This is a genomic window from Litoribacter populi (assembly GCF_007483685.1).
Lineage (GTDB): Bacteria > Bacteroidota > Bacteroidia > Cytophagales > Cyclobacteriaceae > Litoribacter > Litoribacter populi.
Genome location: NZ_VMKN01000001.1, coordinates 1 through 57671, shown reverse-complemented (window position 1 = coordinate 57671; position 57671 = coordinate 1). Strand labels below are relative to the sequence as shown.

The window sequence follows — 57671 nt, the reverse complement described above, 5'->3', positions numbered from 1 at the left end:
AGCTTTACTTGCTCCTCCAAATTATTTTTCAAAAACTCCCTTATTATGGATAATTGATACCCTGGTCGATAATTCCATTCTAAAGATTTAATCACTATTGTTTTCAAAACCTTACTCCCTCCTCTAAAATTGGAACCTTCCTGAAGCCCCTTAATCCATTAATCCTCAAAATGCGGCTTTTGATTCACCATGTGCATATTATCCCGGTACCAGATCAAATCGGAAATGACCATTTCTTCTACCAGGGTAGGGAGGTCATATTTGGGTTGCCAGCCGAGACGGTCGCGGGATTTGGTGGGATCACCGATGAGGAGGTCGACTTCGGTGGGGCGGAAGTAGCGGGGGTCCACTTGGACGAGTTTGAGGTTTAAGAGTTTAAGGTTTAGGGGGTCGAAGGGGAGGCCGCTGACTTCTTCGAACTTCTTTTCATCAATGGCTGCAAGAATTCCAACCTCTTCTACGCCTTCACCTTCCCATCTCAGGGTAAAGCCAACATGGGCGAAAGCCATGTTGATAAAGTCTCGGACCTTGGTGGTGATTCCGGTAGCGATGACAAAATCCTCGGGTTCGTCCTGCTGCAGAATTCTCCACATTGCCTCTACATAGTCCTTGGCATGCCCCCAATCACGCTGGGCGTCGAGGTTTCCGATATATAAAGTCTCCTGTTGGCCTAAGGCAATCTGCGCGACTGCCCGGGTGATTTTTCTGGTCACAAAAGTCTCGCCTCTCAGCGGAGACTCATGGTTGAACAATATCCCGTTGCAGGCAAACATCCCATAGGCCTCACGATAGTTTACGGTGATCCAGTATGCGTAAAGTTTTGCAACCGCGTATGGTGAACGCGGGTAGAAAGGCGTGGTTTCGCTTTGGGGAACGGCTTGGACCAGGCCATAGAGTTCCGAGGTAGAGGCCTGATAAACTTTTGTTTTCTTCTCCATACCCAGGAGTCTGACAGCCTCCAATATCCGCAGGGTCCCTATCCCGTCAGCATTGGCTGTGTATTCCGGGATATCAAAGCTCACCTTCACATGGCTCATTGCGGCAAGGTTGTAGATTTCGTCGGGTTTGGTTTCCTGAATGATCCTGGTAAGGTTCATCGAGTCCGTCATATCCCCATAGTGGAGTATGAGTCTGGGATCCTGTTCGTGAGGGTCCTGGTAAAGGTGATCAATCCTGTCGGTATTGATCAGCGATGCCCTACGTTTTATCCCATGGACCATATAGCCCTTTTCTAAAAGTAGCTCGGCAAGATAAGCGCCGTCTTGGCCGGTGATTCCTGTTATTAATGCGGTTTTCATGTTTGAAAAAGTTTAAGGTTTATTTGTCCGCTGCGCGGACGTTCACGTAAACTATTCCCCCTTTGAAGGTAGGGGGATGTTGAGTAGGGGTTAATTACGTTGCTACATCCCCCCCGCCCCCTTCAAAGGGGGAGTTGAGTCTGGTGACCCCGTCCCTCCCGATCCGCCTCGCTACTCGGGACAGGCTTTCAAAGGGGGAGTTGAGTCTGAGCTCCTCAATCTTATCCCAAATTATATCCAGACAATCATTCATGTTTCTTTTCACAGCTATGTCACTTAATCTAAGAAAACGGACTCCTAAATTTTCGAGGATACGTTGTCTGCGAATATCATTTACAGCGACATCTTCATATTCATGGCTATTGCCATCGATTTCTATAGCCAACATTAACTCATGACAATAAAAATCGACTATAAAGTTATTAATGGGCACCTGTCGATGAAACTCGACGCCAAAGGCTTTATTCTTGATTTGCATCCAGAGTAAAACTTCGGATAAAGTGCTGTTATTTCGAAGTTCCCGAGCCAAGGCTTTCAATTTTGGGTCATATGGTAAAAAGTTTTTTCGCATGGTTTATAAAAAGTTGTTTGATTACTTCCTTTAATCTCTACCTGACATCCCCCTGCCCCTCCCGATCCGCGAAAAGCTCCTCGGGACAGGCTTTCAAAGGGGGAATTGTACGCGGCCTTAAACCTACAACTTCACTTCTTTTACCCTTCCTATATTCTCCACATACCACTCATATGTCCTCCTAATTCCCTCCTCCAGTTCAATCTCCGCCTTCCAGCCAGCATTACTCAACCTGCTTACATCAAGAAGTTTCCTCGGCGTACCATCTGGCTTTGTGGGGTCAAAGTGGATGGGGCCTTGGTGGGCGGTGAGGCGCTGGACCATTAGGGCTAAATCTTTTATGGATAGGTCCTTGCCGGTTCCTACGTTATATAGGGATTCGGGCAGGGTGTTTTCCAGGGCAAAGACAACTGCACTCGCCAGGTCATCCACATGCAAAAACTCCCGTAGGGGGTTTCCTGATCCCCATAGTTCGACAGGCTCACTAACCTTAATTTCGCCAAACTCACCTTTCACCTTGGCTTCATGAAACTTTCGGATCATGGCGGGGAGGACGTGGGAGGTTTGGAGATCGAAATTGTCGTGGGGACCGTAAAGGTTTGTCGGCATAAGGCTGACGTATTCCTTACCATATTGCTTTCTTATAGCCTCACAGGCTTTTACCCCGGCGATCTTTGCCAGAGCATACCACTCATTAGTTTCCTCCAGTGAACCGGAAAGGAGGTATTCTTCCTTCAGGGGCTGGGGAGCGTGTTTGGGGTAGATGCAGGATGAACCGAGAAAGATGAATTTCTCAACACCTGACTTCAGAGAGGCATCGATCAGGTTGTTTTGGATCATCATGTTGTCCATGAGAAACTGGTACGGATAATCCCTGTTCGCCAAAATGCCACCTACTCTTGCTGCGGCATCAATAACTACCTCAGGACTATATTCATTGAAAAAGCTTTGTACTTGAGATTGGTTGCGAAGGTCGAGTTCGCTGCTGGAGATAGCCACAATATTTTCATAGCCACCTGCCCTCAAAGCCCGATGAACCGCTGAACCGACCATCCCCTTGTGTCCGGCTAAAAAAATGCATGTTTGTTTTGTGATTAGCATATTAAACTGAAAAAATTGAAGGTTAAATATAGATTAATGGTTTTAAAAAGCGAAATAAATATTGAAATAGTTTAGAGGTTTAATTCCCGGCGCTGACGCGCCTTTTGGTTTAAAGTTTAAGGTTTAAAGTTTAAAAATTACGTTCACGGACCTGCCTTCATCTCTAACCTTCGCCGCGGTGGTAAAGGCATGGTTCCTGACCTAGTCGAAGGGAAGCCAGCCACCACGCGGCGAATCTACTTTCTACCATCTACTCTACCCGATGATTCCGAAGTAGAAAGTAGATGTCCCGATTGGCGCCGAGCAAAAGTCACGGGGGCGCATCGGGACGGTAGAGGAGTTTAGGGAAGGTTTAGAGGTTTATTTCCCGGCGCTGACGCGCGGCGGGAGGTTTAGAGGTTAGTCGCGATGCGCGGCAGAGGGATGCAGGTGGAGTATGGATCTGTGACAACCCTGACAACAGTCCCGTGGTCCTGCACAGCAGGACCACGGGACGGACAACCCTGAAAACCACGTTACTCTATCACCGGCTGTCTGGGGGTCCAAGGGAGGTATTTTCTCAGGATAAGCTGCGCCTGCGGGAGCATGTCGATCGGGATGGAGTTCCACTGCTGGTCATTGCCGTCTATTCGGGGGCTGGTGGCGATGAGGGAACCTAATTCCAGACCTATAGCCCAGTTGTTTTCCAGATTCATGGTCACTCCAAGTCTGATGGGAAAATATAGGGAAGTAGTGTTGCGGTTTTGAGACTCCAGTGTGTAGTCATTGGCACGCAACATATCAGTGGTGAGGCCAAATGGAAGCACCTGGTCAGTCCGGTTGACGAACATCAGCCCAAGTCCAAGTCCGCCGTAGAAGTTGAACTGCCCCTCATAAGGGGTGAAGTGGTAAACCGGCATAAAATCCGCGTAATAAGCCTGGCCGCTGAAGTCAAGCGCATTTCTGGCCTCTATCCAGTGGGCAATGTCATCGGCTGGGTAATCCACCAGTCTGCCGGATACCGACTGGGTTCCCAAACTCACCCTCCAGTCAAACCGCTCGTTATATTCTTGGGTATAACCGAGCGTAAAGGCGGGGCGGATGGGGAAATTCAGGGAGCTGAAATCCCCTGCGTTGTCGCCGTAGACGAAGGCCGGGCCGACGCCAAGAGTAACCGAGTTTCTTGAATACTGGGCATTGGCCTGCAGGCTAAAGATGATAAGTAGGCTAAGAGAAAGTAATAGCTTTTTCATGATATAGTTGGTTTTTGGGATTGAAAACCACCAAATTTGAGCCAAAGGCGGTTGATGTAGAAAAAATAACCGCAGAGACTCAGAGGCACAGAGAGAATAAAAAGTTCACCGCAAAGTTTTTTGAAGGAGCGCAAAGAAAAAATAACCACAGAGCACCAGAGGCACAGAGTGATTACCAATTTTCAACCGCAAAGTTTTTGAAGAAGCGCGAAGAAAAAATTTGCTTTGCGTCCCTTGGCGTCTTTGCGGTTAGATTTTTTTAGGGAAAAACACAGATTACTCGGATTACACAGAGCCTCGACGAGGAAGAAATGGGTCACTAACGAAGCTAATTCCCCCTTTAATAAAAATTGGACACAAAGGTACAGATTGAAAAAAAGGTTCACCGCAAAGTTTTTGAAGAATCGCAAAGAAAACAAACTTGCTTTGCGCTTCTTGGTGTCTTTGCGGTGAGTCTTACAAGCTATCCCTTATTCCAATTATCACCCTTTCAACATCATCATCCGTCAATCCCGTATTCAGCGGTAAACTCAAGGCTTCCCGGTGGATCTTCTCGGTGATGGGGAGATTGAGGTGTTTAAATTCGCTTAATGCAGGCTGCCAATGCGGTGGGGTGGGGTAGTGGATGGCGGTTTCGATGCCCTTGGCTATTAGCTCCTTTTTTATCCGGTCCCTTTCCGGATGGAGAATTACAAATAGATGCCAAATATGCGATTCAGGATTGTTAAAAACTGTGGGAAGCGTAAGACCACTTCCTGATAAGCCTTCAAAATAGAGATTTGCCAGCTCCCTTCTTTTCTGATTTTGGCGGTCTAGATGGGGATGCTTGATGGAGAGGAAGGCTGCCTGAAGCTCATCCATTCGACTGTTGTAGCCTTTATAATCATGAATGTTTTTCTCAGAACTCCCATAATTTGCTAAAGCCCTGATGGTGGAGCCCAGCTTTTCATCATGGGTACATACGGCCCCCGCATCCCCGAGGGCACCTAAGTTCTTGGTGGGGTAAAAACTGAATGCCGCAGCGTCTCCCAGTGCCCCTGTTTTCCTGCCTTCCCATTCAGCACCTAAGGCCTGGGCGTTGTCCTCTATGATTTTTAAACCATATTTAACTTTTAGCCGCTCCAGTTCCGCCCCCCAACAGGCCTGTCCGTAAAGGTGGACCACCATTATGGCTTTTGTACGGGAAGTGATGTGCTCTTCTACCTTTTTCAGGTTTAAGTTATAGGTCACCGGATCAGGTTCCACCAAAACTGGATTTAATTTATTGGACGTGATAGCCAGGATAGTAGCCATGTAGGTGTTGGCTGGTACTATCACCTCGTCACCTTCATGGAGCTGCCCAAGTTCCATATATCCCTTCAAGATCAGCCTCAGCGCATCCAGCCCGTTTCCAACATTAATGGTAGAGGGGACACCGATATAGGTAGAAAGTTCACTTTCGAATTTCTGGGTAAATTCCCCATTCAAATAATTCCCTGACTCAATTATTCGAGCAGCCACATCTGCCATTTGCTTGGCGTAGGGCTGGTTGAGTTTTTGGAGGTCGAGGAATTTGATCATGGTTTAATGGTTGATGGGATTAACGGATTAAGGAGCTTCGCCATGGTTATCATGCCTGCGGCATTGTTTAAGGTTTAAGGTTTAAAAATGAAGGTTGCCAGGTGCCACCCTTCGGGCTCTTCATGTTCCTTTTACCTCCCCCTTGTACCCAATTGTTTGCCACGTCGGTTACGTGGTTGTCAGTGTTGTCATTGTTGTTCGTCAAGAGGAGGCAAACACTCCCTGCGGTCGGTTTGTATCTCCTCTTGACGATAGTTGTCAGGGTTCTGTTATAGCGCTTAAAAATGACTTTCTCATCTGCCCGAGTCAGAGACTCTCGACTCAGGATGCGCAAGTCAGAGACTTGGCATAACGTTGTTGCCACGTCGGTTACGTGGTTGTCAGTGTTGTCATTGTTGTTCGTCAAGAGGAGACAAACACTCCCTGCGGTCGGTTTGTATCTCCTCTTGACGATAGTTGTCAGGGTTCTACCTTGTCGCCCAGCAGGGGCTTACTTACGTTTGGAGATGAGGGATAGACCTTTTCTTAGTGACTATTTTAGTACGTGACTACATCCCCCCTGCCCCCTTCCAAGGGGGATTTGGTTCCGTGGTTATTTAAATATATACGCCACTCCCACATTCGCTACAAAGTTCTTTCTGTCCAGTCCCGGGGTCATGTAGAAGTCGGGGTCGTTTTCTAGGTACCATTTGTAGTTGAGGGTGTTTACGTATTGGAAGCGGGAGGATAGCAATACATTTCCAAATCTCCAGTCGGCAACCAAGGAGGGAACAATGTCCACGTATTTTCTTCTGAAATCCTTGATGATTTCGAAACGCTTGTAATAGAAATCATTGTTATAGGTGATATGCTCGAGTTGGAAACCTATACGGTTGAAGTTCTTGATCCAGCTAAGTTCCCCGAAGAAGGTGTTTGAGCCTGTACCATTTCCGGCGCCCAGTACTTGGCCGTGGTGGGTATAGCCATGCCTCACATGGGGGTGGGTGTACCAACTGTTCATCTCCCTGATACCACGACGGACGGTCTGCCCCGTGAGGGTCATTTCCATATGCACCTGTAGAAACTGGTCTTTTTTACTCAGTGGGTGGAGGTTGACAAAGCCCAATGTAAACGCCCTTCCCTCGTCCGGATTGACAATAAACTCCCTTAGACGCTTACTGTTTCCGGTGCTACCGTACTCGCCGTAGAATTCAAAATGTCCCTCAGGCATCATCCATCTGAAAAAGCCATTGCTCATCTGATGGCGGCGGTCTACGGCTGGACTGTTTACAGATCTGGCCCGCTTGTCTCCGTTGAATATTGGGAGGAAATCGCTGAAGCGGTCCATGTCGTTCCAGTACATTTGGGAGACAGAGCTGTAACCAAGAGAAAGACCAGGAACCCATTTGGGTTGGTAGCTCACGATTATGCCGGCCAGGTAACGCCACTCATCATCCCGCTTGGGATGGTAAAGCATTTGGTATCTCTCGGATAATTGATGGTTTGGGGGCAAGAAGTTCGAAGACTCCAATCGGCCTGCAATCACCTGTCCTTCGAAAGAACCTATGGCAGTTTGGAAGGGCTTCCTGGTATTCAGAGTCAAATGCAAAAATCCCGGGGCATTGTTGCTCATCATCAGGGAGTGCCTTTTGCTTGGGCCCCACCACAGACTCTCGGAACTGATACCAAAAGATAGGTGCTCCATGTTGAACCTTAAGCTGGATTGGCCCAGGAAGAACATGGTATAGGGACCGTTACCAAACCGTTCGGGCTGGTCGATCATGTTGAGAAAATCGTAGTATTCCTGCCAGGTGCTGCCCCAGTGTTCTTCCGGGAAGCCCTGATAATCTCGGTTTTGGGCATGGATCAGGTCGGGCTGTACCTGAAGGCTGAATCTTCCATACTCGGCATAGACACCCAGACTAATATGTGTTTGAAGTCCACGGTTGGGGATCATGGGGCCGTCGTTGTTACCAAAGGCATAATTGGAGTTGAACTGGCTTCTTACCACGGCCGGCATCATGACCATCCTGCCTTTGGTGCCAAGGGGTTTGTGGTATTCCGATTCTTCCCCAGCCGTAAAGGTGGAGTCCAGGTCCACCGCACTTTCAAACCCAAATGCTTCGCGAGGGGAGAGGGGGCGGATATTGAAGGAAACGCTAGGATCCAGCTTGCCCAGCAGCTGCTGTCTCCGCAGATACTCCTCCATCAGCGGCGTCCCCATCGGAACCGTCTGCCCCCATCCCGTTAAGGGGAGCAGTGCGAATGAAATTAAAAGTATATGTAGTAATCTTTTCATGCGTATTTGGTTATCATGCCTGCGGCATTGTTTAGGGGTTAAGGTTTAAAACTGAAGGTTGCCAGCCGGTGGTCTCACGAAGCACTGGGCGCTGAGCACGGAGCACTGAGCACTGAGCACGGAGCACTGAGCACGGAGCACGGAGCGCTGAGCACTGAGCGCCCATTTCTCATTTTATCGTCTCTTTTAGCCTTCCTGCCAAAAAGATAATCTCGCCGTGTCTAGGACTTTCCCGATCCGCTGCGCTACTCAGGAGAAGAGTGCGACATTGCAACACCTTTTTCCATTGTGCCCTTCGTGCCCGCATTTGTCTTTATAACTCACCACGGATTGCACAGATTTACACAGATTCCACCTGTGGGTATTTGTGTGAGTTTATTTACTCTGTGTCCCTTTACTTCTGCATCGAGGCCGTGCCTTTCTTTGTGTCCTTCTTTTTCTTCGTGGCCATTGTGCCCTTTTTCTTTCCCGATCCGCGAAAAGCTCCTCGGGACAAGTGTGCGAAGCTTCTAGACCTCTTCCCGCCCCGGCGGGCAAGCATTCCGCACAAGCTCCAGTCGAGGTGACGACGTTGGGTCCGTGTCGAGGTTTTCCTTCGTGCCCTTATTTTTTCTTCGTGTCCTTAGTGTCCTTTTCTTTTTGCGACTTCTTTTTAACTTAGTGCGACTTAGTGACCTCTTTAGAAAACGTAAGCCGCCCGGATCGTGCTTTGGAAGTTGAACACATCCATTCCTTTCGGGAATTCGGGGGTGCTGCTTGGATCCAGGCGCCACTGGTAATTCAGCGAGTTGATGAAGAACCATTGAGAACTCACAAACAACCTCCCAAACTGCCAATCAGCCAACAGCCCCAAGTTCAAATCCACCCAGCGACCGTTTTGGGTGGCGTCATTGAAGTTCTTTACATATATATCCTGATGCCTGTTTAGCCTATCCAATCTTACACCCAACTTCTTATTTCCGCTAATCCAGGCGGTTTCAAAAGTTTGAATGTTACTGCTAGGACCAATGCCTGGCCCGATTAATTGACCTTGGTTAGTCATACCATGAAAAACTGGCCAGTGTCCTCCCCAATTACTTCCACCCCCAATTGTATTTGGATACCTAGCCAAAATATTAATAGATTCTTGCTGCTGAAGCATTTCACCCCGTACTTGGATTAAGTTTCCTGATTCAAGATTAAATAACTTGGTGAAACCCATCAAATAGGCTCTTGCATGCTCTGGGTTTGAGACAAATTCCCTCCAGTCATAAGCATGGTCCCTACGGCCATATTCAAAATAGACTTCTGTTTTAGCTTTAGGAATGGCATATCGCAAGAAAACTGAAGCTTTCTGGTCCCTTCCCTCAGCATCCATATCAAAACCTGCTTCTACTTTTTGAAATGGGTTTATTACTGGAAAATAGTCTGCAAATGAATCACCTCTAAAAGAATCATATTGTTGAAAAACTCTTGTACCACCAATGGTAAATCCCGGAATCCATTTGGGTTGATAGGAAATCATGATGGCATTCAGGTATCGCCAATCATCCAATAACCTATGCATATTAGCTTGAGGAATTCCTGATCCTTCCAACCGCCCAATTAATAATTGTCCTTCAAAAGACCCCAAGAAGGTTTTGGCTGGCTTTCTTGTGTTTAAGGTTAAATGTTGGAAGCCGAAAGCGTTGTTGGTAAACATGAGGCTGTTAAATTGGCCAGGTCCCCACCAGATGTTTTCATTGGAAGCGCCTATGGAAAAGACTCCTGCATTTAGGCGTATGCTACTCTGGCCCAAAAGAACAGTGGAATATGAGCTATCCCCCCATCTTTCCAAATATTCTGTGTAAATGCTTTTTGATCTTCCTATTTCATATGGCCTGTTTTGAGCCCAGATATGTTCGGGCTGGAATTGTATGCTTAATGGTCCAACTTCTGCATAAGCTCCAATGCTTGTATAAGTTTGAATTCCCCGGTTTACTACCATTGGCCCATTCACCTGAGGATAAGGGTGGTGGGTATTGAATTCTGTGTGGAGTTGAAAAGGTAAAAGCTGTACGCGACCGCGCTCTTTCCAAAAACGGTATTGGAGCTTGCTTTGAGACAGGGAGTCGTTGCTGGTTAAGTTTCCGACCTGGTAGGTATCAGTGTAGGAGGTAAGTTGCAGTGGGTTGAGGGGTCTTAGGGTAAAGGAAACTGTGGAATCCAGTTCACCTAATAGCTGCGCTCTGCGTAGACTCTCTTCCAGGACGGGGAAGCCTACGGGGAGGGTTTGAGCCGAAGCGCCCATGCAGATAAAAATAAAGAAACCTGTTAGTAAATGTTTCATATTATAAGTTTTCTCGCAGCGAGCGCAAAGAATACGCAATGACCGCAGCGAAATTTTTCAATAGGTCACTAAGTCGAAGAAGTTTTAAAGAAGTCGCACGAAGTTTAAATTTTCAAAATTCATTCTCATCACATTCCTAATTCCTCGTTTATAATTTTCCGTTTTTGTGTCCTCCCAAGAGGCTAGTTAAACATCGGGGGGATTACTTGGTGACTGTCGGGTCTATTTACTTTTACTTTGTGCGACTCCTTTGTGTCGAACTTAGTGTGACTTTGTGACCAATTATCTTCGTTTGACATCCCCCCTGCCCCCCTTCTAAGGGGGAATTGTTATCGTTATCTTACGTTCAACACACTCACTTCAATTTTATTCACTGACCAGCTCTCATCACATCTTTGGTCCTCGGCATTCCACTGGACCAGTTCGTCCAGGCAGGAGATGGTGAGGGTGCTGTTGTTGTGGGAGATGAGTTTGCTGATGCGGTAATGGCTGGTCCAGTTGGGAATGCCCGCATATTGGCACCTGCCCGGAAGATTGCCTCTTACCACCCCGGTTTTGGGGACAAACTGTCTCACATAATTCTCAGGATAGGATTGATAAAGGCAATAAGCGCTTTCGCAAGGTGAATTGGAAAAGGTGGTGTTCAACACCTCCTGCTCATCCAAAAACATCTTCCAGACATCCGGTCCTCCCGGATCCTGGAAATTGCCATCCCAGGAATCGTGTAAATATAAATCAATCGAAACTCTTACCATATTATGGGAGGGCAGATTTCTCAATTTCATGCTGAAACCCTCGTTGTTGAAAAACCCAAGTACCGAATCCCCATTGTAAAAGTCTATACCACGTTGGGTAATAAAATCTTCAAGATTGCCGGTGGTAAAGTCATTTACGTAAATGGTCTGTTCTTCTAATAACTCTTGCTGGCAGGAGAAAAATGCCATTATAGCCAGGCCGAAGGCCAAAATACTAAGTGATTTCATTTTGATTCAGGTACTTAGATAAATAACACCGACAAATATAGGAATAATTAGGTATTACGTGCGAGTAAAATGGTTAAAGGCTTATGGTTTAAAGTTTAAGTGATTTGGGGTGGGTTTCTTTCAAACGGCTTTTTTCAGTATATGAAGAGGCTAAATGCAAAGCTGATAAGCAATTAGCTGTGAGTCAGTTTCTCATGGATATAAATAAACGGCTTCAAACCTGCAATTTAGGATAACTATGGTTAAATTTGCAGGAATTTTACTGCGCAACTATTCTCCATACTACATTTTTGCTTGAATCGTTAACCTTGCTAGGACAGCTGAAGCTGTGACCGACGGGGCGAAGCTGTGCGATGTTGGTGAAAAGGGACACGGAGTATCACAGAGTTCAAAATGGAGTTTCGCAGAGTTCCCCCGACGCGGCGATAAATGGGGCACTAAGGGCACTACTCTAAGTAATTCCCCCTTCGAAGGGGGTAGGGGGGATGTCAGGACGGAAACAAATTGGTCACTAGGACACTAAGTTTAAAAAGAAGTTACACAAAGGCTTCATCGCGGCAATAAAAGAGGCACCAAGGGCCACAAAGAAAAAATAAGGGCACAAAGGCCTTCGCGGGTCTGCGTCTTCCCGATCCGCAAGCATCGCAGGACAAGTTCCGCGGTTAAAATTGGAAGTAACTGAGCAGTACAGCCGAGATGGCTATTCGTATTAAGTTAATAAAACTAAAGGCTTAACATACTTTGGGATTTCTTTCTTTTCTTTGCGGTTAGTTTTCCTATTGGTGAATGCAGGTAACTTAATCGTCAAACTTGACGTGTTAGGCTTTAAGTAACAAGTAAATAACTACAGAAATCCATTTCTGTTTTCTCTATAAATAGTAAATGAAACAATTATCATTATTTCTCTTATTCTTTTTAGTAAGTGTAATAGCGCATGCCCAGTCCCTACAGGACATTCAAAACGTAAAAGTCGATAACCTTTCGGATGCGCAGATTGAGCAGTTGATCAAACGGGCGGAGCAACAGGGTATAACCGAACAGCAAATTCCCCAGATGGCGCAAGAGAGGGGAATGCCTCCCCAGGAAGTGGGGAAACTCCGCCAAAGAATTCAGGAATTGAGATCGGGTAGGAGAGGGGATCAAGGTCAGCAACAGCGTGGTGATAGGAGAATACAAGGCAGAGACAGCAGAACGGTTGAAGGGGAAGTAGATGAGTTGGAGGCCATATTTGATTCGCTTCGCCGCTCAGACCCTTATTATGATCTTACCCCAAAGCAGAAAAAGATTTTCGGTTACACGCTGTTCCACAACAGGGAATTAACCTTTAATCCCAGCATGAACATCCCCACACCTCAAAACTATACTATTGGTGCGGGAGATCAACTTTTAATAGATGTGTACGGGGCATCCCAACAGGAATATGACCTGACAGTTAATCCTGAGGGCAGGGTTTTTATTCCCAATGTGGGGCCAGTCCAAGTTGGGGGACTTTCTGTGGAGGCGGCTACATCTCGACTGACTAGTTCTTTATCCAATATCTATAGCGGTCTTAGAGGTTCAAATCCAAATACTTTCCTGCAGATCAGGTTGGGGAACATCCGTACCATTAAAGTTTCCATGGTAGGTGAACTTAGAAAGCCTGGCACTTATAACTTGCCTTCTTTTGGATCCGTGTTTAATGGCCTTTTTGCGGCTGGTGGACCTAATGAGAATGGTTCATTCAGACATGTGCAAGTATATAGAGACAGCAAGATGATCGGAGAAGTGGATATCTACGACTTTTTGGTAAGAGGGGGACAGGATTCCAATATCATGCTGCGCGATAATGATGTGGTGATTGTTCAACCTGTACGTAGACGAGTGGAAATTGACGGACCTGTGCGCAGACCTGGATTGTTTGAAATTAAACCTGATGAATCGCTAGAAGACCTGATTGAATTTGCTGGAGGATTTTCAGATAGGGCGTTTCAAAATAGAGTGACTGTAAGAAGATCTACCGGATCTGAAATGCAAGTGGACGATATAGGATCGGATTTTTATGCCACCTTCACCCCCCGTGACGGAGATGTATATAGAGTGGGTGAGATTTTGGAAAGGTTTGAGAATAGGGTTCAGGTTTCTGGGGCAGTGTTCCGTCCGGGGGAATTTGCATTGACTGAAGGTCTTACCCTAAAAGACTTAATAGAAAAAGCTGGAGGATTAAGAGGCGATGCATTTACCAACAGGGCCACACTTTATAGAACCAAAGAAAACTTCAAACAGGAAATTCTCTCCATTGATTTGGAACATGTGATGGATGGTTCGATTGGTGATGTTACATTGAGAAGAGAGGATATATTGAACATTGCTTCCATCTACGACATCAAGGAAGAATACTACGTGCAGGTTTCTGGAGAGGTGAATAGAACCGGTGTTTATCAGTATGCGGATAATATGACGGTGGGTGACTTGGTGGTGAAATCAAGAGGATTTAAAGAATCAGCATCCAATTCCTTCATTGAAATTGCTAGGAGGGTGAAAAATGACCGTACTGGAAAGATTGCTGAAATCATCACCATAGAAATCGATAGAGATTTGAATGTGAGACCAGAAGATGCTGGTATTATTTTACAGCCTTTTGATCATGTCTTTATTAGAAAGAGTCCTGGATTCCAAAGGGATAAAGTGGTTAAAGTGGAGGGAGAAGTTTTATTTCCCGGTGATTTTGCTTTGGGGAAAATTGATGAGCGAATATCTGATGTTTTGAAGAGAGCAGGCGGAATGAACCAGTTTGCTTATCCAAAGGGAGCTACTTTGATCCGTAGGACAGAATTTTATAAAACGTTGGAAGAAGAGGAACGCAAACTGAAAAACCTTCAATCCTTATTGGATCATATTGATAGAGGAGACAATGTGGACAATTCCGAAACTGAAATGGAATTACTAAAGAGACTTGAGAGGAGGGTAGAAGTTCTCCGAGAAGAAAGAGATAAACGTAGGGAAGAGGATACAGATGCAAATCTTGGCTTCATAGAAGATAGGTATGCTGGTCTAGATGGTGCAGACACAAGTTCTGTCAAACTTACCATAAGAGAAACTGAATTGGTGGGTATAGAGCTGGAGAAAATTCTCCAAAATCCTGGGTCAAAGTATGATTTGATTTTACAAGAAGGAGACGTATTAAGTATACCTAAGGAACTTCAAACCGTCAGGATGAGAGGGGAAGTGCTATACCCAACGACTGCCCGGTATGATAGTAACAGAAGCTTTAGGAATTACATTTCAAGAGCTGGAGGGTATACAGAAAGCTCTAGGAGATCCCGGGCCTATGTGGTATACGCAAATGGGGATGTTCAAAGAACACGGTCTTTCCTAGGATTAAAATTTTATCCAAGCATTGAGCCTGGGGCGGAGATCATTGTTCCAGAAAAACCTGATCGAGCTCCTATTCCACCTCAAGCATGGGTTACAATTGGGTCTGGCCTTGCCACTATGGCATTAGTAATTACGCAGGTTTTAAACAATATTTCAGAATGATTATGAAAATGATAAATTCCTTCGTGAAAAAAAATTTAATTCATTTTACTTTTTTCTATAATCATTTGAGATATAGGATTTTTATAACTTTAGGTTTAAGCCTTTTAGTTGGTGTTTTAGATGGGTTTGGATTAGCTATGTTTCTTCCATTATTACATATTGTTGATGGGAACGTCAGTGATGCAGACTCAGGTTTGGGAGGTATGGGCTTTATTTTAACAGGTGTTGAAGCCTTAGGTATACCTTTATCTCTTGTCTCGGTACTAAGCATTATTCTTGTTTTTTTTACATTGAAAGGGGTGTTTAAATTTCTTGAATCATATTACAACGTTCATACTCAACAGTACTTTATAAAGAAAATTAGATATGAAAATGTTGATTTACTTTCAAATTTTAGCTTTAAAAGTTTTGTAAAATCAGATGCAGGAGAGATTCAAAACACTTTGGGTGGAGAAGTAGGAAGAGTATCAAATGCTTACAGAGGATATTTTTTATCTATTCAGGCTGGGATTTTAGTTTTAGTATATTTTGTATTAGCATTTGTTACCAATCCTCAATTTGCTCTCCTGGTAGCAGTAGGGGGAGGATGTTCTAATTTTGTTTATAAAAAAATATTTGAGAAAACTAAAGAAACGTCAAAAAAGATTTCCAAAGGTGGACATGGATTTCAAGGACTACTCATTCAAAAGGTTTCTTTCTTTAAATATCTTAAAGCTACAGGATTTATCAAAAATTTTGGATTAAAATTAAAGCACTCTATTGATTATATAGAAGAGGCAAATAGAAAAATTGGCTTGTATAATTCAATTCTTTTATCTACAAGAGAGCCATTAGTAATGTTTGTAGTTGTAGTAGTGATTTTAATTCAAGTCAGTTATTTTGGTGAAAATCTGAGTGTACTAATACTTAGCCTTTTGTTTTTTTACCGAGCATTAAATGCATTGGTGGAGGTTCAAAATCATTGGAATTATTTTTTAAATATGTCAGGAGCTCTTGATAATATGAATAAATTCATGAAAAATTTAAAGAATAATGAAGAAGTAACAGGCTCCATCAGTGTAAATCAAATTAAAGAAAATATATCTCTACGAAATGTTTCATTCTCTTATAATACAGAAAAAGTTTTAAATAATATTAATTTAGATATTATTGTAAATAAGACTTATGCATTTGTTGGAGAAAGTGGTAGTGGAAAAAGTACTATAGTAAATTTAATTGCGGGATTGCTTCCTGCAGATATTGGTGAAGTGTATTTAGGTGAAAATTCTTATAAAAATTTGAATATTGAAAGTTTTCAGAAAAGGATTGGTTATATAACTCAAGAACCTGTAGTATATTCTGATACGATATATAATAATGTGACGCATTGGGCGGAAAAATCCAAAAGAAATATTGAGAAATTTTGGTATGCTTTAGAAAAAGCTGCTTTGGCTGATTTTATTAAATCTTTACCTATGCAGGAAAATGAACTCCTAGGAAACAATGGTATAATGGTTAGTGGAGGGCAAAAGCAAAGAATTTCTATCGCTAGAGAACTATTTAAAGATATAGATGTCTTAATAATGGATGAAGCCACATCTGCCTTAGATACTGAAACTGAAAGGTCTATTCAAGATAATATTGAAGCTTTAACCGGGAAATTTACTATTCTTATTGTGGCTCATAGGTTATCAACTATAAGAAGTGCAGACAAAGTGGTTGTTTTAAATAAAGGATCTATTGATGCAATTGGAAGTTTTGACTACTTGCTTCAATCTTCTTTGAAATTTAAGCAAATGGTTAATTTTCAGGAAGTTTAATTAAATTATTGATTGTATGCTTAAATTTTTGGTAATAATTGTTTCTTCTGGTGAAAATGAGTTAGAAGAGTGCATGCGGGTTGTAAATTCTCAAAGGGATGTAAATTATAAAATATTCCACATTAAAGATTTAGCAAAAAAAGAAGCACACGACCAACTATACGAAAAAATCCAATCTGAAAGTCTGAACTATGATCTTTTTGTTAAAATAGATGCAGATATGATTCTATTTTCCCATCATAGTTTAAAGCAAATACAAACTTTTTTTCTAGAACATACAGATGTGGATCATGCTACATTTTCGGTATTTGATTGGTATTCTCAAAAGGCTATTATGGGTTTACATGTCTACAGTAATAAGTGCACTTGGACAAATACAAATGATCCCTTATTTACAGATCCATTACCAAACTTCCCAGGAAATAAGAAATTGGTTTGGGATAACCCTAGCCCGATAGCAAAACACTCACCCAATCCTTCATCAGAACAAGCATTTCAATTTGGTTTTCATAGAGCTTTAAAATTTCTTCAAAAAGATCGAAAAGTAATTAACATATCTCGATCTTTATTTCACTATGATCTTTTATACCAAGTCTATTTACAATCTAATTTATGTGGAGATAGAAGAAGGAAAGAAGCCTTATATGGGGCTGAACTTGCCTTTTCTAGTAAAGTGATAAAATATACTTCAAGAAATGACAATTTTTTAAAAGAAGAATGGAGGAAACTGGAAAAATTAAGTGAAAAAGAAGTTGATCGAATTATTGATGAAAGATGGGGACTGGGTAGGTTTAATCAGAATTTTTGGTTTTCTTCCGAAAAATTTAGCTGCTGGGTTAAGTATATGTTTAATAATTTGATCTCAAAGTTTTAAATTAATAAATCTGGTTTGGATAAATTTGTTGTTTATACTTGCATTACTGATAATTACGATTGGCTTTTACCCCCTTTAGTCTTGTCTGATAATGTGGATTATATTTGTTTTTCTGATTCCTATAAAGGTTTTCATAATAATTGGGAAGTACGTCCTATACCTAAATCTATTTCCAATTTGCCAGGCAATCTTATAAATAGATACCTAAAGATTTTTCCCCATAAGTTTATGGACCAATATAAATGGTCAATATATGTAGATGGAAATATTAGGATTCTTAATGACTTAAGGGAGCTAGTCAGTTCCTTACAAAAAAATAATTATTTGATGGGCTGTCCATTACATCCCGAGAGAAAAAATATTCATGAGGAAATAGTAGCCTGCAAAAAGTTAAATAAATTCTCGGAAAAAGATTTGTTGTGTATTGAGAATCAATATAAGGATTATATTTTGACTGGTATGCCATTAAACTTTCCTTTGACTGAAAATAACATTTTGATTCGTTGCCATGGTAATATCCAGATTCAAAATTTAATGCAATTGTGGTGGGAGCATTTAGAAAAATATAGTAAAAGGGACCAGATAAGTCTGCCATACTTAATTTGGTTGTCGGGCTTGTCGATTAAGCGTTTTCCATTTGCAGCTTCAATAGATAATAAATACTTTAAAAAGATTAGTCATCGAAAAAAGCAACCTCTATTTTATGATTTAAAAGATTACGTTTTCCATAGGCAAATAGACGGTTTTTTCTGGAAAGTTATTTTTTTTAAATTTAGAGTTATAAATTTTTTATACAAAAATTTATATTTCACGAAAGGTACTTAACATAAGAATAATAACTTTAATATGCTTTATGTAATTATTGTAACGTTTAATGGATATAATTGGATTTCTGAATGTCTGAATAGTTTAAAAAAGTCTGATTTTAATTATAAAGTTATTGTCATAGATAATGGTTCTGAAGATGGAACTATTGAGTTACTTGATCGTTCATTTAAAGAGGTTCTATTAATTAAGTCCGAAAAAAATCTAGGTTTTGGAAAAGCTAATAATATTGGAATTAAGATAGCTTTAGATAATAATGCAGAATTTATTTTTTTATTAAATCAAGATGCGTATTTATATAGAGGGTCTTTAGATAATTCAATAAAAATTTTAAATAAAGGAAATAAAATCGGTATATTATCTCCCATTCATTTAGCCGGTAATAAAAAAGATTTTGACTTTGCCTTTTATGAATATGTTAGACCCGAATTTACGCCAGATTTGTTAGGAAGTTATTTTACGGGAAATTTGGAGGATTACTACCCAACTAATTTTGTTAATGCAGCTGCTTGGTTAATAAAAGCTGAAATTATTAAAAAAATTGGCTATTTTCACCCTGTTTTTCCTCATTATGGAGAAGATGATGAATATGTATCTAGATTAAAAAAAGCAGGCTATTCGATATGTATTGACCCAAATCTATTTATTATACATGATAGGCCTCAACATAGGGCTGATAATAAATATTTTAAACCTTATCTAGCACAGTATCGAATTGCTTTGCTAGAATTTTTCAGGTATGGGAAAGTGAATAAATTTGAGATGCTGAAAAATTTTACAATTGAGTTTTCTAAGAATTTGTATTCTTTAAATTTAAGGAATCTTCCATTATTTCCAGTTTATTATTTTAAAACCTTTTTAACTATTAGAAAAATTAAAAAAGGTTACTATTCAGTTAAAAATCCAATATAATTATTAGGTTTCAATAAAATTTAATATGGGTACGTCAGTAAGGCAAGTGTTTTCGGGTGATAAAATTAAATTAGTTGATCTTATACTTTTGGTATTTAAAAAGTGGATCATTCTCGTAATATCTGTTTGTGTTTTCATTATTGGAGGACTAATTATTTCGCTTACATCTACTACCGAGTACGAAGCTACTACTGTTATATTATCTGAGTACAGTCCAAATAATCAATTAGGTGGTATAGGTCAATTAGGAAATTTAGCAGGAATAGCAGGTTTGAATCTTCAAGGTTCTGGAACTCAAGTATCACTCACTCCAGAATTTTATCCTGAAATAATTCAGAGTAGACCATTTCTTTTAGGATTGATCAAAGAGGAATTCTATTTTAGCACAAAAGATAAAACCATGTCTATTCAACAATTTTACTTGGAGGATAGGCCTGATCATGCCATTAAAAAATTCATTAATTTTTTCCGAAAAATTCCAAATGTAATTAAAAAATCTTTGTCTAAATCTGAAGTAAAAACTTCTTTAGAGACCCCAATTATATCTGAGTCTAACAATACAATTTCCGTTCTTTTGCCTGAAGAGGGATATGCGATAGGTCTTTTAAAAGATCGGATTGATATTGATATTGATAAAAGGAAAATTACTCTTAAGGTTAAAAATTCTGATCCTCGGGTTGCTGCAGAATTAAATACTGTAGTCGAAGAACGAATCATACAATATGTTACAGAGTACCAAATAAATAAACAGCGGAGAAATGTTGAGTTTATTGAAGAAAGAGCTAATGAAGCTGAATTGAATTTTCAAAATGCCCAAAATACTTTAGCTGCTTTTCGGGATGCAAATCAAGGAATTGTTTCTCAACGAGCAAGAACTAAAGAAGAGCAATTGCAAGCTGAATTCAATATTGCTTTTAATGTCTACAATACTTTGAAACAGGAAGCAGAACAAGCCCGAATTCAATTAAAGAAAGATACACCGGTTTTTACTGCATTTGAGCCTGTTTTGATTCCTTCTTCTCCTTCTGATCCAAACATCTTCAGGATATTAATTTTATCATTTATAGCTGGCTCTTTTATTGGTTTCTTAGTTATTGGAATCAGTTTAATAGTGGATTATATACGAAATTAATATGATGTTCTCTTTACTAATAGCAAATTTTAATAATGGTAAGTATTTAGAAGAATGTGTTAATAGCATTATTATTCAAAAGTTTCAAAATTTTGAAATTGTTATTGTTGATGATTGTTCAACGGATGACTCAATAAAAATTATTCTTCAATTAAAAGATCTTTATCCTAATATAAGACTTTATCAAAATAAAATAAATTCAGGTTGTGGATTTACAAAAAGAAGATTGTGCGAATTAGCTAATGGTGAAATACTAGCCTTTGTGGATCCTGATGATACGATAAGTGAATATGCATTACAAAAAATGTTTGAAGCGCATATTGAATATCCTAATTATTCCCTTATTTATTCTACATTATTCTATTGTAATTCACAGCTTCAACCAAAATATTTATCTCCATATGTACAGGAGATTCCAGTCGGTCAGACTTTGCTAACTTTTAAAGAAGGCTGTATATCTCATTTTGCAACTTTTAAAAAGAAGTACTATAATATGACTGAGGGGATTGATCCTAGCCTTATACGAGCAGTTGATCAAGATTTGTATTATAAATTAGAAGAGGTGGCCCCAGTGAAATTTATTAATATTCCGTTATACTACTATAGAATTCACGAACAAGGCATATCAACTGGTCAAAATGAGAAAAAGGCATATATTTGGCATCTTAAAGTAAAAATTAATGCTTACAATAGAAGAGGTGAAAAAATAATGAAATTTAAAAGTCTCGCAATTTTAGCGAAACTTAAAAATGATTTTTTTAATTTATTTCGTTACTCCATATGTTATTTTATTTGTAAATTCTATGAAGGTTAGTGTAATAATACCATGTTATAACCAGGGAAATTATATAAAAGAAACCATCTCCTCTGTTATTAATAGTAATTATTCCAATTTTGAAATAGTGATTGTAAACGATGGCTCTGATGATTTATTTACTTTAAAAGAGTTTGCTAAGTTAGAAACGGAAGGGTTTACCGTTTTACACAAGGAAAATGGAGGTCTTTCATCCGCTCGAAATTTTGGGATAATGAATTCAATCGGAGAGTTGATCCTGCCTTTAGATTCCGACGATAAGATTTCGAAAGACTATATTAAGGAGGCTGTAGAGGTTTTTCAAAATATTCCAAATTCATGTATTGTTTATAGTAAAGCAAAATTGTTTGGATATCAAAATAAAAAATGGAATTTGCCTCAGTTTTCATTAAAAAGATTTTTAAGTGGTAATATTATTTTTTGTTCTGCATTTTTCAAAAAAGAAGATTGGGAACGAGTTGGAGGGTATGATGAGAACATGCGTAAAGGTTTTGAGGATTGGGAGTTCTGGATGAAGCTATTGAATTATAATCCTAATGTATTTCAATTAAATAGCTATCATTTTTTTTATAGAGTGAGAGAGGATTCAATGGCTCGAACAACAAATATTAAATATAAAAAAGAAGTTTTCGATTATATTTATGAAAAACATAAAGATTTTATTATTGAAAATTTGGGAAACCCTCTATTGTTGATTCATGAACTGCAAGGAATTAAAGAGCTTTATAATAGAATTGATTCAAAAATAGGTAGAATATTGCTTCGCCCAGTTGTTAATATAGTTGGGAGATTTTTTAATAGCTGAAATGAATATTTCCTTAACTAAGGCTATTGATAATGTCTCTTTGTGTTTATTTGTAATTATTTGCTTTTTTTTAACTAGGCAATTTCCTTTTAAAGAGTATTCTTTTATAATGAATTTGGGCACATTTGCATTTTTTGTAATTCAATTCAAATGGGTTATTGAAAATAACAATAAATATAATGTAGTATTACTTTTACTCTATTTATTAGCGATTGCATTTTTAATACCCTACTCTATTTTTATGGGGAATAATTTAGGTTTAGTTTTTAGATTTTCCTTTATTTTATTATTTTTAATGCTAGGATTTTTTATTAAACCTAATGAAAAGTATTTATCTGTGTTTCTTTTTTTTAATATATTTCAAGCTTTATTTTTAATAGGATTTCATTTAATTTTAAATTATTTTTTTACAATTGACACATACAATATAGTTCGCTTTTGGTTTAAGGAGCATGGATTTGGTGATGTATATACTTATAATGGTTATTTATATAATATTCAGTTATTAGGAAATGCTTTACTCCCAGTTTCATTCTTTATCTGCCTTGTTATTTTTAAGGGTTTTAAAAGGTTTTTAATGGCTTCTATTTCTTTATTAGGCGTCCTGGTTGCTGGTAATTTTGCTTTTTTTTTAGGAGTATTTATCTTTTTTGTTTTATTTATTTTTATAAAAGTTAAAGTTGAATTTATTAATTGGATTTTGTCCTTTGCTTTTTTGTTCTGTATTAGTCTAGCTATGTTTAATCCTGTATTGAACTATATAGAGACTACACTTGATAAAAAATCAGAAGAGTCTAACCCCGTTAGGATTGATCAAGCACAGGTTTTATTAGATGATTTGAAGGAATCTAATTTCACCTTTCTTTTTGGAAAAGGATTAGGAAATACTGTAGATAGAAAAACAAAGTGGAGAAATTATCAAGATAATGTGTATTTTGAACTTCAATCACTTTATTTTCTAAATCAATTAGGGGTCCTGCCTTTTTTAATTTTTGTTTCTTTCAATATCTTGTTAATTATTATATTTTTCTCTAATCCATTGGTTAAAGCCACTTATATATCATATTTATTTTATTCCTCTTTCAATCCTTATTTTTTAGACACCTCTCATATAATTGTGGTTGTTGTTTTAATTTCCCTTAATCGATATTTGAAAATTAATAAAGGTATTAGTCAAAATGCAATTAATAAGTAAGGTTAAAATTTATTCAATAATAGTAACATATAATCCCGATTTGAGTAAGTTGGATAATAGTGTTATGAGATTGATTTCTGCAGGGTGTTATAAAGTCATTATTGTAAATAATTCAAGCTATCCACTTAATTTAAAGAAAGATAGTATTACGGTTATAAACCTAATGCAAAATTTGGGAATAGGAAAGGCTCAAAATATAGGAATGGAAATGGCGTATAGTGAAGGAGCTGATTTTTTTCTTCATATGGATCAAGATAGTTTAATTGACCCTAATATGATCAATCGATTGTTATCATCGTATTTTTTCCTTCAAAATAAAGGTTATTTAATTGGTTTAATTGGGCCTGTGGATTATGATATTGACTCGCTTAAACCATCAATCCCTAAGTTTAACAAAGGAAAGATGATTGAAAAAGATCTTATTTCTGTCTCTGAGACATTAAGTTCAGGGAGCCTTATTCCTTCTCATATATATAATGAAGTTGGAGGTTTGAATGAAGACTTGTTTATAGATGTTGTAGATTTTGAATACTGTTGGAGGATTAAAAGATCAGGATATTTAATTATTCGCGATTTTAAAGCTAAACTTTTTCATAAACTTGGTGATGGTAGGGTTAAAATTCTTGGTTTTCTACATGTAGGTAATACAGCTCCTTTTAGACATTATTATGCATTCCGAAACTCCGTTTATTTAATTTTATACGAAAAGGCCCCTTTTTACTGGAAACTTTCAAATGCAATAAAAATTGTTTTTAAAATTGGGGTTTATCCGTTTGCATTTAAAAATGGGCGTGAGCGATTTTCCTATATGAGTATGGGTTTTATAGATGGTTGTCGTAGAATATTTAGAGTTATAAATTAACATGCAATTTTCAGTTTTAATATCCGTATATATAAATGATAATCCTTTGTTTTTAAAAATGGCATTGGAATCTGTTTATGACCAACAAATATTGAAGCCAAATGAAATAGTAATCGTCATTGATGGGGATATTAATAAGGATAATTTAGATATAATTTTAGAATTTAAATCTAGAGCTCCTGTAAAAATAGTCAAACTAAAAATAAATAGCGGATTAGGAACAGCTCTACATTATGGACTCAAAGAGTGTTCTTATGAATATGTTTTCCGGATGGATGCCGATGATATATCTATTTCTAATAGGTTTTTAAAACAAATTGAATTTTTCAAAAGAAACCCAAGTGTTGATATTTTGGGCGGAACTATTGAAGAATTTAAAGATAATATTGGTGATTTATCTGTTTTTAGAAAGGTTCCTAAATCTCATAAAGAAATCAATAATTTTTTGAAATGGCGATCCCCATTTAATCATGTTACGGTTGGTTTCAAGAAATCTTCTATTTTAAAATGTGGGTCCTTTTTATCTATGATTTCTTTTGAAGATTATTATTTATGGTTTAGGGCTTTAAAATCTGGCTGTATTACTCATAACCTTGAAGATGTTTTGGTCTTTGTCAGAGGCTCGGATGACATGATTGGGAGAAGACATGGTTTTACTTATTATAAGAGAGAGCTGAAATTTTTTTCAATTGCCTATAGAGAGAGATTAATAGGCCTGGGAAATTATTTTTATTTCGTTATGAGGGCTCAATTAAGATTAGTTCCTAAATTTCTTCTTGTAAAACTTTATAATAGATTGTTAAGGAATTAATATTCAATTTTTTTGATTTTTTGATTAGAAGTATTATATTGATTATATTTTGTTAAGGTATAAACTATTATATATGTCACTATTAAATGTTGTTATTAAATTGCGAGATCTAATCTTAGGTGTTAGTAAAAATCAAACTCTGCTTCATAAGTCTTTGGAAAATGACAAGGAAATTTCTTTCCGAATTAAGGAAATAAAAGCCATGGAAGTTTTAAAGCCTTATTTTCCAGATAGTTATTTATTTGAGACTAGTTACTCAATTTCCTTTCAAACCTTACAGCACCTTGCTAATGATATCGTCGTTTATCGTCCAAAAACTATTTTGGAAATTGGTTCTGGGCTATCAACTATAATTATTAATAATTTATTGAAAGAATTAAATTATGATGTTAAATTTTTTAGTGTTGATCAAGATTTAGGTTGGCAAAAAACCTTAAGTAAAACCTGTGATTTAGTTCTATTTAAACATTTTGATCTTATTAATTCTAATTCTTTTTCTTTTGATGGGACTGGAACTTGGTTTGACATTCCATCCAACTCTGAACTTTTATCAATGAAATTTGATTTAATTTTGGTTGATGGCCCTAAAGGTCATGAAAGTAAATTTGCACGTTATGGAATTGTTAATTTTATATCGGATCGACTGAACCCAAATTCTATTATGTATATCGATGATACTCATAGAGAGGATGAAGATTTAATTGTTAGTGATTTGGTAAAAAGAATGGATCTTAAAATAGTTAATAGAGGATATAACTATTGTAGATTATCTTTCGTGGATAATATTAATACTAAACCATTTTAATCTAGTTTTATTCAATAGAAAATTTCTAATTTCTATCTAAATATGAAATCTATTCTTGTTACTGGGTGTGCCGGGTTTATAGGCTCTAACTTTGTTCCATATTTCTTACAGAAATATCAGGACTACCGTATAATCAACCTTGATCTACTTACTTATGCAGGTAACCCGGAAAATTTAACTGAGGTAGCTTCTGAAAATAGACATGTATTTATTGAAGGGGATATACGCAATAGGGAATTAGTGGCGGATCTATTCTCGGAATATGATATTCGTGGTGTAATTCATTTTGCGGCTGAATCTCATGTAGACAATTCAATCAAAAATCCCTCCGTTTTTATTGAAACCAATGTTAACGGCACATTTAATTTGATAGATGTGGCTTATAAATACTGGATGAATCAACCATTTCAGTTCAAAGCTGGGTATGAGGAATGTAAATTTCTGCACATTTCTACTGATGAAGTATATGGCACACTAGGGGCTGAAGGCCTTTTCACCGAGGAGACTCGATATGCGCCCAATTCCCCGTATAGTGCTAGTAAGGCCGGTTCAGATATGGTGGTAAGAAGTTATCACCATACCTACGGAATGAATACAGTGATTACAAATTGTTCTAACAATTACGGGCCAAAACAACATGATGAGAAACTGATCCCTACAATAATCAGAAAAGCTCTGAGTGGAGAAACGATCCCTATTTACGGAGATGGAAAAAATGTACGTGATTGGTTATTTGTTTTGGACCACTGCAAAGGAATAGATTTGGCATTTCATAATGGTATTAGTGGGGAGGCCTACAATATTGGTGGAAGAAATGAGAGGACTAATAACTACATTGCCCATACTATATGCACTCTACTTGACGAAATCGTTCCTTTGAAAAGCGGAAGCTATAATGCACAAATTAAATATGTAGAGGACCGTGCGGGACATGATAGAAGGTATGCCATTGATGCCTCCAAAATTGAAACCAAACTGGGTTGGCTTGCAGAAGAAAACTTTGAATCGGGCATTAAGCTGACAATAAATTGGTACCTAAATAAATATAAAGAGGGAATTGAATTTGATAGACTCTCTTTGAATAATATTTTGTAATCAGAGAAGTCCTGAAATTATTTCAAAACTTCTGAATTAAATAAAGCGATGAATATTATAGAGACTAATTTAGAAGGTTGCTTCGAAATTGAACCAAGAATCTTTGAAGATGATAGGGGATACTTTTACGAGTCTTTCAATGAAAGTACCTTTAATAAACTTACGGGTTTTAATAGAAACTTTGTTCAGGATAACCAATCCAAATCTAAGAAAGGGGTGTTGAGAGGATTGCACTTTCAGTCGCCTCCCTATGCACAGGCTAAGCTAGTTAGAGTGGTAAGTGGAAAAGTCTTGGATGTGGCAGTGGATATTCGAAGAGGATCTCCTACATATGGGGAGCACCATGCTGTCTATTTAAGTGACGAAAATAAAAAGCAGTTTTTTGTACCCAGAGGAGTTGCTCATGGATTCGTGGTGCTTTCAGAAACTGCAGAATTTTTATATAAATGCGATAACCTATACCATCAGCCATCAGACGGAGGGCTTTATTATAATGATAGGGCTCTAAATATTGATTGGATGATCGAGGAGACTGCTATAATTGTGTCAGATAAAGATAGGTTGTTGCCCAGTTTTGAAAATTTCGAATCTCCATTTATTTATGAAGAGGAGTTAAGTTATGGATATAGTGAGTAGAATAGCTAATACATACACTAAGACAAAATTGCAATTCTAACATATATCTTTCATAGAGTATCTTAAGAGCCCACCACCATGGGCTCTTTTTTTTTACGGATATTATCGTTTATTATACCACCCGTATGGGGTTAAATTGAGCCAATTTTTAAATTGGGTTGATAATCCGTTTCATACTGACCTTTCCCCAAACAACCGGATCAATTGATCCGATGTCAGGCTTTAAACGACTGCCATCCGGCGGGTGTCGACCCACTATTAGATGGTTTTGGTTTCTTAGCGGTGATTTTTACACCGAGACAAGAACACTATTGCCGGAAAACCATAACTTATGAGTCAGATTAAACAGTTATTGATTTTACACAACAATAGCTGTTTGGCTCGTCGACCAACCCGAGGAGCCACAATCCGACCGCAGGTCGAGATTTGCTCATCGAGGCGGACAACCATGACAACCACGTACACCAATAACAAGTTGTTTGAAATTTGAAACTAAATACTATCTTTCGAAAATTTTATAATTTCTAAAGATGAAAAAACTTCTATTTCTGGTATTCTTTTTACCGCTGGTTTCCTATGGACAATTATCAAAAGGGACAAAATTTGTTGGGGGAGACATGGTGTATTCGGCACACACCGTAAACTATGGCTATTCCAGCGAACCAACGAGCACGATGTTTTCATTGAATGGGCAGGTGGGATATTTTCTGAGTGACTCCTGGGCTGTAGGTCCTATGGTGAATTACATTACAAATAACCGCCCTAATATCAATCCGGTGACAAACCTGTTTGAAGATATAAGGGTCACTGGTATTGCCGGTGGTCTTTTTGCAAGAAAGTTCTTCACTATCTCGGACAACTTCCTTTTCAGCTTAGAAGGAAAGGGTTTGGCCGGAAACATTAACAGAGGTGTGAATAGGGATATATATAATGAAAGCAGTACAAGGGTATACCTCTCCCTTCGCCCTGCCTTTACTTTCATGCCTAATCCAAAATGGGGTTTTGACGCTAGCATTGGAGAAATCTTTTACCAATCTAACTGGACTGACTATTATTTAGAAACCACAAATTTTCGGATCAGTTTCGGACATGTGAATTTAGGAGTGAATTACTTCTTTGGCAGGTAGACACGGATCTGCCTTCATCCCTAACCCTCGCCGCGGTGGCTACGGCGAAGCCAGCCAACACGCGGCGAATCTACTTTCTACCATCTACTCTACCCGATGATTTCGAAGTAGAAAGTAGATGTCCCGATTGGCGCCGAGCAAAAAAGTCACGGGGGCGCATCGGGACGGTAGAGATGGTTAGGGGTAGTGTAAAAGTTGAATGGATTAACAGATTAAGGAGCTGCGCACGTGGATTGGCAGCTGATGGCTGCCAATGGGATGAAGGTAGAGTAGGACGCCACGGGGTGAAAAAATACGGTCAAGGGAGAAATTAGGTCGGTTAAGGGGGGAATTGGGATGGGGTGTTGTAGGAAGTGAGATTATGGGGTAGAATTGGTCATGTTTTACTAATAACCAAAATCTTATGGAGTTTATTTACAGATTACCTTCGCTTACCCTTGACCCCTCCAGCGGTCAGGAAATCGAGGACAATTATGCACAGATCCTCAAAATGGTGCAGTTGTCTTCATCGGACTTTTTTACAAGTATAAAGGACACGCCTTACCAGGATTTGTCAGCCAAAGAGAAAGTTACGCTTTTCAAATACTTGCTTAGAGGTAGGTACCGGCCTACTCCTTTCGGGCTTTGGGCGGGAGTGGGACTTGGGAATTTTGGGGAAAAGTTCTCCTATCAGGAATGCGCTCAACCTTACCTGATTGCACATGACAAAAACATAGTTATTCGGTACACCAATAAGAAGGAAATCAGGGAAAAAATTTATTATTCTGATTATGTAATCAACTCTGGAGCCTCTCTGATTGGTGACAAAGTATATTTTTGGGACAAGGATAAAAAAACTTATAAGTGGAAAGAACAAATGCTGGATTATAACCCAGTTTTTGAAAAGGCGATAGATCACCTTCACCACTATCCTACCTTGAATTATACTGAGTTTAGAAGATGGTTTACAAATGTGCCATTAAATTCGGTGCGGAGCGTATGGATGGCACTTATATTTAGTGGGCTTGTCCTAGCTAAGCGGTGGAATTCGAGTGTGACCAGAATTGATATAAATAAAAAAATGGCTAATGTCCGTCCAACGAAATTGTTGGAATACAAGGAAATGGTGGACTTGTACTTTTCTGATTATATCACACAACCCTACGAAATTAAAAGGCAGCTTGAGAATATCAATGAAGAAATGGGTTCTTTATTCTACCAGCCTAAATCATTGTATCTTGAAAATTTTAAGACGGCGTTTTTAAAGGATCATGATGATAGATATGTTCTCATGTCCAAGATTATCCATCCCTATACGAATCTTAATACACACTTCAAATCCAAGAAATGGTCCTATGACCAATCTTTAAAGCCAAGAGGGTTTGCCCACCTTTCAAGTTATATCCGGTCTGGGAATGGAATTATTGACCTAAAAGGGGCTTTGAAGTCTATGCCATTGGACAACTCTCCAGAAACAACCATATTATATAGGCTAGGTCATGATGGGAAGATTGTTTTAGACACTATAAGTTGTAGAAGGACTTTTGCCTTAAGCGGAAGATTTACATTAAGTGCTAAAATTGAAAACTATTTTAAGAGTCTGGCTAACTCGTATTATGAAAGTCCTTCGGTCATCTATGCCGATGTTGATTTAGATGAAACTCCCCTTGTAAATCAGTTGAGCCAACACCGGAATTTACTGTCCTATTCGATCACTCTATTTGGCAGGAAAGACAATCCAAAAACGATGGATTTTGGCTCATTATGGATAGGTATTCATGATGGGGAAGTGATCATATACAGCAAGGTTCATCAAAAACGTGTCATTCCCGTTTTTCAACATTCTGTAGACCCAAAACATATCACCCATCCTTTGGCCAGATTACTTTGGGAGGTAGCTCATCAAAACAGAGCCAAATCGGTCACTGATCACTATAATCCATCTGAACTGGTGCCACATGTTCCCCAGCTTAATTGGGGGGAATTGGTAGTGAAACCTGCTGCGTGGTTGATTCAGGAGAATGAAGCATTGAGTATAGGAGAGCTGCGTGCTTGGGTTGAAAAAATGAAAGTACCTAGACACGTTTTGATAGGTAATCTGGATCAGGAGCTATTGATCGATTTGGAATGCCGACTATCTGTGGAAATTTTCATGAGTGAACTTACTAAGAATAAAAAGCTGGTTTTGAAGGAATGCCTATGGATACAAAATGAATCTTTCAAAACTGAGGAGGGCAAAACTCTGTATCCGCAGTTTTCCGTAAGCCTACCCCAAAAAGAATATAGATTTAGCGACAAAAAGTTGTTTTTTAACCCCAAGGTAAAGCCGGATCCCCTCTGGCTTTCCTTTAAAATCTACCTTTCCCCAGCTGATGCAGTGGGGTTTCTACAAACACAAGTCAAATCTGTATTAGATAATGAGCTAGTAAAAAAGAATCAGGTGAGGTGGTACTATTTGGCCTATGATGATGGAGACTTTCATTTGAAGTTAAGATTGAAAATAAGAGAAAGTCAAAAAGAAGATGTACAGAAAACATTGTTTTTTCTTTTGGCAAAGAACCCTATAATTCAATCCGTAATATGCAATGACTATTATCCTGAAACGGCAAAATACGGATTCAAAAGCATCTCCATCTCGGAGAGGATTTTCCAAATGGAATCCGAATTGGCTGTAGATATGGAGGGACCATTGTTGAATGTAGACCACGAACAGTTGTATTTGATGCTAGTGGCATTGGGTGAAAAATTGATCATCGGAAGTAAAAAAGCAACTTCATGGAAGAACCGGTATAAAAAGGATATCGTCACAAGTTATAATCGTGCTGAGCGGAGGGCCTTCAGCAAGTTTCATTTAGCTTATATTGATGGTAAGGAAATGGATCCGCGATTTGATCAAATATTGGAGGCCTATTGTGAGGAACTTTCCTATCACGAATATTGGGAGCAGGAGGATAAGGTACATACTCTGATTGAAAACCATTTGCATATGTTTATCAATAGGTTATTTCCTGAATCACCACAGTTGGTGGAGCCGATGATATGGAACTGTATATATCGGAAGGTGGAGGAGTATTTACATAGACCTGTAGTGTATGGGTATATTGAATAAGGGATTAATGGTTTAAAGTTTAGGGCTCGGGGTCAGTGATGGCTTCGGGCTTTTTGTTTTGGTGGTTGTGATGGTTGTCATAGTTGTCCGCCGTGAGGAGACAAACGCCCTGCGGGCGGTTTGTGGCTCCTCGTAGGCGATTGTTGTCATGGTTCTATTTTCGTAAGGAAACAGGACAGAAAGGAGTATGAAATAAAAAAATAAAACCTGCATAGAGCAGGTTTTAAATTGAATAGTGTTTCAGCTTTTTTCAAAACTGTAATAAATATTTTTGGTATTTAGACTCGTTTTCGAACTCAAGCCATTTAACGAATCGGAAGCTGGCTTGTTTTTCTTTCCCAATGGAATTTTCTACTAGGTCGAACATTTTATCCAGCTCTTCATTTAAATTTATGAATGAAGATTCTACACCTTTCTTTGCGAGTTTATCCACTTGTGACAACAATTCATGAGCAGCTGCGCGAGAAATAAATTTCACACCAGCAAAGTCCACTAATAACCTATCTTCGGAAGAGAAGGGTTGGTTAAAGGCGGATTTAATCGTATTTCTGCCTTTGAGCGAGTCAAGCCACTGAAAGGAAATAGTTGCTACATTATTCATACGATTTACATTTTGGGTTTATTCCACAAATTTATACCAATTAAAATCTTTACTAAAAGATTTTACAGGAATTCTAATTAATGCTATTGTGCCTTGGAAATATTCTCCAAAGTTGGACATTTCTTCATTGATTAACAAGGCGTTGCCAGTTAAATAAACAAAATGCCCGCCTAGGCCTTCTATTAACATTCGTCTAGAAGTTGCAATTCCATAACCTCTTTTTTCAGGAATTGGTTTGGTTGAATTTCCTTTGATAGCGGAGTCTACCGCCAAAAGATGGTTTGAAATTTGAGAAAAATCCCTTTCTCCTTCATATTTTTGATAGGAGCCAAGAAGCCCGATCCCTTTATCGGCAATACAGATATCCATTAGCCCATTTTCCCTATAATACTGAAATGAAAAATAGCCAAAATCGTGCCTCGAATGCTCAACAATGTTGTCTGTCAGTTCCGAAAGCAAATAATTTATTGCGGAATAATAGTTGGACGGGATTTGAGTTATGGAGCCAATTATTTTTAATGCATGTGATAAAAGCATTTCCCTTAAAATAGTTTCTTCCTTGGTGGTCTTGTTGCTGAATTTAATTATTGGAAGATATGTCTTGGAAGAAAAAGCGTTTAGAGTATTCTTCCAATTGTTGGTATCATCTGGTAATAATCCGTATGGAAATTTTAAAGTTTCTAAGTAACCCGATAATCCCTCAAAATTGATTTTTATTGTAGACTCTTGGATAAGTGACGCATAGTAGACAGCCAATAGTGGCGGGGAAAATTTAAGGCCTTTAAAATTAATTTTCTCAATATCCGGGGACCATGCTTTTATAGATTTCTGCAGGTGTAGTAATTGAGGACCTATTTTTATGAGGTCCCAGTTTGTATTAGGGACGTATATTTTATGGTTAGACATGTATTTCAATAAGTAAGGAGAGTACTTCAATTGACTTCAAATTCTATTTACTAAAAAATTTGTAAATAAGAGCGTTTAGGAAATAATTAAATGTTTTCTTCCCACCTAAGTATTAAATTCCTATATCCTTATGGGTTCGGAAAAAAGCGTGATCAGAATCATCTGATCGAGGTGAGATGTAGGGGCACGGTAATTAGGTCAAATGGCTGGGTTTCTAATATGGAGGACCTTTTTATTGCATGAATCCCTTAAAGGCAAATTAAATATAGTAAACTATGAAAGAAAGAATTTGGATTGGCAAAACTGGTATCTATGTGAAGGTAGGTGGACGTGGAAGAAAAGGAAAAACAATTATTTATTTTCCTTTTAGTTAGTTTTGATGGAGTAGGAACTTGATTCCTACTCCAATTATAGATTTTCTGTTATCTGAAAATTAAGAAGAAGATTGGTCCCAATTGGGGTTTCGATTCTAGCATCGGAGAAGTCTTTTACCAATCTAACTGGACTGACTATTATTTAGAAACAGAAAATTTTCGAATCAGTTTTGGGCAAGTGAACTTGGGAGTGAATTACTTCTTTGGCAGGTAGACACGGATCTGCCTTCATCCCTAACCCTCGCCGCGGTGGCTACGGCGAAGCCAGCCACCACGCGGCGAATCTACTTTCTACCATCTACTCTACCCGATGATTTCGAAGTAGAAAGTAGATGTCCCGATTGGCGCCGAGCAAAAAAGTCACGGGGGCGCATCGGGACGGTAGAGGGGGTTAGAGATGACGGCAGGATACGGAAAGAATCGTGGTTTGGGATTCATTGCTTGATGGCGGTTTCAAGGTTTTTCTCACTTCTAAACTTCTGATCCTCTTGACCTGGAGGGTGTAGAGGTTTAGGGAGGCGGGCTGAGGATGGTTAGTCGTTAATCCCTTCATCCGTTCAACTTTTAAACCAGATGGAGTTTAAGGGTTGAATGGATTAATGGATAAAGGAGTAGAAAGTAGATGTCCCGATTGGCGCCGAGCAAAAGTCATGGGGGCTAATCGGGACGGTAGAGAAGTTAGGGCAACCCACCCTCATCCCTCAGCCGTGCATCGTAAACCATTAATGGTAGGGTGGCTAACTGAGCAGGGTGATTGGGTATTATTTAGGGTATGGGTTATATTTTTTTTGCTTTTCTTTTTTGTACCAGGATAAAAGTTCAGTAAACTCTAAGGATGTTTTTTTGCTCACACCATTGGTTATTTTGAAGTCTTGCTCCACTATATCATAAATCGATTTGGAAGGGTCTTGATTTTTCAAAAAATTCATAAGACGTCCAGAGGGCTGGTTCCATTTGGATATTGTGGAAAAAAGTCTAAAAATTCTTTGACTGTAACGGGTTCTGAAATCAGTGTTTTTTGGATTTCGGTGGCAAGTTGACTGTGGTATGCTCCTACCACTTTAAGAGCGGCGTAATATTCCGCTTTTGTGATTTTTCCCATTGGATAAAATTGGTGTATTTATATAAAAGTTATTTAACTCTAAAATAATCAGTCAATTCAATTCCTACAATACCCCTATCACGGTAATTTACCTAAATTCCAACCCAACTATTTTGGTGTAGAGATTTATTTCCCGGCGCTGACGCGCTGCGGGAGGTTTAGGGGTTTAGTCGCGATGCGTGGCGGAGGGATGCATGTAGAGGGTAGTTTAATGGATGAACGGATTAATGGGTAGAAAGTAGATGTACCGATTGGCGCCGAGCAAAAGTCACGGGGTCGCATCGGGACGGTAGAGAGGGTTAGGGATGAGGGTAGGGAACGGGAAGGACTTCTCATTACCTAGTTGGTTTAGAGGTTTAATTCCCGGAGCTGACGCGCTGCGGGAGGTTTAGAGGTTTAGAAATGGTAATGAAGAGATTTCTTTGGGGTATTACCCCAAAAATTCTGGATTTTTAAATACTTTTTCGGGTTACACCCATAATAGTTTTAAAAAGATGGTTCGGCTGGATTCAAGTGAAAGCAGTATGTACCTCAAAAATCAAAGTCCAACAACTCTTTTGGATGAACTTTTAAGGCATAGGCAATTTTTGAGAGATGACTAAGGCTGGTATTGATTTCACCTCTTTCAATTCTTCCTATCTGACTTAAAGTAAAACCAGTTAAGTCAACAAGATCTTCTTGGGAAATTGATTTGGATTTCCTTAATTCTGCAATCTTTCTTCCCACTTGATCAATAAATTTCTGGTCTCTATATGCCATTAAAAAAGATAAATCTATATATCAGAGTTATTTTTATAATAAGACTTAAACCTCTCTAGTGTCTATTCTGGAGCAAGCTGGGCCACTGGTTACGGGAATCTTTGGCACACCCTCCACATGTAATTATGGTATTAAATTTAATTGTCCAACTTCTTTTTCCTCGGCATGGATTCCCCTTCTACTTCAATCTGTGTGAGGAGTAAACCAATCGATCAATATCCGCATCGGCAATGTTGTTATCCCCGATGGCTGTGTGCCATTGAGACTCTTGTTGATATTTTGGATAGTGGGTTAAACCCCTAATCAACCTTAAGGAGTTTATTGGATTGTGAGAGGGATAAAACCTCAAAATCTGAAACTTTTATGCCAGGGGGTAATTTGTCCCGCAAAATTGGCAAAATGTACTGGCAATTTATTCCAGTGACTATTTCATTTAACAAGCTTGTAATTTGGTTATGGTGAACATTTTCAAGTTGATCATGAAGGATAAAATGGAGACACTTTATTCCTAATTCATCGGCAAACTGAATATAGGCTAAATCAAATGCGGCGATTTGACCTTTCTTTTTTCCGGTACCAAGGTTTCCACCTATACTTGAAATATTGAGTTCATAAATGCCGTCACTTTTAGAGTGGCTCAAAATGAAAAATTCACCATATAATCGGTTAGATATATCAGAAAAATATTTGTTAAATACTTTCAGCCTCGTTTTAATTATTTCTTCTTTTGACTTTATTAATTCGTTAATCCGCTGCAATGCTTCATTATGATTAGTCAAAACGCTTTCTGTCTTATCCCATAAGCGTTTTTGCTCTTCTAATCTTCCTTTCTTTTCATAAGTATCGTTCAAAGAGTCAATCACTCCTTGAAGTTCATCTAAAGCCCTTCCTTTTTGAAGTGTTCTGCTCAATTCCATTTCTCTTTTGAGGACTATATCCAATTCCTCTAGTAGGAAATTCAACCTTACCTCCACCTCAGGCAACTCTTGTCCAATAAATTTAATTTTTTCCTTTACCATTTGATTATGGAAAAGAAGCGTCTCCTCAAAAGATTTTTGTAAGGAAGGTAATAATAGTTTTGCTTCTTCGTAAAGTGCTCTTACTTGTTCTGTATCGATATTTGAAGTTTCCTTTTCAAGGGAAGATTTACTTTCCAATATCAGGTCCCTTCTCATTTCAAGTTGGCCTATTTCACCAGATATTTTATTAATTGATCGCTTTACTATGTTTAATTCCTTAAGGTCATCTTCAAAACGTGGATTTACTGAAAAGGAAGATTTCTTTCTTTCAAATTTTTTGATCTCATTCTCCAAAACAATCAGGGCTTGCTCTATCTGATGAGGGTCTGTTTCGCCTTTTAACCGCGCTTGCAGGGATTCTTCTAACTTTATTTGAGTTAACAATTTTTGCTTTCTTAAAAATTCATCTGAGCTTATTCCGAGCCAAAAGAAATACAATGCTTCATATTCAGCCCGACGAGTAATTGGGTGTAAAACTCGAATAGTATTTTGAAGCTTATTTTTTTCATCTCTAATGTTTTTTGCAATTATTTGGCGAAAGGTAGGCCTGTCAGAAGAATCTTTGAAAATTAAATATTTTAACCTCTTGGAAAATAAATTTATATCCTTGAATTGTTCCTTGTTGATTTCCAGTAACTTTTCTGTTGATTTCAAAAAATTCCTCCGAATAACAATTTCCTCACTGTTATCACTATTTAGGTCTGGTTTAAGGATCAATTCCACGACAATGCCATTAGCAACAGAAGTTAAGAATTCCTTAATTACCTGGTTGTTACCCTTAAATTCAGGGTCTTTAAAAATATTTTCACCCTTACCGCCTAAACAAAAATCGATAAGGCGTAGGACAGTGGTTTTCCCCACATTATTTCCAGACTCTTTTGAGGTCTGGGTTTGAGTTTCATCTACGATTAAATTAATTCCTTTGTGGAAATTGATTTCCCTCAAAATGGAACCTGCTTTATGTATAACTAGGCTCTTTATAAACATTTTTTCAATTTTCCATTTTCATTTTTCACCGCACCCAATATGTAAAGCCAATCCAAAGTGAGAATGAAGCTTTGAAGGCTCATATTTTTTCTTGCTTTCACTTTAAGGTAAAGATCTAAGTATTCTACCGTATTCTCAACTTCCTCTCTAAGGGTTTCCAAAACCAATGCTCCTGTAAAATACAGTTTCCTATCCGGTTTAACTTCTTTACTTAAGATCATACTGAGGTTTTTCTAAAATTTTACATCGCATAAAAGCATCCACCAAAATGATTGGAATTGCTAAATCTACATCATCTGGATGAGATTCAGACTCTTCTATTTTGGTAATTATTTCATTTTCAATCGCTTCAAAAATGTCATCTCCTTTTTCCCTCCTTCCATTTTCTGGGTATCTCCCTTTAATCTTCAAATATATCTGATAAATGATCATTAAGAGTTTTTGTTTCTTAAATGATCCCTGGAATTCCAGCTCCTCATATAAGCGGTTGATCCTAGGGTAATAAACTGCATGGTCTTTTATTACCTCTCTGTTTCGGTGGAGGAAATTATACTCTATTTTATCATCAATTTGAAAATCCAAAGAATCAAAACTGGAATTGTCGGAATAATACTCTCCAAAAGACAAGTCCGCTATCGAATTAATAGCTTGATTAAGAATCCTTGGTTGCTTAAGTACTTTTGATTTCGCCTTTATTTCATGAATTTGTTTCCACTCCTTTAAGATGGAAACGGGGTAAAGGTCTTCATTAGAAGGGTTATCTATTACGGTGTGACATTCATCACACAAAAGTATAAGGTTATTATAATGCCTTCGCTCATCATCAGTCATATGAGGATTAAACCTTGGGCCATCGGGGCTTGCGGCCTCAATATGACATATTTTACTTATTATTGATAGTCCGTCTCTAGCAACCAACTGTCTTCCACAGTTTGGTGCAGCGCACTCATTTGAGGATAAAGTGTCAAGTCTTCGGATAGTGGACCGGAGATAATCTCTAGCCTTATTTACCATAAAAAAGAGAAACTGAGGATCAAAAGTACGTAAAATCCATTATTAAAGTACTAAACTAACCTAAAGTTAACATAAAAGCTAGAAAATAGCTGAAACAAAGAATTTTTTAGTGCGAGGATTCAGCACACAATAAGAGTAAGATCCGAAAAGATTACTAGATAGATTAATCACTCCCCCCATTACCTCCCTTTTTCGGCAAAGGTGGGATTAATTCGGGATTAATATCGAAATCAAAATTTAATAGGTCTTTCGGTGGTACCCCTAATGCCAAAGAAAATCGAGCAAGTTCACTGGAGTTGAAGTTTGTCTCTGCATGAATTTTCCTTCCTATGGTTCTGGTGTCATTTAGCCCCATCCTTTTCGTTAAAATATATGGTTTTGAAAAGTGATACTTGGACTCACTAAAATCTTACTTTTCTTCTGGAGATGAATAGTCTATTCCCAAATCCAATAAGTTCTTTGGGTGGGTCTCGAGAAGTTTTGCAATTTTGAAAAGAGTAGAGACTTGGAGATCTCTCTTTCCAAGTTCATACTTAGAAAGATTGCTATTATCAAAATTGGACCCATATTCGGCTTCTAGAAGTGACTGGTTCTTCTTTTTCCTCAGGTCTTTAATCCTTTCGCCCAGTAACTTAAGTATCTTTTCTTTTTCTTGAGGATCCATTTGCGACGGTTAAAAAGTCAAAGTGGGAAAATTTTAAAAAAAATTCACGGTCTAATTAGACCGTGTCGAATTCTTTCTTATATTTGTAATAGGCATTAAAACATTGAAGCAATTGTCGGCCGAATTGTTTAAAGTGCTAATTTGCGAATTCTATTATAGCATTCGCGCTTAAATCTCGAAACCGAAACCTAGGAAATTTCGCCGAACACGAGATAATAAGCGGAAATGCTCACGCCACTGGCGTGGGCTCGCTTGTTCGTGTTCAAGGTTCTTCCTAGGTACCTGGTTTCGGATAGGTTGAGTCCCACGCCTCTTTTTATGCCTGGTACTCAACCTCTCAAGACACTATTATATATAGAGTACCATGGGACAGCAACATATCATATTTCCTTCTCTGCGTTACAGGTTTTTGTTGAACCTGCTCAACTGCTGCGCTGTCTATTTCCAACAAACCATTAAGCAATTACAAAGAAACCTGATCAAATCCCCGGACTGAAGCTCCGCTTCGCTGCGCCGGTTAAGGGTTAAAGTTTAAAACTCCTTAATCCTTAACCTTTCCCCGCAGGGGAAAAGTAAACTTTAAACCAATCCGGCTTTGATCAAAAAAAAGAATGCACCAATTCTTAATGGAACACCTATGCCTAAACAATAAGCTTTAAACCATAACCGTCCGCATAGCGAACAATAACCCATAAACAAATGACCTCATTCAAAAAACTACTCGACGGAATTATCTGGCTGCTCATAGGTGATAGGCAGCTCAGTGAAGAATTCCGAAAGACAGAAAACCAAAACTTCACTTACGTTCCCGATCCCAAACCCAAGCCCATGAGCCGGGAACAGCAGGAGGCGGTCCTTCTCTGCAAAGCCATCGGTGTCATTCTCAAAGAGGAAGGTGAAAAGAATAAACTTAAGGTGGAGTTGAGCATCCGTCCCATGAGCGACAAGCCTCCTAACACTACCTGATTCCTAATACCCATATCCCTAATCTCCAAGTCTTCCGAAGGCTGCATTATGTCTAACCTAGCTAAACTCAAGATTCGCGGCAAGAGAAGGATAAGGAGAGGGGGATTAGGGTTCAGGGTTAACAGTTGCATGAACTCTTAACCTTGAACTCTGAACAATTAGCAATTAACCTTTAACTAATAATTTGATGAAAAAAAGAACAATCTTTTTCTTCCTGGTATCGCTATGCCTTGTTGGAAGCGGAATATACTTATACGGCGAGAGAGTTGCCCACCCGGATTCCCACCAGTTGGGACCGCCCGGTCCTGATGCCGCCTACCCCGGTTCTTCCGGGGAGCCGGCTCCGGTGGTGATTTATGGGGAACTTAAAAAATCGGAATTTATAGAAAAGGTGGAAATAGAATTTTGGCCAAAATATTTGGACGAATTGGCCAAAACCCCTGCCCCTTTCAAAGAAGTAATTTCGACAACCAAAGGAAATGTTTTCACGGGTTCTGCGGGAACAGCCACCTTTGAATACCACAGCCCGGAAATTAGTGCTCCTGCATGGATTTCTATAAAATCTTGGGGAGCTACTTATTTTAATAAATTTCTGGTCTATCCAGGCGACAGTGTCAGGTTCAGGTATGATTTAGTGGATGGAAAAATTCTTTTTGCTGGACCTGATGCTTTAAAATTTCAATGTCAGTATGAAATTAACCAGGCATTGGAAAATTGGAATTACAGAAAAGATACATTCCTGCCTGTCACAAAGTCAAGTGTAATTCTGAAGGATGAAAAGGATAGCTTAGAATATTGGTCTTTAATTAACAATGGATCTTCTGTAAAAAGGAAGATGCTCCTTTTGTATCCCGATGATCAAAGACTGGAATTTATGAAAGATCTTCTTGAGGAAGATTTATTCAGCCATCCCGGATTTTCAGTCTTGGAAAATTACAGAAATCTGCCAGAAGAATTTCTCCAACTAATGGAAGCCCAACTGATAGGCTCATATTTATATAGAAAGGTAAGCATTTTTGGCAGGTTATACCATGATGATCCCCGGTTTGCAGAGTTGTTAACTACCCATGTGCTCCCTTTAAGCGAATCCCATTTTAAAGAATCAACAATTGCCCATTCGCCTGCCTACCTGGATTATATTTTTGAAAAAAACACTTTGATATCAGCCATTCAAAAGAAGCCGGCCGTGGAGCTGTATTCCCATTATTCACCTTTAATTAGAGACTTGCTCTATGGAAGGTATATGGTAAGGTATTACCGGAAATTTAAAGAAAGCAACAAATCATTTGAAAAAGCCCTGGAAGTGGTGGAAACCCCATGGATTGCAGAAAGTATTGCATCCCTGTATAAAACTCAGAAAACCGGAGAGCAGGTGACGGATATCCCTTTGAGGGATTTGGAAGGAAACGAAGTGAGCCTGTTGGATTACCAGGGTAAAACGCTGTTTGTGGACTTTTGGTTTTCTGGTTGCAGCGCCTGCATCAAATTCTATAAAAATTATCTTACCCAGATTGAAGCGCATTTTGAAGGTGATGAGGAGTTTGCAGTGGTCTCCATCTCTTCGGACAGAGATTCCCGGCTATGGAAAAAAAGCATTGCATCGGGAAATTTCACTTCAGACAAGGCAATAAACCTAAATGCTCCAGGAGCTGACCATCCCCTGATCCAATATTATAACATTCAGGCATACCCCACACACATGCTGATCAACAAAAGGGGAGAGGTGGCCCGTGTGGGTAATTTCCCAACCGATCTGGACCAACTTATAAATATGCTGGAATTCTACAAATCAAATTAACAAACCCACCAATTGACATGAAAAAAATATTACTGATTTACCTATTATGGGCATTGCCAGTTTGGCTGTTGGCCCAAACAAAACCTCAAAAAATTGAAGGAAAGGTTTTGTCTTCCAAGGATGAACTTCCCTTAATCGGTGCTATAGTGGAAATTAAGGATACTGAAATTAGGACAGTAACGGATTCCCAGGGAATGTTTTCATTGACCGGAAACGGAGAGGCACTGGAGCTTGAAATTTCATATTTGGGCTATTCCACTAGTACATTCGATTGGCTACCATCTTTCGATAGGGACATTTATTATTTGGATGAGTCTGAAATGTCCCTGTCTGCTGTGGAAGTGGTGTCGACAGGTTATCAAAAATTGCCAAAAGAAAGGGCTACGGGTTCTTTTGTCCAGGTGGACGAGGCCCTTGTAAACCGCCGGGTCAGCACCAACATAATGGACAGGCTAGAGGACGTCACATCAGGGCTGATTTTCAACAGGGGCTCAGGATCATCTTCAGATCCCATTAGTATACGGGGTAGAAACACCCTGTTTGCAGAAACCAGCCCTTTGATAATTATTGATAATTTCCCCTATGATGGGCCTCTTGAAAACATCAACCCAAATGATGTGGAAAGCATAACTGTGCTAAGGGATGCTGCGGCAGCCTCGATTTGGGGTGCAAGGGCGGGGAATGGTGTTATTGTCATCACCACTAAATCAGGTAGTTTTCAAAAGCCCATGCAGGTAAGCCTAAACGCGAATGTGAATGTCATTGAAAAAAGAGATCTTTTTTACAGACCACAGATGGGAATGGGAGATTTTTTGGAAGTTGAAAAGATGTTATTTGACCGGGGCTTTTATAACAGTAGACTTAATCAAGCGGCAAGACCTCCTCTATCGCCGGGTGTGGAGACTATGGTTGCCCATTCCCAGGGGCTCATCAGTGAAACTGAAAAAAATCAGAGGCTTTCACGCTTTGCGGAGCAGGATTCACGTCAGGATCTAATGGATTATTTTTACAGAAAGGCTGTCAATCGACAATATTCTCTAAATGTAAATGGAGGCGGATTAAACAGTAATTATAGCTATTCGGCAGGGTATGATACCAATTTAGGGGAAGTTGTGGGCAATGATAATTCAAGATTTACCTTGAATGGCCAAAACAACTGGAGATTTTTAAAAGATAAACTCGAGTTTTCAACAGGGTTTTATTTAGTGAATGGTACTCAGAACACTTCCACTTCAGTTCCCTCTTTATATCCATATGAGCGGGTAGTTGATGAAGTCGGCAACCCAATACCTGTCGTAAATGATTATAGCACACGCTATATAGAAAGTACTTCTTCCTTAGGATATCTGGATTGGAGATATTTTCCTGTAGAGGAAATCGGGGCATTGGACCGGAAAAACTCACAAACAGATTATAGAATAAATACTTCACTGGGTTATCAATTACATCCTAACCTTAAGTTCAACGTAATGTATCAATTTTGGCAGAACAAGATTGAAGACAGAAATCATCAGCCAATAACCACATACGATACACGGAACCAGATCAACCGTTTTATGCAGGTGGGACCTGATGGAAGCCTTTCACCGGCAATTCCTGTTGGCGGTATTCTCGACCTTAGGAATTCAACATCTCAAAGCCATAGTGTCCGTGCCCAAATTAATTATCAGAAAACCTGGGGAGAAAAACATCAATTAACCGCTTTGGGGGGGATGGAGTTGAAAGACCTTAGTTTGGAAATGAATGCTGTGAGGTTTTACGGATATGATGATGATTTTGGGCTTAGCCAACCAGTGGATTATTTGACCCGATATAGAGTGCAGCCAAATAATGCTTTGGCCAATATCCCGACAGGAGTAAACCATGAGGGGTTGGTTGACAGGTTTTATTCTTCTTTTGCCAATGTCGGGTATACCTACAATAATAGGTACCTTATGTCAGGTAGCATTAGAAGAGACGCATCCAATATTTTCGGCGTAGAAACCAATCAGCGGGCGGTCCCTTTATGGTCTGCAGGGCTTGGTTGGATTGTAAACCAGGAACCTTTTTACAGCTCAAGGCTTATCCCATATTTGAAAGTCCGCACTACCTTTGGGTATAATGGTAATGTGGATAAATCCCTTAGTGCCCATACTACTGCAAATTACTTTATTTCCGGCCTGTTTCACCTGATCCCAGGAATCAGAATAGCCCAAATCATGAACCCGCCGAATCCCGAGTTGCGGTGGGAAAAAATTGGAATACTTAATTTAGGGCTAGATTTTGAAATGATGGATGAAATCTTACACGGTTCTTTTGAAGTTTATCATAAACAGGGAACAGATTTGATAGGGGATTCACCCATGCACCCTTCTTCCGGTGTGATCCAATTTAGGGGAAATTTTGCCTCAACCGAATCCAGAGGTCTGGATTTAAATCTCCAATCCACGGTTCTGAATAGAGGTCTCCGATGGACTGTCAATTTGTTACATAGCCAAATAAGCGAAAAAGTAACGGATTACAATGTAGAAGCACCAACTATAGATTTTGTCTCCTCAAACCTGAATGTGCCTCTTCAAGGCAACCCCTTGTTTTCCGTTTACAGTTATCCTTGGGCAGGATTGGATCCTGATACAGGGGACCCCAGAGGATATTTAAATGGGAGATTAGCTCAGACTACCGGCAAATTATTAATTCTGCTACTCCCCATGATCTGGTATTTCACGGATCCGGAAGACCCACCTCATTCGGTGCTTTACGGAATAATTTCCACTGGAATGGATTTGGACTTTCTTTCAACATCAGTTACAGGTTGGGATATTATTTCCGTCGTGAATCCGCAAATTATTTTGATCTGCTCAATGGAAGAGTTACCCATAGTGATTACCATCTGAGATGGGAAAATCCAGGGGATGAATTATTGACCAATGTGCCGTCTATGCCGTTGAATTCCAATGCGGATAGAAATAATTTTTACAGGTATTCGGCGGCATTAGTTGAAAAGGGGGATCATGTTAGGCTACAGGATATTAGATTTAGCTATAGTATCAGCCAGCGAAGTATTCCCCGCCTTCCTTTCAGAAATATTGAAGTTTATTCATACCTAAACAACATTGGAATACTTTGGCAAGCTAGCAATGACCCTTTGGACCCGGATTTTAGAACCGTCCGCCCACCAAGAAGCATAGCGGTAGGAGCTAGATTCGATTTCTAATAAACATGTCCCGTTCCGCCGCTTTCTTCATAAGGTTTAGTTGTACGGTTCCGGCGGGCGGGGCATTATTTAGGTTCACAGTTAACAGTTCAACGAAATATTCAACTGTTAAGAGGTAACCGTTAACCGTTAACTCTTAACGATTTATATCTACTATCATGAAAAAACATATATATTTTATATTAACTATCTTGTCCGCCGGTGTACTGATGGGATGCGGGGAATTCCTGGATGAAAGACCTTCTAAAAGCATTGTCGTCCCCAATACCATTGAGGATTTACAGGCACTGTTGGAAAACTCCTCTTACATGAACAATGGAATATCCCTTGGAATAGTTATGGGCGACGATATGTTTACCACTGAAGAAGGTTGGCTGGGATATCATCAGGATTGGGAAAGAGATGCTTACCTCAGGAAGAAAGATTTGTCAGACGTCCGTGGCCAACTTGCGAGCTGGAGTTTCCCTTATACTTGCATATTTTATTGCAATGTAATTTTAGAAAACCAAGCTAAATTAACCGCTTCCTCGCTTTCAATGGATGGAGAATTGGGTAAGGTTAAAGGGGCGGCATTATTTTTTAGGGCTAATGCTTTCTTGGAGTTAAGCCAATTTTTTGCCGGGCCTTTAAATAGTCCAGCTGATTTCCAAAAGCCAGGTATTCCCATAAAATTAACCAGTAATGTTAATGAAAAAGTAGGTAGAGGTTCAATTGGAAATACTTACCAGAGAATTGTGAGTGATTTGAAAGCGGCAGCCGAATTGTTACCGCCTACCCAGCCTTACCCTACCCAGCCAACAAAAGCAGCTGCATATGGGTTGTTGGCTAGAGTTTACCTTATATTAGGAGATTTTGAGGCGGCTTTAGATTATGCTGAGCAGTCTTTATCCTTAAAAGGTAATTTGCTTAGTTATTCCTCCTTGCCGGCATTCAATAATTTGCCTTTGGAGCAGTGGCTTTATCCTATTCCCCAATTCAATGAAGAAGTGGTATTCCATAGCCAGATGGGGGCACAATCTTATACCTCCTCAACTTTTTCCTTTGTGGATTCCACGCTCTACAATAGCTATGAGGAAGGTGATTTGAGAAAAAATTATTTCTTTTTTGAGGAAGGACCTGCAAAAGCCCTTTTTAGGGGAAGTTATACCGGGACTTTTCAATTTTTTTCGGGGTTGGCCACCGATGAGCTTTACCTGATAAAAGCTGAGTCTCTTGCCCGAATGGGGGAAGAGGAAGAGGCTATTCAAACTTTGAATGATCTGTTGGTTACCAGATATGTTCCCGGTACCTTTTCCGCTTATGAAGTCGGGAATATTGATGTTCTTTCAGTTATTTTGAAGGAAAGGAGAAAAGAACTGGTATTCAGAGGTTATCTAAGATGGGCTGACCTGCGAAGGCTAAGTTATGAGGGTTTGCTTGAAGGACAGTTGGTCAGAGAGGTTGGGGGTGAAGTTTTAAATTTTGAAATATTCCCCGATAATTTCAAAGTGGAAATTCCTCAATCGGAACAACAGTTAAATGAGAATCTTTAATTGTATAAAAGCAGTTGGCTTAATAGCCAACTGCTTTTATACAATTAATCATGTTCTGGTTCTAAAGCCGAACCGGGAATAAACACCCCTTCAGCTCCAGAAACAGGGATCGTCTGCTCCCTATCCTCGTACAAACAAGTTCCGGAGGCTTGATTGCACTGATACTGGTTTGGACCAGGGCCCATTGTTACACCAGTTACATTATAGGCGTCATCTCCTTGGAAGCCCCATAATTCATTGAATTCATTTTTTGGTTGCGTAAAAGCAAAAGCGAATGTTGCCGCTAGGGCAAATACACCTCCGCGTAGGAGGTGTTTTACTGAAAGTTTCATAAATTTGTTGTTATAGTTATTTACAATTTCCGGTCGCTTCGATCTTCCTCCCGTGCAGGGGAGGAGGAATCTTTCGAGAGGGGCGGCCGGATTTTTTTTCTGCCCCCTGCGGGTGCCCGGTAGCTGCCCGGCAGCGTTAGGGGCGGAGTTTTTTGTTATGGACTCATAGGCTTTAAATAAGATTACGTATAAAGTTCAACCCTTTCAGGGTTGTTGGTTATTCTGTCGTTATTTCCCCGGGTTGCACCCGGGGTTACTGATAGTTGAAGTCCTTCAGACTTCTTTGTACAGGAACACGTAACGCCCGTTGCGTTTTTATTCCTGCGTTCGCTGCGAGAACCGATCTATTACTTCCCCATTCCTGGCTTCTTTGCTGGATTACCTCCCGGATGGCAGGTCTAATTCAACATTGTCAATTTTCTTATGATAATGGAGACCAATTATTGCTATCATTAGAAATCCAATATTAACTGCCAAATGCTCTCCCCATCCCAAACTCCCGATTACGCCTCCGCAGCTGCATGGAATTCTGCCGAAGATGCCTGTCATGACGAGGGCAACGTAGCCGATGAATAACCACATCAACATGGCGCTGCACCAGAGGCCCCATCTTCTCCACTTATTGACCAGAAGCATAGCAGCTACAGCCAGCTCTATAATGGGCAAGCCATAAAGAATTCCTTCTGCCATCCAGATAGGAAACACCTGGTTGTATAGGGCACTCTTGGTTCCTTGCCAGTCGACCCACTTGGTGAATGCCGTGTAAGCAAATAACATGGCTAGAAGGAGAGAAGCTATGTCAGATACGATCCTATGTGTTTTCATATGCTTGCAGGTTTTAATTCTCCGTGCAGGAGCCTATGGCTCCGCACGGAGAGGAGGTGATGGCAACTTTATAGCCTTGAAATCTAGTTGTAAAACCTGCCTGGATGCAGTTCCATGGACCTGGAAAAGGATGGTCCGACAAAAGTAAAAGTGTAAGCGACTGAATGTTAGGTAAAAATAAAACGTAAAAAATTTAGTAGAAAATCTGCTTGATATTTATCATTAAATTTTTTGTAATACATGACTTAATATTTGTCATTCATTGCTTACAGAATTTACTTTCATTAGTTAGTTTGAGGAATTTGAATTGATATTTATCAAGTCCTAACCATTGCTTTTTACCTTTTATTGGCTCTAAAAAAATGTTATGAAGCTGCAATTTATTTTTCTATCTCTATTTAGGAGAGAAATTGGCCTATAAATTGAACACCGCTTTCAGATATCATTTTTTACCATTTCAAGGGGAAAACTCAAGCCTTTAATACCATACCTAAAAAAAGTTATTGATATTTATCATTAAAAACGATTAGTTAATTTACGTAATTTTTCCGATTACCCATGGTGTATTATAAAGTTTTGGGGTAACTATTATGTAAATATTAATTTTTTGTTAAAATTTACCATGTCTGATTCTTAAAGATGAAGTCTGGATCTGTACTTTTTAATTTTTTATTTTCAACCAGAATCCAGTGAAACATCTTAAATAGTTCGACCTACCTTATGAAACAGATTGATGACAAAATTTTGGACAGGATCAAAAAAGTAACTGATCCCTACTGCCAAGTTACCAGAGAGCAGCTACAAAACATGAGCTCTTATTTTCAGGTAAAATCCTATCCAGCCAGGCATACTTTAAAAGCATCCGGTAAAGAAGAGAAAGTAATACGCTTCTTGGTAGAAGGCCAGGTAGGATTATTTCACAAAGACGACAAAAAAGTGTACTGTGGAAATATTTTTATGGCTGATCAGATAGCAAGTGACATGATATCCTATATACTTAAACAGCCGACAACTGCCTATCTAGTGACGTACACCCCATGCAAAGTAGTAGAGTTTAACCGGGATATGCGGAATGTAATTAGGGAGGAAGTACCTGAGTTTAGCGAATTGTCCACTGCCTTTTTTAAAATCGAGGTAGTGAATTTATCGTTTCGAATCCAGTTTTTAAGAAAGCCAACCAAAGAAATAACAGATTGGGTGGAAGAACAAAAGGGAAGTCTCTATCAAGTTGCTCCGGTAAAGGATGTTGCACAATGTTTTAATATATCTCCTGAGCATTTTAGCCGGGTCCGAAATGACAAGGGGCATAAAGGAAAGGAGGATGATCCTAAATAAGGAGTCGGTGTTCCCCAACACGTCAAACCAACAGGTTATTTTTCTACACATTGAAATAATTTTTCACTTTCAATTTTTATTCCATGATTTCAGTTTATTTAGTTGAATGCCAATCCCGAACTCATTTTACTTTGAGGCGGTCGGATGCCAGATTTGTCTGGAAGCTGCTCAATGGCTGGTTGTCTCTAAAGGCCAGGAAGAAGGTACTGTCGGATTTTTTGACAGGTTTAAAAATTCATTTTTCATGTTCAATTTTAATCCCTTAAAATTATGATGATCAAACGCTGCGTTGTTTACGCAAAGGATGTATCCCGGATTACTGGGAAAAGTGTCCGTTATGGCCAATTAGTCCTGAGAAAAGCCCGTGATTTTTTTCAAAAATCAAAGGAAGAGTATGTTACGGTTGATGAGTTTTCCCAGTTCAGTCGTATCCCTGTACCCCTGATTATGGAATACATGGATTGATTCTTATCCGGACCTTATTATGGAAATGGTTGGTGGAAATGCCAACCATTTTTTGCACCTGTTCAGCTTGATCTGTGAGGATGGTACTCCCAAAGTCTCCCATATCCCGGTCATACATCTTCCATATGTTTCCCATAGCTGTGTAATAGATGTCCAATAGGTCTCCCTAGGGTGTCCCATAGGTTCGTTAGTATTTGGCGTAAATCCAAGAAACCATAGGATTTTAAAAAGGCTTCGCCGTTCAGGGTTCAAGGCTTCGCCGTTTAAGGTTTATTGGCTTCTCCGTTCAAAAGTTCAAGGCTTCGCCGTTCAGTGTTCTGAACATTGAACATTGAACAATTAAACTCTTCCTCTCCCTCCCTTTTGCGCATAAAACACCAGTTTGCGAACAATACGTCCAAAAGCGCACATTCATTTGAAAACCAAGTTGTTGACTTCCATATTAGCACCATGTTTAACTTAAAACCATAAAAACATGGCAGAACAAACCAGTTTTATTACGCTAAAAGGTAATGTAGGAAGGGTTAACTTCTACAAGACCAAAAACGGGGACTATCAGGCCCGTCAAAAAGGAGGAGTCAGCAAGGAAAGGATCATGACCGATCCTAAGTATGCCCGAACCCGCGAAAACCTGCTGGAATTTGCAGAGGCTGCAGGAGCGGCCAAACTCATCAGGAGGGCTATTGCCCCGGCCATCCACAGGAGTGGGGATTCCAAGGTGCACCACCGTTTCCATTCTGCACTTATGAAGGTGGTTCAGTCCGATACCTCCAGCATCAGAGGCGAGCGGAAGGTAATGTTAGGAGAATGGGATCTGATCCGAGGCATGGAACTCAATGCGGCCAATGAGTTTGGCAAATCCATGCGAGAGGATTTTACCTACTCCGATGCTGGAGACACCATTACATTGACCATTCCGGAATTCCGGCAGGAAGAAGTGCTAAAATTTCCCACGGGGACTTCCCACTACAGACTTTATCTGCTTGGTGCGGCCATCAATTTTGAGGATGCCACTAAGAATAAGGTGCGGGAGACGAGTTTATTGATCCCGAAAGGGCTCAATTCCCCTGAAGTATCAATGAGCATCGACAAAACCTCTTTGGTAGGTTCCAGGAGGCTATTTGTTGTCGGGATGGAGTACACCCAAATCATCAATGAGGAGGAGTATCCATTGAACACCATGGAGTTCAATTCAGGTTTGGTATTCTATACTGACAGGGACTGATGAAACTGGTGCTGAACCGGGCCTACTGGCCCAATGGGACCAATGGAGTGATCCGCCTCAATGGGGTGGAGGTGGTCAGGACTATAGAGCTACCGTGGAGGAACAACAAGCGAAGCTTTTCCTGTATTCCGGAAGGGGTATATGAGCTCACGCAACGCTATTCCGAACGCTGGGGCTGGCATGTAAAGGTAAGGAATGTTAAAGACCGGTCTTTTATACTCTTCCATTCCGCCAATGATGCGCAGAAGGAACTACGAGGCTGTATTGCTTTGGTGCTAAGCCATACAGGAGAGGGCCGAGGAATCCAGTCTGTGTTGGCTACGAACAGGTTTCGAGATTTAGTCTTCGAGGCTCTGGAAAAAGGCGAGGAAGTGAAGCTGGAAATCCTTAGCGATCCTGAGGAAGCTTTGAATCTAAGCATTACGGAGCCATTATGTACGGAGGAGTTTATTTAATGGGAGTTGGAGGACTGATTACAGTCCTCCTTTCCATCTCCGGTTTCCTGCTCAGGTATGTGGTACAAGACCTGCGGGAATTGAAGAGTGAACTTGTGGAAATTAAAGTCGGAGTGGCCAGTTTACAAGGCGAGCAATTGGTACTGAAATCCATGGTGCAGACGCAGCTAACGATGCTGAGAAAGAGGATTCAGGTGTTGGAGAAAGTGAATTAGTAGTTGTCAGGGTTGTCATTGTTCTATTTACGTAAATGGCTGGGCACGTCATTTTTCTCACGTCAACTCGCATAGTCCCGATCAGCAAAGCGAATCGGGACTATGCGAAGCGGAGCGCCTGCCCGCCGGGGTGGGGAGAGATCTCTTGTGAAGGTCTCAAAGTGCTGGGGGCTGAATAATTAAAGGTGCGAAGTCGGAGACATTCGCACAACGGGCACAGACGTACATGGAGCGCTAAAAAACCTGGTAAGCACCAAATGGCTAGAATGGCCGGTATTGATGCTCCCTCTGACAACCATGACAACAGCGCCTTTCGATGCGCAGCATCGGAACAGCAGACAACCATGACAACAACCTAATCTTTAAACTTTAAACAATAAACAAAATGAACGAACTACAACAAAGGTGGAATGCGCCTACTCCGCCATTTTTCAAGAAGGTGCAGTATATAGGAATGATCCTCGGGGCAGTGGGGGGATCGTTGCTGGCAGCGCCGGTGGCTTTACCGGCCATGGTGATCACGGTGGCAGGTTATGCCGTAGTGGCCGGGACGGTTCTGGCTACCCTGAGTCAGGTAGCAGTGGATCAGCCGGGACAGGGTTTTCCGATTGACCATTGGCCCGACTTGCCTCACCATGTAGGCAATAAAGCCAAATGGTAACTAAGTAGAAGAGTCAAGGTGGAGGATAATACCAACACCTTGACTTCTTACACCATGAACCTTGAACACCTGAACAATTGAACCTTTAAACACTAAACATTTTAACTTTTAATCTAAATAAAAAAGCTATGGCACGTCAAGCAGAAGGAATGAAACTCACCGGAAGCATCGGTGATACAACTTATTACAAAACCGCAAATGGGTACTTTGCCAGAAAGCGGGGGGGAGTAAGTAAAACAAAAATACAGACAGCTCCCAGCTTTGTAAGAGTCAGGGAAAACAACCAGGAATTTAAGGCAGCAGCCCAAGATGCAGGACTGGTAAGAAGGGCATTAAAGCCGGCAATTGACAGAATAAAAGACAAGAAAATAAGCAGTAGGTTTTTTACTCTATTTCTTAAAATGGCCAAGACCGACCCTGTCAGTCCACGTGGAGAGAGAGTCGGTGCCAATGGAGAATGGAAACTACTGGATGGTTTTGAGATTAATGCATTTCGGGAATTTCCTATTGCTACAGAATTGGCAAAGCATCTTGCTATTGAAAGCAACAGCGTTACGCTGACCCTAGCTGATTTTCATCTTAACCATTATGTCAAACATCCCAGTGCAACGCATTACAAGCTAGTTGTTGCAGGTGCATCTATTTCATTTAAGGAAAACTCTTTCAAGAGTATAACCGAATATTCAGATTTACTATCTGTGAACTCCCCTTCGGACAGTACTATAGTCTTGGACAGATCAAAGTTGCAAGGGCGACATTGCTTGTATGTTATAGGAATAGAGTTCTACATTCAAGAAGGCACCAGCAAATTCCCCTTAGCTCCTGGAAAATTTAATTGCGGAAATATCCTAGTATTGTAAGCGTGGGACTCACTTATCTATATTGCTAGGGATTAACGGCCGCTATTCGACCCTTTCAGGTTCGGCGGTTGAAGTGTATGATCAGGGCCCGGGGCTAACCCCCCGGGTTACTGTTGTTTAATCCTTTCAGGATTTTTTTTATCTCTAGATTAGTTTTACCGGACCTCTCAGCCCTCGCTCCAAGGACAAAATGCAATTGCAAATTTTTTAAAGTCGATGTTAAGAGCTTATTAGTACCTAATTTAAAGAAGGCTGATGAAAAGTGATATGACTTTAATGGGAGTTGCAAAACGGAAGGCCAGTCAATTTTTGTGGGAAATGATTAGGTTATTTATTATCTTGAAATGAAATATTAATTGCGAATAGTTGTTTACCACCCCTAGAAGAGTAGTAAGTAAGCCTCCGATAGATCGGAGGCTTTTTTGTTTAGAGGGGAGCTGTTGGCGCTAAAGAATAATTCTGATTTCCACTGTCCAGAGGTAGATAAGAAGATAATAGATTCACCGGATGGTGGCAGGTTGCAACAGGTTTATGACCAGCATATTAGAGGTCAAATATCTATTGCAGAAATGATGAGTGGAATTTGTCAGTGGGGTAACGGATCAAAGTAAGAGGACTTATCAGGATTTTTTTTCAGTTTCAGGGGAAGGTTAAGAGGTATTTGAGGAAATGGGTTTAAAGGTAATAATGGTTTAAGGATTAACTTAACCACAAATAATATAACGGCAAAGATTTTTAAGAAACGCAAAGGGGATGAAGGTTTTAATTAGCCGCTGAGGACCAGAGGGCACAGAGGAGGTGGTTTAAGGATTAAAGTTTAAGGTTTATGGAGGAAAGCTTGGATAACAGTGCGCAGCTCCTAAATCCGTTAATCCGTTCAACCGTTCAACCTATTTGTACTGGTTTGTAAGTGTGGCCCTTCGGCTGCGCTCAGGGACCGGGGCCGTGGTGGGAGAGGAGGGAAATGGTTTCGACTCCGCTCAACCGGGAGCACTGAGCACTGGGCACTGGGAAGTTCCACCCGTGGCGCAGCTCCTTAATCCGTTCAACCGTTCAACCTATTTCGTGGTTGTCATGGTTGTCCGCCCGTGGGTCGGCCTCCCACGTGAGGTAAACTGCGCCTCCCGGCTGGGTTGTCGGAGTTGTCAGGGTTCTACCTTGGCGCCCGGCAGGAGATTACTCAGGGGAGGGATGAAGGTGGAGCGCTTGGCACTGAGCGCTGGGAAGGTTTTTTCTTTAGTAATTACGTATTTGAAAAGGTCCGAGCGGAGCCGAGGGCCTTTTCTTTTTTCTCTCTCCAACCCCGGTGGCCGAGCGAAGCCGAGGCCGGTCGGTTACATTTCTGGACGGGTAAGGATTGCTTCAGTCGTGCCTCATTCGCTATGACGGGTTTAAACCTTCCAGGTCTATCAAATTTCGCGAGACCTGGAAGGTTATTATAGATTGTATAAAGTGCGTTATAGTGCACTTTATCTGATTTACGTAAACCTGATAAGTGTTTTAGTAAAAGAAAGTGTGTTTTAATGCACTTTTTAGTGAGTATTAAAAAATAAAGTTTTTCTAATGGGGATGCTCACTTCAAAAACTTCTCTTTACTGGAAACGGAGTGGGGAGATTACCGCCTGAGCCCGGCTTATGATCTTTTTAACAGCCGCATCCATATTGATGATAGGGATTTTGCATTAGACAATGGTCTCTTGCCTCGTAACCTCGCACAGGGAAAAATAAGTAAACAGTTTGCAGTACTTGCAGGCCTGGCAGAAATTGGAGAAAATATTTATGCTGAGCTGTTTGAGTCGATTTTAGATGGTGGGGCACAGGTGGAAAGATTGATTGCCTCCTCTTTTCTTGATGATTCAACCAAAAGGAGCTATTGGCAAAGCTATCAAAGCAGGATGAAACAGTTAAGAAAATTGGTTTAGGGGTTTATTGTCCGCTCGTGGCCTCCCGCGGGAGGTAAACTGCGCCTCCCGGGCTGTTGTCATGGTTGTCATGGTTCTACTTAATCGCCCAGCAGGAGAATACTTACGGGATAGATGAGGGTGGAGTGCTGAGCACTGAGCGCTGAGCACTGAGCACTGAGCACTGGGACAGTTCCACCCGTGGCGCAGCTCCTTAAACCGTTAATCCGTTCAACCTTTAAACTCCCCGCCAACCACCTTCATCCCTCTACTATCTACCGTCCCGAAGCGCCTCCTGCTTTTTCATTGGCGCTCGTCGGGACATCTACTATCTACTACATGTGGGTAGATGGTAGAAAGTAGATTCGCCGCTTGGTGGCTTGCTTCCCTTCGGCTTCCCTTCGACTTCGCTCAGGGACCGGACCGGCTCAGGGACCACGCCGAGGCCACCGCGGCGAGGGTTAGGGATGAGGGTGGATGCGTGGGTGTAGAGGTTTATCGTCCGCTCGTGGCCTCCCGCGGGAGGTAAACTTCGCCCCAAGCGAGACGGTTTAGAGGTTTAGTCGCGATGCGCGGCGTAGGATACAGCGTTGAGATGCTGGTGGAACCGTCAAGAGTAGCAACCGGCAGCCTTCAGCAAACTAAACCTCTAAACCTCCCGCAGCGCGTCAGCGCCGGGAAATAAACCTCTAAACGAGCCCATACTGGTTGAGATGATAAAGCGTACTGACATCCCCCCTGCCCCTCCCGATCCGCGAAAAGCTACTCGGGACAGGCTTTCGAAGGGGGAGTTGATTCGTTAATACCCTCGTCCGATGTATCTGATGATCATCATTTGGAACTGGACGAAGGCATCTATGGGGATGGCTTTGCGTTCGATGTTGAGGCCGTCGAGGTCGTTGGAAAGGGAGTTGAGGGCGGAGAGTTCGAAGGCGATGTCCCACTTGCTTTCCAGGTTGGTGGTGAAGCCAACTCTTACGGGGATATATACTGAACCGTTATCTGCATCCCGCTCACGGATGGTGTAGTCGGGGCGCATGGTGCGCTGCAGGCGTTCCACGTAGGTGTAACCCACACCGACACCTAAGTAATAGTTGACAACCTTACCGACTCTGCCTTCGGTGTTGGGGTTGAACTGGATCACTGGGGTTATGTCACCGTAATAGGCGTTGCCGCGAAAGAAGAAGGCCTGGCCTTGTTCGCCCCAGGAAACCCATGTTTCCCTGTTTTCCCCGGTGAAGTCACCACTGTCGAGCCATTGGGTACCGAAGGTTGCCCGAAGGTCCAAATGTCTGGTTAGTTCTTTGTTGAATGCGATGGAGACTGCGGGCCTGACGTTGAAGCGGAGTTGGCCGAAGTTGCCGGTGTTGTCGCCGTACATCATTCCTCCCCCGGCTCCGAAGGAGAAATAATCCCTACTGATATAATCCTGGGCATTGGCGGTGGAACATACGGATAATACTACTGCGGAAAAGAGCAATAAAAATTTTTTCATGATTTGGGTTAAAAATTAATAAGGAGGATGGTTTCAAAAAGTATTCCAGTTTTTTTGGTTTAGGGGTTTAATGTCCCGATTGGAGCTGCGCTCTTCCGGGACGGTTTAGGGGTTTAGAAAGCGCGAGGCGACGCGGAGGATGAAGGTGGCTATGTGGTCACGCGGAGGGCTGAGGGTGGCTATGTTGGAGAGGGCGTCTGGGTGTAGCAACCGGCAGGCCTTCAGTAACTAACCCTCTAAACTTCCGATACGCGCAGCGTCAATCGGAAATAACCCCCTAAACCCACTTCATTCCTTATACTTTGTTTTCAAGGAGGTCTCACTATTGAGCTGGTATCTGTATAAGCTATTCAACATTGCAAGAAGCCTATCCAATTTCAATCTGATTTGATGATAGGTTTCATATTGAATAAAGCTTAAGTCAAAGGCACTTATCAAAAGTTCGATAGCTTCAAGAGCACTTGAATAGGATATATTGGTAAAATGGGCTTTGTCGGTATTCGAAATTCTACCGGAACCTTCCGCTAGATTTGTGCTTACACTATGAATGGCTCTTCTTAGCTGACTGGTTAGTCCATATATTTCTTCTTTAGGGAAATTTTGTGAATGCAAGTATATCTCTAATCGTATCTCACGTGCCAATTGCCAAGCTTCTAACTTTTCAAATGAATAGGTGCGGTATGGTTTCATAAAAATAGATAAGGGGAGTGGATAAAAAAGTATCGTTTAATTTAACGATTGTTTTGAATTTGAGCAAGATATTTTTTGGTTTAGGGGGTTATTTCCCGGCGCTGTCGCGCGGCGGTATGTTTAGGGGTTTAGAAAGCGCGAGGCGACGCGGAGGGCTGAGGGTGGTTATGTTGGAGATGGCGTTTGGGTGTAGCAACCGGCAGGCCTTCAGTACCTAAACCTCTAAACCTCCGATACGCGCAGCGTCAATCGGAAATAACCTTCTAAACCATTTTGGTCTAGGGGTTTAAGGTCCCGATTGGAGCTGCGCTCTTCCGGGACGGTTTAAGGGTTTAGAAAGCGCGAGGCGACGCGGAGGGCTGAGGGTGGTTATGTTGGAGATGGCGTTTGGGTGTAGCAACCGGCAGGCCTTCAGTACCTAAACCTCTAAACCTCCGATACGCGCAGCGTCAATCGGAAATAACCTTCTAAACCATTTTGGTCTAGGGGTTTAAGGTCCCGATTGGAGCTGCGCTCTTCCGGGACGGTTTAAGGGTTTAGAAAGCGCGAGGCGACGCGGAGGGCTGAGGGTGGTTATGTTGGAGATGGCGTTTGGGTGTAGCAACCGGCAGGCCTTCAGTACCTAAACCTCTAAACCTCCGATACGCGCAGCGTCAATCGGAAATAACCC

General features: G+C 40.3%; 50 protein-coding genes and 1 pseudogene (1 of these 51 running past the window's edge). 30 read left to right on the top strand and 21 right to left on the bottom strand.

Going from position 1 to position 57671, the window contains the following annotated elements; all coding sequences use genetic code 11:
• The 5 genes from FPL27_RS00250 to FPL27_RS00230 all read right to left on the bottom strand — a co-directional run.
• Nucleotides 1-32, bottom strand: partial view of a hypothetical protein gene (locus FPL27_RS00250; RefSeq protein WP_143959168.1) — the 5' end (the start) only. The gene continues 304 nt to the left of window position 1, outside the view; 32 of the gene's 336 nt are visible here — the first part of the coding sequence; it begins with the start codon at nt 30-32; the stop codon falls past the left edge of the window.
• Between the two features lie 126 nt (nt 33-158).
• Nucleotides 159-1298, bottom strand: coding sequence for a GDP-mannose 4,6-dehydratase (gene gmd, locus FPL27_RS00245; protein WP_143959167.1), 1140 nt, complete (start codon nt 1296-1298; stop codon nt 159-161).
• A 94-nt stretch (nt 1299-1392) separates the two neighbouring features.
• Nucleotides 1393-1869 carry an endonuclease domain-containing protein gene (locus FPL27_RS00240; RefSeq protein ID WP_143959166.1) on the bottom strand — a complete coding sequence of 159 codons (477 nt, stop codon included), beginning with the start codon at nt 1867-1869 and terminating at the stop codon, nt 1393-1395.
• A 123-nt stretch (nt 1870-1992) separates the two neighbouring features.
• A complete protein-coding gene (locus FPL27_RS00235; RefSeq protein WP_317129411.1) occupies nt 1993-2970 on the bottom strand; it encodes a GDP-L-fucose synthase family protein in 978 nt (325 codons plus the stop codon).
• Between the two features lie 515 nt (nt 2971-3485).
• Nucleotides 3486-4202, bottom strand: coding sequence for an outer membrane beta-barrel protein (locus FPL27_RS00230; RefSeq protein WP_143959165.1), 717 nt, complete (start codon nt 4200-4202; stop codon nt 3486-3488).
• A 20-nt stretch (nt 4203-4222) separates the two neighbouring features.
• Between FPL27_RS00230 and FPL27_RS00225 the strand changes: the two genes are divergently transcribed.
• Complete coding sequence (locus FPL27_RS00225; RefSeq protein WP_143959164.1) at nt 4223-4465, top strand: hypothetical protein; 243 nt, start codon at nt 4223-4225, stop codon at nt 4463-4465.
• 193 nt (nt 4466-4658) lie between these two features.
• On the opposite strand, the gene FPL27_RS00220 is transcribed toward FPL27_RS00225, so the two are convergent.
• The 4 genes from FPL27_RS00220 to FPL27_RS00205 form a co-directional block, all read right to left on the bottom strand.
• A complete protein-coding gene (locus tag FPL27_RS00220) occupies nt 4659-5762 on the bottom strand; it encodes a DegT/DnrJ/EryC1/StrS family aminotransferase (RefSeq protein ID WP_143959163.1) in 1104 nt (367 codons plus the stop codon).
• A 592-nt stretch (nt 5763-6354) separates the two neighbouring features.
• Nucleotides 6355-8040 (bottom strand): capsule assembly Wzi family protein, encoded by a 1686-nt coding sequence (locus FPL27_RS00215; protein WP_143959162.1) that lies wholly within the window; start codon nt 8038-8040, stop codon nt 6355-6357.
• 679 nt (nt 8041-8719) lie between these two features.
• Entirely contained in the window at nt 8720-10348 is a 1629-nt protein-coding gene (locus tag FPL27_RS00210) for a capsule assembly Wzi family protein (protein WP_143959161.1), read from the bottom strand.
• Between the two features lie 335 nt (nt 10349-10683).
• Nucleotides 10684-11331: a hypothetical protein gene (locus FPL27_RS00205; protein WP_235893346.1), complete on the bottom strand. Its 648-nt coding sequence runs from the start codon at nt 11329-11331 to the stop codon at nt 10684-10686.
• 882 nt (nt 11332-12213) lie between these two features.
• Here FPL27_RS00205 and FPL27_RS00200 point away from each other — a divergent pair.
• The 16 genes from FPL27_RS00200 (at nt 12214) to FPL27_RS00125 (ending at nt 31627) form a co-directional block, all read left to right on the top strand.
• Nucleotides 12214-14847, top strand: coding sequence for an SLBB domain-containing protein (locus tag FPL27_RS00200; protein ID WP_143959160.1), 2634 nt, complete (start codon nt 12214-12216; stop codon nt 14845-14847).
• A gap of 23 nt (nt 14848-14870) precedes the next feature.
• Nucleotides 14871-16646: an ABC transporter ATP-binding protein gene (locus FPL27_RS00195; RefSeq protein WP_221936574.1), complete on the top strand. Its 1776-nt coding sequence runs from the start codon at nt 14871-14873 to the stop codon at nt 16644-16646.
• A 16-nt stretch (nt 16647-16662) separates the two neighbouring features.
• Nucleotides 16663-17520 (top strand): hypothetical protein, encoded by an 858-nt coding sequence (locus tag FPL27_RS00190; protein WP_143959159.1) that lies wholly within the window; start codon nt 16663-16665, stop codon nt 17518-17520.
• 15 nt (nt 17521-17535) lie between these two features.
• Nucleotides 17536-18345 carry a glycosyltransferase domain-containing protein gene (locus FPL27_RS00185; protein ID WP_143959158.1) on the top strand — a complete coding sequence of 270 codons (810 nt, stop codon included), beginning with the start codon at nt 17536-17538 and terminating at the stop codon, nt 18343-18345.
• A 21-nt stretch (nt 18346-18366) separates the two neighbouring features.
• Nucleotides 18367-19257: a glycosyltransferase family 2 protein gene (locus FPL27_RS00180; protein ID WP_143959157.1), complete on the top strand. Its 891-nt coding sequence runs from the start codon at nt 18367-18369 to the stop codon at nt 19255-19257.
• Between the two features lie 25 nt (nt 19258-19282).
• Nucleotides 19283-20389 (top strand): Wzz/FepE/Etk N-terminal domain-containing protein, encoded by a 1107-nt coding sequence (locus FPL27_RS00175; RefSeq protein ID WP_143959156.1) that lies wholly within the window; start codon nt 19283-19285, stop codon nt 20387-20389.
• 1 nt (nt 20390) lies between these two features.
• Entirely contained in the window at nt 20391-21203 is an 813-nt protein-coding gene (locus FPL27_RS00170) for a glycosyltransferase family 2 protein (protein WP_143959155.1), read from the top strand.
• Nucleotides 21193-22008, top strand: a complete 816-nt coding sequence (locus FPL27_RS00165) for a glycosyltransferase family A protein (RefSeq protein ID WP_185974254.1) — start codon at nt 21193-21195, stop codon at nt 22006-22008. Before FPL27_RS00170 ends, FPL27_RS00165 begins: the two co-directional genes overlap by 11 nt.
• A gap of 1 nt (nt 22009) precedes the next feature.
• Complete coding sequence (locus FPL27_RS00160; RefSeq protein WP_143959153.1) at nt 22010-23203, top strand: hypothetical protein; 1194 nt, start codon at nt 22010-22012, stop codon at nt 23201-23203.
• Complete coding sequence (locus FPL27_RS00155) at nt 23187-24065, top strand: glycosyltransferase family 2 protein (RefSeq protein ID WP_143959152.1); 879 nt, start codon at nt 23187-23189, stop codon at nt 24063-24065. Before FPL27_RS00160 ends, FPL27_RS00155 begins: the two co-directional genes overlap by 17 nt.
• A gap of 1 nt (nt 24066) precedes the next feature.
• Nucleotides 24067-24876 (top strand): glycosyltransferase, encoded by an 810-nt coding sequence (locus FPL27_RS00150; protein WP_143959151.1) that lies wholly within the window; start codon nt 24067-24069, stop codon nt 24874-24876.
• Between the two features lie 73 nt (nt 24877-24949).
• The gene (locus FPL27_RS00145) at nt 24950-25681 is read left to right on the top strand and encodes a class I SAM-dependent methyltransferase (protein WP_143959150.1); all 732 of its coding nucleotides are present in this window, start codon (nt 24950-24952) and stop codon (nt 25679-25681) included.
• A gap of 42 nt (nt 25682-25723) precedes the next feature.
• Nucleotides 25724-26776, top strand: coding sequence for a dTDP-glucose 4,6-dehydratase (gene rfbB / locus FPL27_RS00140; protein ID WP_143959149.1), 1053 nt, complete (start codon nt 25724-25726; stop codon nt 26774-26776).
• 48 nt (nt 26777-26824) lie between these two features.
• Nucleotides 26825-27412: a dTDP-4-dehydrorhamnose 3,5-epimerase gene (gene rfbC / locus FPL27_RS00135; protein WP_143959148.1), complete on the top strand. Its 588-nt coding sequence runs from the start codon at nt 26825-26827 to the stop codon at nt 27410-27412.
• A 530-nt stretch (nt 27413-27942) separates the two neighbouring features.
• Complete coding sequence (locus FPL27_RS00130) at nt 27943-28539, top strand: outer membrane beta-barrel protein (RefSeq protein ID WP_143959147.1); 597 nt, start codon at nt 27943-27945, stop codon at nt 28537-28539.
• Between the two features lie 403 nt (nt 28540-28942).
• Nucleotides 28943-31627 (top strand): thiopeptide-type bacteriocin biosynthesis protein, encoded by a 2685-nt coding sequence (locus FPL27_RS00125; protein ID WP_143959146.1) that lies wholly within the window; start codon nt 28943-28945, stop codon nt 31625-31627.
• A 250-nt stretch (nt 31628-31877) separates the two neighbouring features.
• Here FPL27_RS00125 and FPL27_RS00120 read toward each other — a convergent pair whose 3' ends face one another.
• The 7 genes from FPL27_RS00120 to FPL27_RS00090 form a co-directional block, all read right to left on the bottom strand.
• The gene (locus tag FPL27_RS00120; protein WP_143959145.1) at nt 31878-32228 is read right to left on the bottom strand and encodes an STAS domain-containing protein; all 351 of its coding nucleotides are present in this window, start codon (nt 32226-32228) and stop codon (nt 31878-31880) included.
• 18 nt (nt 32229-32246) lie between these two features.
• Nucleotides 32247-33134 carry a hypothetical protein gene (locus tag FPL27_RS00115; RefSeq protein WP_143959144.1) on the bottom strand — a complete coding sequence of 296 codons (888 nt, stop codon included), beginning with the start codon at nt 33132-33134 and terminating at the stop codon, nt 32247-32249.
• A gap of 2007 nt (nt 33135-35141) precedes the next feature.
• Entirely contained in the window at nt 35142-35369 is a 228-nt protein-coding gene (locus tag FPL27_RS00110) for a helix-turn-helix domain-containing protein (protein WP_143959143.1), read from the bottom strand.
• Nucleotides 35370-35668: 299 nt separating this feature from the next.
• Entirely contained in the window at nt 35669-37375 is a 1707-nt protein-coding gene (locus FPL27_RS00105) for a DUF2326 domain-containing protein (protein WP_143959142.1), read from the bottom strand.
• A complete protein-coding gene (locus tag FPL27_RS00100) occupies nt 37366-37596 on the bottom strand; it encodes an ABC-three component system middle component 6 (RefSeq protein WP_143959141.1) in 231 nt (76 codons plus the stop codon). Before FPL27_RS00100 ends, FPL27_RS00105 begins: the two co-directional genes overlap by 10 nt.
• On the bottom strand, nt 37583-38389 hold the full coding sequence (locus tag FPL27_RS00095) for an ABC-three component system protein (RefSeq protein WP_143959140.1): 807 nt from the start codon (nt 38387-38389) through the stop codon (nt 37583-37585). The genes FPL27_RS00100 and FPL27_RS00095 overlap by 14 nt, the downstream gene beginning before the upstream one ends.
• 409 nt (nt 38390-38798) lie before the next feature.
• Nucleotides 38799-39053, bottom strand: coding sequence for a helix-turn-helix domain-containing protein (locus tag FPL27_RS00090; RefSeq protein ID WP_143959139.1), 255 nt, complete (start codon nt 39051-39053; stop codon nt 38799-38801).
• A gap of 699 nt (nt 39054-39752) precedes the next feature.
• On the opposite strand from FPL27_RS00090, the gene FPL27_RS00085 reads away from it, so the two are divergent.
• The 5 genes from FPL27_RS00085 to FPL27_RS00065 all read left to right on the top strand — a co-directional run bounded on the left by FPL27_RS00085 (nt 39753) and on the right by FPL27_RS00065 (nt 46542).
• A complete protein-coding gene (locus FPL27_RS00085) occupies nt 39753-40019 on the top strand; it encodes a hypothetical protein (protein ID WP_143959138.1) in 267 nt (88 codons plus the stop codon).
• 187 nt (nt 40020-40206) lie between these two features.
• Entirely contained in the window at nt 40207-41817 is a 1611-nt protein-coding gene (locus tag FPL27_RS00080) for a TlpA family protein disulfide reductase (RefSeq protein WP_143959137.1), read from the top strand.
• Nucleotides 41818-41834: 17 nt separating this feature from the next.
• Nucleotides 41835-44690, top strand: a complete 2856-nt coding sequence (locus tag FPL27_RS00075) for a SusC/RagA family TonB-linked outer membrane protein (RefSeq protein WP_143959136.1) — start codon at nt 41835-41837, stop codon at nt 44688-44690.
• Between the two features lie 44 nt (nt 44691-44734).
• The gene (locus FPL27_RS00070) at nt 44735-45010 is read left to right on the top strand and encodes a hypothetical protein (RefSeq protein ID WP_221936573.1); all 276 of its coding nucleotides are present in this window, start codon (nt 44735-44737) and stop codon (nt 45008-45010) included.
• 158 nt (nt 45011-45168) lie between these two features.
• Complete coding sequence (locus FPL27_RS00065; RefSeq protein WP_143959134.1) at nt 45169-46542, top strand: RagB/SusD family nutrient uptake outer membrane protein; 1374 nt, start codon at nt 45169-45171, stop codon at nt 46540-46542.
• Between the two features lie 44 nt (nt 46543-46586).
• Here FPL27_RS00065 and FPL27_RS00060 read toward each other — a convergent pair whose 3' ends face one another.
• Both FPL27_RS00060 and FPL27_RS00055 read right to left on the bottom strand, forming a co-directional pair.
• Nucleotides 46587-46874, bottom strand: coding sequence for a hypothetical protein (locus tag FPL27_RS00060; protein ID WP_143959133.1), 288 nt, complete (start codon nt 46872-46874; stop codon nt 46587-46589).
• Between the two features lie 378 nt (nt 46875-47252).
• Nucleotides 47253-47699 carry a MauE/DoxX family redox-associated membrane protein gene (locus tag FPL27_RS00055; protein ID WP_143959132.1) on the bottom strand — a complete coding sequence of 149 codons (447 nt, stop codon included), beginning with the start codon at nt 47697-47699 and terminating at the stop codon, nt 47253-47255.
• A gap of 720 nt (nt 47700-48419) precedes the next feature.
• Between FPL27_RS00055 and FPL27_RS00050 the strand changes: the two genes are divergently transcribed.
• Complete coding sequence (locus FPL27_RS00050) at nt 48420-49034, top strand: Crp/Fnr family transcriptional regulator (RefSeq protein WP_143959131.1); 615 nt, start codon at nt 48420-48422, stop codon at nt 49032-49034.
• 445 nt (nt 49035-49479) lie between these two features.
• Here the strand turns inward: FPL27_RS00050 and FPL27_RS19705 are convergent, their stop codons facing one another.
• Nucleotides 49480-49635, bottom strand: a complete 156-nt coding sequence (locus FPL27_RS19705; protein WP_185974253.1) for a hypothetical protein — start codon at nt 49633-49635, stop codon at nt 49480-49482.
• Between the two features lie 339 nt (nt 49636-49974).
• Between FPL27_RS19705 and FPL27_RS00040 the strand changes: the two genes are divergently transcribed.
• From FPL27_RS00040 to FPL27_RS20230, 7 genes and pseudogenes are all read left to right on the top strand, one after another.
• Entirely contained in the window at nt 49975-50724 is a 750-nt protein-coding gene (locus FPL27_RS00040) for a hypothetical protein (RefSeq protein WP_143959129.1), read from the top strand.
• Entirely contained in the window at nt 50724-51179 is a 456-nt protein-coding gene (locus tag FPL27_RS00035) for a DUF5675 family protein (RefSeq protein WP_185974252.1), read from the top strand. Before FPL27_RS00040 ends, FPL27_RS00035 begins: the two co-directional genes overlap by 1 nt.
• Nucleotides 51158-51394 carry a hypothetical protein gene (locus FPL27_RS00030; RefSeq protein WP_143959128.1) on the top strand — a complete coding sequence of 79 codons (237 nt, stop codon included), beginning with the start codon at nt 51158-51160 and terminating at the stop codon, nt 51392-51394. The genes FPL27_RS00035 and FPL27_RS00030 overlap by 22 nt, the downstream gene beginning before the upstream one ends.
• A gap of 385 nt (nt 51395-51779) precedes the next feature.
• Nucleotides 51780-52055: a hypothetical protein gene (locus FPL27_RS00025; RefSeq protein ID WP_235893345.1), complete on the top strand. Its 276-nt coding sequence runs from the start codon at nt 51780-51782 to the stop codon at nt 52053-52055.
• A gap of 128 nt (nt 52056-52183) precedes the next feature.
• Complete coding sequence (locus tag FPL27_RS00020) at nt 52184-52915, top strand: hypothetical protein (protein WP_143959127.1); 732 nt, start codon at nt 52184-52186, stop codon at nt 52913-52915.
• A 1571-nt stretch (nt 52916-54486) separates the two neighbouring features.
• Nucleotides 54487-54603 (top strand): annotated as a pseudogene (locus FPL27_RS20235) (type II toxin-antitoxin system HipA family toxin); the annotation flags it as partial.
• A gap of 9 nt (nt 54604-54612) precedes the next feature.
• Nucleotides 54613-54837: a hypothetical protein gene (locus FPL27_RS20230; protein ID WP_235893344.1), complete on the top strand. Its 225-nt coding sequence runs from the start codon at nt 54613-54615 to the stop codon at nt 54835-54837.
• A 778-nt stretch (nt 54838-55615) separates the two neighbouring features.
• On the opposite strand, the gene FPL27_RS00010 is transcribed toward FPL27_RS20230, so the two are convergent.
• A complete protein-coding gene (locus FPL27_RS00010; RefSeq protein WP_143959125.1) occupies nt 55616-56311 on the bottom strand; it encodes a hypothetical protein in 696 nt (231 codons plus the stop codon).
• Nucleotides 56312-56599: 288 nt separating this feature from the next.
• A complete protein-coding gene (locus tag FPL27_RS00005; RefSeq protein WP_143959124.1) occupies nt 56600-57001 on the bottom strand; it encodes a four helix bundle protein in 402 nt (133 codons plus the stop codon).
• Nucleotides 57002-57671 lie beyond the last annotated feature (670 nt).

What these genes read in the sequence shown, in the direction of transcription:
- gmd (WP_143959167.1), bottom strand. Translation starts at nt 1,298, where the DNA reads ATGAAAACCGCATTAATAACAGGAATCACCGGCCAAGACGGCGCTTAT.
- FPL27_RS00240 (WP_143959166.1), bottom strand. Translation starts at nt 1,869, where the DNA reads ATGCGAAAAAACTTTTTACCATATGACCCAAAATTGAAAGCCTTGGCT.
- FPL27_RS00235 (WP_317129411.1), bottom strand. Translation starts at nt 2,970, where the DNA reads ATGCTAATCACAAAACAAACATGCATTTTTTTAGCCGGACACAAGGGG.
- FPL27_RS00230 (WP_143959165.1), bottom strand. Translation starts at nt 4,202, where the DNA reads ATGAAAAAGCTATTACTTTCTCTTAGCCTACTTATCATCTTTAGCCTG.
- FPL27_RS00220 (WP_143959163.1), bottom strand. Translation starts at nt 5,762, where the DNA reads ATGATCAAATTCCTCGACCTCCAAAAACTCAACCAGCCCTACGCCAAG.
- FPL27_RS00215 (WP_143959162.1), bottom strand. Translation starts at nt 8,040, where the DNA reads ATGAAAAGATTACTACATATACTTTTAATTTCATTCGCACTGCTCCCC.
- FPL27_RS00210 (WP_143959161.1), bottom strand. Translation starts at nt 10,348, where the DNA reads ATGAAACATTTACTAACAGGTTTCTTTATTTTTATCTGCATGGGCGCT.
- FPL27_RS00205 (WP_235893346.1), bottom strand. Translation starts at nt 11,331, where the DNA reads ATGAAATCACTTAGTATTTTGGCCTTCGGCCTGGCTATAATGGCATTT.
- FPL27_RS00200 (WP_143959160.1), top strand. Translation starts at nt 12,214, where the DNA reads ATGAAACAATTATCATTATTTCTCTTATTCTTTTTAGTAAGTGTAATA.
- FPL27_RS00190 (WP_143959159.1), top strand. Translation starts at nt 16,663, where the DNA reads ATGCTTAAATTTTTGGTAATAATTGTTTCTTCTGGTGAAAATGAGTTA.
- FPL27_RS00180 (WP_143959157.1), top strand. Translation starts at nt 18,367, where the DNA reads ATGCTTTATGTAATTATTGTAACGTTTAATGGATATAATTGGATTTCT.
- FPL27_RS00175 (WP_143959156.1), top strand. Translation starts at nt 19,283, where the DNA reads ATGGGTACGTCAGTAAGGCAAGTGTTTTCGGGTGATAAAATTAAATTA.
- FPL27_RS00170 (WP_143959155.1), top strand. Translation starts at nt 20,391, where the DNA reads ATGATGTTCTCTTTACTAATAGCAAATTTTAATAATGGTAAGTATTTA.
- FPL27_RS00165 (WP_185974254.1), top strand. Translation starts at nt 21,193, where the DNA reads ATGAAGGTTAGTGTAATAATACCATGTTATAACCAGGGAAATTATATA.
- FPL27_RS00160 (WP_143959153.1), top strand. Translation starts at nt 22,010, where the DNA reads ATGAATATTTCCTTAACTAAGGCTATTGATAATGTCTCTTTGTGTTTA.
- FPL27_RS00155 (WP_143959152.1), top strand. Translation starts at nt 23,187, where the DNA reads ATGCAATTAATAAGTAAGGTTAAAATTTATTCAATAATAGTAACATAT.
- FPL27_RS00150 (WP_143959151.1), top strand. Translation starts at nt 24,067, where the DNA reads ATGCAATTTTCAGTTTTAATATCCGTATATATAAATGATAATCCTTTG.
- FPL27_RS00145 (WP_143959150.1), top strand. Translation starts at nt 24,950, where the DNA reads ATGTCACTATTAAATGTTGTTATTAAATTGCGAGATCTAATCTTAGGT.
- rfbB (WP_143959149.1), top strand. Translation starts at nt 25,724, where the DNA reads ATGAAATCTATTCTTGTTACTGGGTGTGCCGGGTTTATAGGCTCTAAC.
- rfbC (WP_143959148.1), top strand. Translation starts at nt 26,825, where the DNA reads ATGAATATTATAGAGACTAATTTAGAAGGTTGCTTCGAAATTGAACCA.
- FPL27_RS00130 (WP_143959147.1), top strand. Translation starts at nt 27,943, where the DNA reads ATGAAAAAACTTCTATTTCTGGTATTCTTTTTACCGCTGGTTTCCTAT.
- FPL27_RS00125 (WP_143959146.1), top strand. Translation starts at nt 28,943, where the DNA reads ATGGAGTTTATTTACAGATTACCTTCGCTTACCCTTGACCCCTCCAGC.
- FPL27_RS00120 (WP_143959145.1), bottom strand. Translation starts at nt 32,228, where the DNA reads ATGAATAATGTAGCAACTATTTCCTTTCAGTGGCTTGACTCGCTCAAA.
- FPL27_RS00115 (WP_143959144.1), bottom strand. Translation starts at nt 33,134, where the DNA reads ATGTCTAACCATAAAATATACGTCCCTAATACAAACTGGGACCTCATA.
- FPL27_RS00110 (WP_143959143.1), bottom strand. Translation starts at nt 35,369, where the DNA reads ATGGCATATAGAGACCAGAAATTTATTGATCAAGTGGGAAGAAAGATT.
- FPL27_RS00105 (WP_143959142.1), bottom strand. Translation starts at nt 37,375, where the DNA reads ATGTTTATAAAGAGCCTAGTTATACATAAAGCAGGTTCCATTTTGAGG.
- FPL27_RS00100 (WP_143959141.1), bottom strand. Translation starts at nt 37,596, where the DNA reads ATGATCTTAAGTAAAGAAGTTAAACCGGATAGGAAACTGTATTTTACA.
- FPL27_RS00095 (WP_143959140.1), bottom strand. Translation starts at nt 38,389, where the DNA reads ATGGTAAATAAGGCTAGAGATTATCTCCGGTCCACTATCCGAAGACTT.
- FPL27_RS00090 (WP_143959139.1), bottom strand. Translation starts at nt 39,053, where the DNA reads ATGGATCCTCAAGAAAAAGAAAAGATACTTAAGTTACTGGGCGAAAGG.
- FPL27_RS00085 (WP_143959138.1), top strand. Translation starts at nt 39,753, where the DNA reads ATGACCTCATTCAAAAAACTACTCGACGGAATTATCTGGCTGCTCATA.
- FPL27_RS00080 (WP_143959137.1), top strand. Translation starts at nt 40,207, where the DNA reads ATGAAAAAAAGAACAATCTTTTTCTTCCTGGTATCGCTATGCCTTGTT.
- FPL27_RS00075 (WP_143959136.1), top strand. Translation starts at nt 41,835, where the DNA reads ATGAAAAAAATATTACTGATTTACCTATTATGGGCATTGCCAGTTTGG.
- FPL27_RS00070 (WP_221936573.1), top strand. Translation starts at nt 44,735, where the DNA reads ATGCCGTTGAATTCCAATGCGGATAGAAATAATTTTTACAGGTATTCG.
- FPL27_RS00065 (WP_143959134.1), top strand. Translation starts at nt 45,169, where the DNA reads ATGAAAAAACATATATATTTTATATTAACTATCTTGTCCGCCGGTGTA.
- FPL27_RS00060 (WP_143959133.1), bottom strand. Translation starts at nt 46,874, where the DNA reads ATGAAACTTTCAGTAAAACACCTCCTACGCGGAGGTGTATTTGCCCTA.
- FPL27_RS00055 (WP_143959132.1), bottom strand. Translation starts at nt 47,699, where the DNA reads ATGAAAACACATAGGATCGTATCTGACATAGCTTCTCTCCTTCTAGCC.
- FPL27_RS00050 (WP_143959131.1), top strand. Translation starts at nt 48,420, where the DNA reads ATGAAACAGATTGATGACAAAATTTTGGACAGGATCAAAAAAGTAACT.
- FPL27_RS19705 (WP_185974253.1), bottom strand. Translation starts at nt 49,635, where the DNA reads ATGGGAAACATATGGAAGATGTATGACCGGGATATGGGAGACTTTGGG.
- FPL27_RS00040 (WP_143959129.1), top strand. Translation starts at nt 49,975, where the DNA reads ATGGCAGAACAAACCAGTTTTATTACGCTAAAAGGTAATGTAGGAAGG.
- FPL27_RS00035 (WP_185974252.1), top strand. Translation starts at nt 50,724, where the DNA reads ATGAAACTGGTGCTGAACCGGGCCTACTGGCCCAATGGGACCAATGGA.
- FPL27_RS00030 (WP_143959128.1), top strand. Translation starts at nt 51,158, where the DNA reads ATGTACGGAGGAGTTTATTTAATGGGAGTTGGAGGACTGATTACAGTC.
- FPL27_RS00025 (WP_235893345.1), top strand. Translation starts at nt 51,780, where the DNA reads ATGAACGAACTACAACAAAGGTGGAATGCGCCTACTCCGCCATTTTTC.
- FPL27_RS00020 (WP_143959127.1), top strand. Translation starts at nt 52,184, where the DNA reads ATGGCACGTCAAGCAGAAGGAATGAAACTCACCGGAAGCATCGGTGAT.
- FPL27_RS00010 (WP_143959125.1), bottom strand. Translation starts at nt 56,311, where the DNA reads ATGAAAAAATTTTTATTGCTCTTTTCCGCAGTAGTATTATCCGTATGT.
- FPL27_RS00005 (WP_143959124.1), bottom strand. Translation starts at nt 57,001, where the DNA reads ATGAAACCATACCGCACCTATTCATTTGAAAAGTTAGAAGCTTGGCAA.